We start from the raw sequence: 57,671 nt of genomic DNA, 5'->3' as shown, positions 1-57,671 counted from the left end.
CCGACCGCGTTATCGCCTCGCTGCAACGCGACGGCATCCAGCCGCAGGCGACTGATCCGCTGCCACCGCTGCCGAAACCGCCGCTCGGTGTACCCGCGTGGGAGCAACTGCTGCCATGACCATTGCCACTCTGCACGAACTGCATCGCCCACTGGGCAGCACCGGCCTGACGGTTTCGCCGCTGGGCCTGGGCACGGTCAAACTCGGCCGCGATCAAGGGGTGAAATACCCCAACGGATTTCAGATTCCCGGCGATGACGAAGCGCGCATGCTGCTGCGCCAGGCGCGCGATCTGGGCATCAACCTGATCGACACCGCACCGGCCTATGGGCGCAGCGAAGAACGCCTCGGCCCGCTGCTGCGCGGTCAGCGTCAGGACTGGGTGATCGTCAGCAAGGTCGGTGAAGAGTTTGCCGATGGCCTGTCGCGTCACGATTTCAGCGCCGCGCACACGCGAATGTCGGTCGAGCGCAGCCTGCAACGTCTGGAAACGGATTTTATCGATCTGGTCCTCGTGCACTCGGACGGCAACGACATGGCCATCCTTGAGCACGAAGAGGTCTACGCCACCCTCGCGGCGCTGAAGGCCGAGGGCAAGATTCGCGGCTTCGGGTTTTCCGGCAAAACCGTCGAAGGTGGCTTGAAAGCGCTGGAGCAAGGCGACTGCGCGATGGTCACCTACAATCTGAACGAACAAAACGAAAAGGCAGTCATTGACTATGCTGCTGCCCACGGCAAAGCCATTCTGGTGAAAAAAGCCCTGGCCAGCGGTCATGTCTGTCTGAGTCCGGGAGTCGATCCGGTGCGCGCCAGCTTCGAGTTGCTGTTCACTCAGCCTGGTGTCGCCAGTGCTATTGTCGGCACGATCAATCCGCTGCACCTCGCCCATAACGTTGCGACCGTTGCCCAGGTCCTGCGTAGTCACTGACGCCGCCCCGCGGCCTTAAGCCAGGAGCCGATATGCCGCGCACGCTCATCCGCAAGAACCCGAGCAACTTCAAGACACTGCCGCTGTTCGTCGAAGCCACGCCCGAAGGCCTGAGCTATCAGAGCGTCGGCATGCCGCTGAACTTCGCCCAGACCCTGCAACGGCGTAAACCGGTCAGCGTCGCCGACAGCGAGCGCTTCGCCCTGGAACTGGCCAACCTCGGCGTGTCCGTGCGCCTGACCCTGCATTGGCAGAACCGTGATTACTGGGTGCTGGTGCGCCAGCGTCGGCAGGATCGCGGCGACGTGGTACTGAAGCTGATTTCCGGCTACGTGCCGGCCCATGAGCTGAATATTCCGCTGCACACGGCGATTCAGGAAATTGCCGAAGAGTGCCTGCTGGAAACCCCGGAAGGCTGGCTCGGCGGGCGTTTCAACGAGACTTGGCTGCCGGCGCCCTACTCCGCTGCGCTGCATTACCGTGAGGCGTTGCCGTTTCGCCTGACGCCGTTGTCCGGTTCGGCGCGTCCGGTGCGCTGCGCCAACCTGCAATTGCTGGAGCGACCAAGGGCGTACGTGCATCTGCCGACGGCGTCCCTGCAATTGATCTATGACTTGCGCCTGGACGTGCCCAAGGAGGCGAAGTCCTTGAGCCTGTTTCATGTCGACGAGCGTCTGGAAGGCGATCAACTGGTGGCGCGGCTCGATCGCAAACGGCCAGACCTGTACTTGATGCCATTGCACGACGGCCAGCCGCTGCCCGAGTTGTACACCCTGAAAAAGGATCAACTGTATCCGGCGAGTACGCGCGGTCTGTATCTGGCCGAAAGCTTCGCGCGACAGGATGGCTGGCTGGTGCGCGATGAGCGGATTCGCTGGAAGGACTGGTTGCGCCAACAGGGTCTGACGCCACCCGAGAAGGCTACTGGACTGGCACGCCTGCGCGGCAAGGCCAGGCAGCTGCTGAAGAAAATCGTACCGCGCAAGAAAGTGAATTCCTGAAAAGCAAAAAGATCGCAGCCTGCGCCAGCGCCTGAACAGAATTGTGCAGGCGCTGGCGCAGGCTGCGATCTTTTGAGCTTATTGGCCGCGGATCTTTTCCACGATCGCTGTCGTCGAGCTGTTTTCCACCAGCCCCAGCACTTTCACGGTGCCGCCGTAGGCGGTGACGATATCCGCGCCGACCACCTGATCAATTCCGTAATCGCCGCCCTTGACCAGCACGTCCGGCTTGACCTCGCGCAGCAGGTTTTCCGGTGTGCCTTCAGAGAAACTGATCACCCAGTCCACCGCGCCGAGACCGGCGAGTACCGCCATGCGGCGATCCACGCTATTGATCGGCCGGCCCGGGCCTTTCAGGCGGCTGACCGAGGCGTCATCGTTGACTGCCACGATCAGGCGGTCGCCCTGAGCACGGGCCTGTTCCAGATAGGTGACATGGCCGGCATGCAGGATATCGAAGCAGCCATTGGTGAAAACAATCCGCTCGTTGTGCGCACGGGCATCGTCAACCGCCAGCAGCAGCTGCTCAAGTCCCAGCACGCCTCGCTCCGAACCTTCTTCGCGCTGAATGGCGCGGCGCAGTTCCGGGGCGCTGATCGCTGCGGTACCCAACTTGCCGACGACGATGCCTGCTGCCAGATTGGCCAGCGCCACGGCGTGCGGCAGTTCTTCGCCTGCGGCAATGGCCGCGGCCAGGGTCGAAATCACCGTATCGCCGGCACCGGTCACGTCGAACACTTCGCGGGCGCGGGCCGGCAGATGCAACGCCGGATGATCCGGACGCAGCAAGGTCATGCCGTGTTCACCACGGGTCACCAGCAGCGCGCCGAGGTCGAGCTCCTGCATCAGGACGGCGCCCTTGCTCACCAGTTCGTGCTCATCGGCGCAACCACCGACGATGGTTTCGAACTCGCTGAGATTCGGTGTGATCAGGCTGGCACCGCGGTAGATCGAAAAGTCCTTGCCCTTCGGATCAGCCAATACCGGTATACCTTTGGCACGGGCGGCCTGGATCAGGGCCTGGTGATTTTTCAGTGCGCCTTTACCGTAATCCGACAACACCAGCACCTTGATGCCTTCAAGCAACCCGTCAACCTGCGCGGCCAGTGCCAGAGCATCGGTGGCGAACACTTCTTCGAAATCGATACGCAGCAACTGCTGGTGCCGGCTCATAACCCGCAGCTTGACGATGGTCGGCTGGTGCGCGATGCGCTGAAACAAGGCGCGCACGCCCGCGCCCTTGAGACTGTTGCTCAGGCTGTCGGCGGCTTCGTCATCGCCGGTCACGCCCACCAGCGATGCCGGCGCACCCAGCGCGGCAATGTTCAGCGCAACGTTGGCGGCACCGCCCGGGCGATCCTCGATCTGCTCGACCTTGACCACCGGCACCGGCGCTTCAGGAGAAATCCGTGAGGTTCCGCCATGCCAGTAACGGTCGAGCATGACATCGCCGACCACCAAGACAGGGGCTTGATCGAATCGCGGCATCGACAATTTCATGGAGCAACCCACATACAAAATGAACAGGGGCGCGATATTAACAGGATCGCGCGCGCCGGGAATACACGAGGGTGAGGCTGGCCCACCCTCATCTGCAGATCAGGCAATGTCTTCAGCCGGAGCATCCAGCCCCATCGCATGCAGACGCGCGTAGTAGCCATTATGAGCAAGCAGTTGGGCATGAGTGCCGCGTTCGACGATCTCGCCCTGATCCATGACGAGGATCAGATCGGCCTTCTCGATGGTCGACAAACGGTGGGCAATCACCAGCGTGGTGCGGCCTTTCATGACATGGTCGAGTGCCGCCTGAATGTGCCGCTCGGACTCGGTATCAAGGGCCGACGTCGCTTCGTCGAGGATCAGCAGCGGGGCGTTTTTCAGCAAGGCCCGGGCAATCGCCAGGCGCTGACGCTGTCCGCCAGACAACAGCACACCGTTCTCGCCGACCTGGGTATCCAGGCCTTGAGGCATCTGCGCGATGAAGTCCATGGCAAATGCATCCCTGGCGGCTTTCTCGATATCTTCGCGAGGCGCGCCTGCCAGATCGCCGTAAGCGATGTTGTTGGCGATGGTGTCGTTGAACAGCGTCACGTGCTGGGTCACTTGCGCTACATGGCGGCGCAGATTGCGCAGACGATAGTCCTCGATTTCGACATCATCGAGCAGGATTTCGCCGGTCTCGTGGTGATAGAAGCGCGGAATGAGACTGGCCAGCGTCGATTTGCCGCTGCCGGAACGCCCGACCAGGGCGATCATCTGACCTGGCGACGCGGTGAAGCTGATGTTTTTCAGCACTTCCCGTTCAGTGCCCGGGTAAGTGAAGCTGAGGTTGTTCACCGCCAGATGGCCACTGACCCGATCACGCTCGATCGTACCTGTGTCGATTTCCGGTTCAACATCGAGTTGCTCGAAAATGCTTTCGGCGCCGGCCACGCCTTTCTGGATGGTCGAGCTGACTTCAGACAATTGCCGGATCGGTTTGGGCAGCAACCCGGCAGCTGTGATGTAGGCAACCAGATCACCGGCCGTTGCATCACCGCGCAGGAACAGTACGAGGAACATCAGTACGGCCATGGCGGTGTAGATCACCAGCTGCAGCATCGGCGTATACACCGCGCCGGTCTTGGTCATGCGCAACTGTTTGTCGGTGTTGCTCTGGCTGGCCGCCGCAAAACGCTGCTGCTCATAAGCTTCGCCACCAAAACTGCGCACGACGCGATAGCCTTGAATGGTTTCGGAAGCCACATGGGTGACGTCGCCCATGGCCACTTGAATCTTCTTGCTCTGCTTGCGGAATTTCTTGCTGGTGTTGCCGACCATGAACGCGATCACCGGCAGAATGGCCAGCATCACCAGAGTCAGTTTCCAGTTCATCCACAGCAGATAGGCGAACAGGAAAACCACGGTCAGGCCTTCGCGGATCACCACTTTGATGGCATCCGTGGCGGCGCCGGTGACCATGGTCACGTTGAAAGTGATGCGCGAGATCAGATGACCCGAGTTATGGGTATCGAAATAGCGATTGGGCAATACCAACAGCTTGTTGAACAATTCGATACGCAGGTCATGCACCAGCCCCAACGAAACCCTCGCCAGGTAATAGTTGCCGAGAAACGAGCCGAGGCCTTGCCACGCTGCGATCAGGATGATCAGCAACGGCACAGCCATCAGCAATTGCACGTCTCGCAGATAGGGAACGTTGGGGAAGAGCACCGCTTCCGGGTTGCTCAGGCCATCGACAAAATACTTGAGAATCCCGGCCAGCATTGGTTGCGTGGAAGCAAAGATCACGAAGCCCACGATACTCAGCAGGAAAAGACCGATATAGGGTTTTACGTACCCCAACAGCCGAAAGTAGATTTTCAGGCTGGATTCCTGTTCCGCTTTGGGCGGTGCGTCAGTCATCGTAGAGCTCACTGGTTAAGAAGAACGCGAAATTTTATCACAAGCGCTGCCATTGGCCCGCGCCCATACCAAAACGCTGGCAAGCCCCAACGGCAGCCAGCTGATGAACCACTCGGCGCGCGGGGTGCCGGTGAGGCTGGCAGCGTCGAACTGCATCGCCAGTGTCGAGAACAGCCAGATACCGATGATCCCCCGGGCATACAGCGTTTCCCGAACTTTCCACGCCTGGAAAATAACGGCGAACCAGACGGCAGACCACAACAGCAGTCCCGGCAGACCCAGCACGATCGCAACGTGGGTGAACAGATTGTGGGCGTGATCGAAGATCATGCCCGACCAGAAAACCCTGTAGTCCCCACCCAGGCCCAACCCACCCCAGGGATGTTGGGCAATCATATCCAGAGAGGCCATCAGAATCTGCGGACGAAAGGAAACTCCGCGCGCCAGCACCAACGGTTCGAACAGCCACAGCGCCACAATCGCCACCACCAGGGCCACGGCTGCGACGATTCGGCTGTGGCGGTCACGACACCAGATCGGCATGGCCAGGATGGTCAGAAACAACGCCAGCGCCGCGCCTCGACTCTGACTCATCAGTACAAAGATACCCAGCACCGCCAACGCCAGTGTCCAGACCCCTTGCCACATCACGCCACGCGGCGCCCACAGGGCCAGCCACACCGCCGCCAGGCCGATGACATAGCCGCCGAGGATCGGATGCGCCAGCTCACCCAGCCCTTCCACCCGGGCAGACCAGGCGTTACCTTCGATGACGTAAAACCTGACGATGGCCACCAGCGCAGTTACTGCCAATCCCAGCCCGCCCCACTGCATGAGACGAATCAATCGCTCTGGGCGTCCGCTGGCGAACACCGGAAAAAACAGCAGGAACACCACGATATACAACAGACGCTTGGCCTCGCGGCCCGTTTCCGGTGCGTTTGTCCATGCCAGACTGATCAGCGACCAGACCAGCAATCCGAGCAATGGCAGGTAGATCCAGCGTTGTTCATGGAGCACTTCTCTGACGCGGTGCCGCGCAGCCCAGCCCAGCACTAGCGCCGGCAACCAGACGAGAGCCACCAGCCCCTGCTGGTAGACCTTGTTGGTGGGCGCTACGGCAATAGCCAGTAAAAACCACAAGAGCCCCATCGCCATCCATAGTTGCGCCCAGCGTGTTTCCTGCATCAATCTGCTCCTGACAAGGGTTCGCCCATGCGACGCGGCATGGTTAAAATCGAAACTTTTCGGCATCATTGCCCGCTACTACACCCCGCACTTTCGACAAGGCTTCCTACGATGCGATGCTCCCGGCTCTCACAAGCCGCTCTAGACCAAATGATCGACGCCGCCAAAGTTCTGGAAGCGGACAGCTATGGCCCGAAAGTCTACCTGCTGCAGGATGGGAAAATTCTCAAACTGTTTCGTCGCAAAAGGTTTTTTTCATCCGCCTTGTTTCGCCCCTACTCGAAGCGATTCATCGACAATGCCGTCGAGCTGCACAAACTCGGCGTGCCGACCTTGCAGATCCTGCAGTTCTTTCGCCTTGAGAAACCAGGCATGACCGCCGTGCTGTATGAGCCTCTGCCAGGGCAAACGCTGCGCCAGATCGCCGCAAAACAAGGTTTCAACTGGACTCAGGCATTGCCGGATCTGGCCGAACTGATACGCAGCCTGCACCGCTCGGGCATCTATTTCCGCTCCCTGCATCTTGGCAACATCGTGGTCACACCAGACAACCGCATGGGCCTGATCGATGTTGCCGACATGCGCTTTACTCGCGGACCGCTGCCAAAGCGCTTGATCAAACGCAACCTGCAACATTTCGCCCGCTATATTGCGCGCGAAAAGCTGAACGACAGCTTTCCGATGCAGGCACTTGAGCGCGCGGTCTTGTCGTCATGAAAACAATGCGCGGGCAGCCTGGCTGAAGCTCGACCAGGCCTCGTCCGGAGCGAGCATCCTGTACTGCTCGGCATTGATCGCTTGAGATGAGGCACTGAAGGCGCGGTCGATGGCCTCGGCCCAGGCTTTCGTGTCATTGACCGGCGCATACCAGCCGGCGCTGCCCAGCTGTTCGCTGAACACCTCCAGATCGCTGCACAGCACCGGTACGCCGGCCATCACCGCCTCCTGCATCACCAGACCCAAGCCCTCTTCCAGCGAAGGGATGGCAACCCAGTCGAACGCACGATAAAGCTGCGCTGCTTCGCTCAGATGGCCAGTCAGCAAGACCTTCTCCTGCAAGCCAAGCGCGTCGATGCGCTGCTCCAGCGCCGCGCGTTTGGAGCCTTCGCCAACAATGACCAGGCGCAAGTTCGGGCGGCTGTCGAGTGCTGCGGCAAAGGCATCCAGCAGATAACCGAACCCCTTCTCGGAGACCAGCCGCCCTACGGCGCCCAATACTGGCGCATCGCCTTGCGGCAAACCCAACCGTGTCCGGGCGTGCTCGCGGGTGAACAGGTCAGCGCGAAACGCCTCAGGATCGAACGCACTTCGCAGCGCGGTGACAGGCATCTGCAGATCGCGGGCCAGTGAATCGGCAAGGGTGCTGGAGACGGCAACCAATGTCAGCCGGGACGCAGGGATTGCCTGGAATAGAGCCTGGTCGCCGGCATTCAAACGCGCCGAACCGTGGAAGATCACTACCGCGCGGATATGCGGCAGTTTCTTGAGGACCGGTAATAACGTGCGTGCGACACCCATGCCGTCCAGCAGCAGCAATCGAGCGTCACTGTCCACGAGCGCCTGGCGAAACCTCGCCCGCATCACGGGTTTGGCCAAACGCCAGAAATGCCGGCCCTTCAGGCGGGCTGACGATAACTGCCACTCCCGGACCTCACCGACATCCACGCCGCACTCGGCTCCCTGCCCCTGGAGCAGCCAGGTTTTGACCACCGCCGACGGCGCAGCCTGAGAGAGTATCTGCTGATGCACTTTATGGATTGATGCGAACGGAGCGCCACCGGCCCACATGATATTGAGAATATTCATAGGGCAGAAAGCCGTTGCACGGATTTGCGGGGACAAGCTGCGCGGTACTCGAACTCAGTTGATGAACCAGCCAATGCAGACTCCCAGCAACAGAAACAAGGCAAATTTGATCTGTTCGCGGCGATTGCGGCGCGCTTTGCGTTCACGCTCGACATCCGTTTGCACGTGCAGACCGAAACCGGTGTGCATGACCGCGTCTGCCTCGAGTATCAAGGCGTCCCTGTTCAGTTGTGAGTAGCGCTGTGACAAGGCCTTCTCGCCACCATGGCCGGCGAAAGGCGCACACAACCGATAGTCCTCAAGTCGACGCAACCCAGGGTTCAGCGAGAACCCCTGCCACTCCGGCTTGTCGGAAATCAGCGGATAACACGCAACGCCATCGACAATCTCGCGCGCGCCCAAATGGATGTAAGGACTGTGAACCCGCAGATCGTGATTATAGCTGCGCAACCAGATCTGCAGAATTTCCGGCCGCGCTTGCAGAATGGTCATCGAGTCTTCGACGAACCCCGGACGGTAGAACTCCCAGTCATCTTCGCAATGAAAAATGTAGGGGGTGCTGACGTGTCCGTAGGCCAGGTCGATCGATGCCAACTGGCCCAGCTTCGGACGATTGACGAAGACCGTGCAATGTTCTTTCCAGTGGGCAGGCAGAATCCCGGCAACGCCTTCGTCGCCGGCATCTTCGGTGATGAACACTTCACGAATGGGTGCCGTGTTGTACCGGTCGAAGCTATCGAGAGTGGCCTTGAGCAGATCGAGTCGACCGCAGCTGGTAACCACCAATGTAATCTGGCTTTCTTTGGAAAATTGCACCGATATCTCGTTAATCAGAAGTCGCCAGCAATATCACTGGCTATATGACACTTGTCAAATGCCCACTTTCAGGCGGATTTTTTCCAGCAGGCTCAGCGGCGCCCGATCACGCAACGGCGGCTCAAGTTCTTCAACGATGCGCTGACCGATCCGCGCGAAGCTGAACTGCTCCACCGCCAGTTCGCGACCGTTGTCAGCGATGCGTTGCGCCAGTTGCGGATCCTCGCGCAGCGTGGCCAGCTTTTCCTGCAACTGCGCGATCGTCTGATAGAACACCACGTTGTGCATGTCCTGCAAACCCAGCGCCGCAGCTTCGGCGGCGCCTTGATCATAGGCCAGCAGGACGCAGCCGCAAGCCATGGCTTCGAAGTTCTTGATCATGAACTCGCCCATGCCCACGTCCGCGCTGACAAAAAAGCGGATACGGTTGAGCGTTTCCAGGTATTCAGCCCCGGACTTGGTCCGCGTCACCAGCAGCGGCTCGACCTGGCCCAGTTCATCCAGCAGCGCCTTGCGGCCACTGTAGGCCACACTGTTGGTGCTGCCGACGAAGGCGAGTTCGATATCCCGCTCGCGCCCCTGGTCCTGCAATTGCGTCTGATCGTAGCCCTTGGGCACGAACACGGCGTCGAAGCCCTCCGAGCGCAGGCGCTCGGCCACCACGAAACCGGAACTGATCACCCGTGCCCACGGCAAACGCCGATAGTGCGCACTGAACTTGCCGGTGTACTTGCAGGGGATGTAATTCTGATAGGCATCGTGCTCCAGAATCACCAGATTGGGGATGGTGCGGATAAACCCGACCTGCCGGATCTCCTGCTTGAAGCGCAGGAAAAATACGATGCGGTCATAGCGGGAAACGTCGACTTCGCGGCGGAAATATCGCCGCAGATTGCGCTGCTCCTCGCCGCTCAACCAGCGCAGGTCGCAATCACAATGGGCGGCGACACCCTCATACAAGCGATCGAGGATGGCCCGCTGATCTTTCTGCACCAGAAATAGAACTTTCATTGTCTTCCTTGCCGCAACAGCAACCCGAGCAAACCTGAACATGCCCGCCTGCAAGACAGTCTTGCGCGGGCTCCTGTGTCGTTACAAACGCCAGAACAGTTCGTGTCGCCGAACCGCCTTGCGGAAAAATTCGTTTTCGCCATAAGGCGAACCGGCGCGCCCAGCCAGCAATCGCTGCAGGCTTCGACGCAAGCGACGCTTGAACGGCGCGGGCGGCTGCAGGTCATGCATCATGCCCAGGGCCATTGCCTTGTCACGCTGCTGATCCACGGACAACGTCAGGCATACAGGCTGCACCGGCACGCCAGCATCAAAGGCTGGCGGCAGCGCCACGCCATCGCCACTATTGCCCATCGGCCACCGGTCGTTATCGTGCAGATGGTTGGCATAACCGAGCAGCGTCGGCTGCCAGTCCAGCCCCCCCAACACTTCAAGTACAGCCTGCTGCGCACAGATGTGGTCGGGGTGCGGGTCCAGCGTCGGATGCGGCAGCACGATAACGTCCGGACGCGCGCGCAGCATTGTTTCGCGCAGATCAGCCAGCAGATTGCTCCAGGTCGGCGCGCCATCGGCGTCACTTGGCAGAACAAACCGATTGAATTGACGGAACAGACGGGTATCGCTCAAATCCGCTTCGCGCGAACCCACCGGTTGCTCCGGCTTGTCCCGCATCGCGGCCAGTTGCAGGCAGAAATAGCCCAACTGCACGCAGCGTTCCTGGGGGACACCGGCCCATTGCGGTACGGTGAGGCTGTCCCAGGCGCGCAAGCGTCCCTTCAGCCGCGCGGCGTCGACCTTGCTCATGCCCATCTGCTGATAATGTTCGGCCTCGATTTCGCCAGCGGTCAGGGTGACGATCCAGGCTTCATCGGCCTGACTGTACAACCCGAACGCCGCCAGCTCCGCATCGTCGGCGTGAGGGGCAATGACCATGACCCGCTGGCGACGATAATCAGCGTGTTCCAGCGCCCACAGTACCGGCTCGCCCGACACTCGACAGAAACGGCCGCGCAGACGCAATACTCCTTCGGACAACGCTTGCGCCTGACCGCTCAGGTTCAGATAGCGCAGGCCGCCGACACCGCGTTCAAAGGTCTGCACGTCAGGATTGGCGCCACCCGACAACTCGATGAAAGGATCAAGAAAACGTCCCAGCCAAGTGCTTTTGACCTGTACAGCCAGAATCAGCACGGCTTCGTCAGCCAGCATCACCCCTTCATCCAGACGCAACTGCTCGCCGTTCAGATGCACCTTAGGCTGCGGCGTATACGCCGGGAAGCTGTATTGGTAATCGTCGCCGGGCGCGTAGAAAAGATGATCGGCAAACCACGCCTCATGGGCGATCCAGCCGCCAATCAGCAACACCGGCGCCAGCCACCAGGCGACCAGCACGCTCAGCGCGATGATGGCGGCCAGCGCGACCAACATGGCCACGCGCTTGTTGCGTCGATGGCGTCTGAGCAATTGCTGTTTGCGGCTCATGGTCTGACTCATACGGTGAACACCGGCACAGGGTTGCACCAGCGGTCCTTGTATTCACGGTCAGCGCGCCCGAATGAAAAACGCAGCGGCTTGCCGAGTGCCCGTGCGTGTTCCCAGGCGCTTTGCGTATTGAGAAAACTCAGCACGCTGCCGGGGCTGAACTCGCGGGTTTCGGGATCCACGCCGCCATTCACGTATTCGACACTGATCCATTCTGCCGCCTCAACGCGGTAGACCAATTGAATCGCAATCGGCGCATCGTTGAGGAAAATGACCGAGCCGATCAGCAACTCGCGCAGCAACTCGATGACCTCGGCCATGCGCGCCGCGCCGGTCGCCGGAAAGCCCCAGCGGCGCTGAAACAGATCGCAGTACATCGCGGCCAGCTCAACGCTGGAAAACTCGCTGACCGCTCGCACCACACCGCCCGCTTCTTCCAGCAGACGCAGCTCTCGACGCTGGTTATAGCGAAACTTTTTCGACAACTCTTCCGGCGTGCGGGCCATGGCCAGTTGCTCAGCCTGCAACTTCAGGCCACTGAAACGGCCTTCGTTGAGTGCCGACAGATAGCGCGCCCGATGCCGCAGCGGTGCCTGAGCATCGACGGCGGCTGGCAGGATCAGCTCGGCATTGCCGAGGTCGAACAGGCCTTTCTTGCCGTTGCGTTTGAGCACGTCCTTGGACAGAGCCAGGTCGCGCCCCCAGGTAGCGATGGCGGCTTTAACCTCGCCCTGCTGCTGCCAGGCCAGATAACGCACCGGGATCCCGGCCAGGTCCGCCAGGCGCTCGATGACCAGCGGATGTGTCGCGACACTGCCGCCATAACGTTGCCAGGCAGTGGCGTAGGTCGAGGCGTCAACGGGCGACCAGCCACGTTCGCGCCAGCCTTGAAATCGGTTGAGCATCAGCCCCTCGTTGCCAGATCGGTAACTGGCGGCAGGCGCCAGAAGGTCTCGCGCACCGCACGGTCGGAGAAACGCTCATGCAGTCGCTCGAGCATCATCTGCGCACATTGACGACGCTGCGGCTCATCCATCGCGGCCAGATGTTGCAGCCCCTGAGCCAGATGTTCGGCATCGCCCAATGGAAACAGGATGCCCACACCCTCCACCACTTCCTTCGCCCCGCCGCACGCGGTGGCCAGCAACGGTAAGCCGGCGGCCATGGCCTCCAGCAAGACCATGCCGAACGGTTCATGATCGGAGCTCAAGGCGAACACATCGAAGGCGCGGAAATAATTGCGCGCATCGGGCACCTGACCGAGAAACAGCACTCGGTCGGCAATGCCCAGCTCACGGGCCAGCCCCTTGAGATCCTGCTCCAGGCGACCACTGCCGAGAATGACCAGCTGACTGTTGGCCGGCAGGCCTGGCAGCGCTTGGGCAAACCCGCGCAGCAACGTGGCCTGATCCTTGTCCGGGTGCAGGCGGCCGACGTTGCCGACAATCCAGGCATCCGGCGACAGCCCGAGGATCTGCCGCGCTTCTTCGGAAGGTACCTGACGGGCTTGCAGTGCAGGCACATCGATGCGGTTGTACAACGTCTGGATTCGGCTTGCCGGCCATTTCGGCAGGCAGCGTCGCATGTCGTCACGCACTGCATCCGACACGCCGAGAAGGCTCAGGCGCTGGCGGAAAATATGCGCGAACAACTTGCGCGTCCCACGCTGGTAATCGCCGAACGCGTGGTGCACACCAATGACCGGCAGCGATGTGCCGAGCAAGGCGATATAGATCGGCTTGAAGCGATGGGCGATGCAAAGACTGAAATTGCGTGAGGCGACGATCTTGCGCAGATCGCCGATAGCCCCCAGTTTCAGGCCACGAATGGCCTTGGAGCTGTACTCCATGAACAACACTTCATCGGAAGCACACGCTGCGGCCACCTCGCTATCGGCGGCCCCGGTCAGAAACACCGTGGTCACCCGATAGCCGGTGCCGGCAAACAGGCTGGCGTACTGCCGCGCGCAGTCCAGGAACGGCCCGTCATAGCCGTGACAGAACTGCAGCACATGGCGTTCAGCCGAGCGAGTCATAAGCGTTGGCGCCCTCTTTGACCACCAGAATGTCTTCCATGATCAGGTACTGCAGATCCGAGCCGAAAAACATGTTCAGCGCGTCGGTCGGCGAGCAGATCATCGGTTCGCCACGACGGTTGAGCGAAGTGTTCAGCGACACGCCGTTACCGGTGAGGTTTTCCAGCGCCTTCATCATGTCGTAGTAGCGCGGGTTGTATTCGCGCTTGAGCACCTGGGCACGGGAAGTACCGTCCTCATGAACGACTTCCGGCACGCGGGTTTTCCATTCTTCGGCGACTTCGAAGGTGAAGGTCATGAACGGCGCCGGGTGATCGATCTTGATCATCTGTGGAGCGACGGTGTCGAGCATCGACGGGCAGAAAGGCCTCCAGCGCTCGCGGAACTTGATCTGATGGTTGATGCGGTCGGCGACACCGGCCACGCTCGGGCAACCGATGATCGAACGACCACCCAACGCGCGCGGACCGAATTCCATACGGCCCTGGAACCAGGCGACCGGGTTGCCATCGACCATGATCTGGGCGATCTGCTCCGGCATGTTGTCGAGCTTGCGCCAGGTCGGCTTGTTCTCGTGACGGGCACACGCAGCAATCACGTCCTCGTTGCTGTACGACGGGCCGAGATAGACGTGTTCCATCTTCTCGACCGGTACGCCACGGGCGTGCGACACGTAAGCGGCAGCGCCGACTGCGGTGCCGGCATCGCCGGACGCAGGCTGTACGAACAGCTCTTTGATGTCGTCGCGAGCGATGATTTTCTGGTTCAGCTTGACGTTCAACGCACAGCCACCAGCGAAAGCCAGTTTGCCGGTTTCCTTGAGCACGTCGCCCAGATAGTGGTCGATCATCTGCAACGCGAGCTTCTCGAACAGTGCTTGCATGCTCGCGGCGTAGTGGATGTACGGCTCGTCGGCAATGTCGCCTTCGCGCTTCGGACCCAGCCACTCGATCAGCTTCGGCGAGAAGTAGAAACCCTTGCCCTTCTCTTTATAGCGACGCAGGCCGATCACGTTGGCGTAGTCGGTGTTGATCACCAGCTCGCCATTTTCGAACGAGGCCAGACGCGAGAAATCGTACTTGCTGGCATCGCCGTATGGCGCCATGCCCATGACCTTGAACTCGCCGTCGAGCATCTCGAAACCGAGGAATTCGGTGATCGCACCGTACAAACCACCGAGGGAATCCGGGTCGAAGAATTCCTTGATCTTGTGGATCTTGCCGTTTTCGCCGTAACCGAAGAAGGTCGTGGCGTATTCGCCTTTACCGTCGATGCCGAGGATTGCGGTTTTTTCCTTGAAACCGGAGCAGTGATAAGCACTGGAGGCGTGAGCCAGGTGATGCTCGACCGGCTCGATCTTGATTTTCTTCGGATCGAAGCCCAGTTGCTCGAGGCACCAGACGATCTTGTTGCGATAGCGCTTGTAGCGACGGTTGCCCATCAGGATCGCATCGAGAGCACGATCCGGGGCGTACCAGTAGCGCTTGGCGTAGTGCCAGCGGGCCTTGCCGAACAGGCTGATCGGGGCGAATGGAATCGCCACCACGTCAACGTCGGAAGGTTTGATACCGGCCTGCTCAAGGCAGAATTTCGCCGATTCGTAGGGCATGCGGTTCTTTGCATGTTTATCGCGTACGAAGCGCTCTTCCTCAGCCGCCGCGACCAGCTTGCCGTCGATGTACAAGGCTGCGGAAGGATCATGGCTAAGGGCGCCGGACAGGCCAAGAATCGTCAATGCCACAGGGGTCTAGCCTCTTTAGTCTGCATGCAGGCGCGATGCGCCTTGAAAATTGATGTGCCCTCGCACAGGGCGAGTGGCAGCTAAAGGGCGGGATTATAGCGTAAACATGACGGGAATTACCTTGTACGAATTGCCGCCTGCGCGATTGATCCGATTCAACGAGTCCAACGACTCAATAGCCGTCTCTGCGCCAGTAAATACTCAGATTTGAATCGGTAATCTGCCGATAGACCGTGTAAGGCAACGAAAGCGTATCGAACACGGCGGACAGCGGAAGATCAAGCAACACAAAGGGCGCCAGCATGCCCGTAGGATCAGGCGGCGCATTCAGCGTGCAAAAATCGAAGGCCAGGCCACTGTAGATGCGCGGAATCGACTGGCAGTAGGTCTTCTTTTTGCGCAGGTCACGGGCAGCATCGGCGTCGCCCTGCAAAACGGTCGAGACACTGCCACAGCCTGAGAGAACTGCAGACATTACGCCCAGCGTCAGAATTTTTTTCATGCTCAAGATTCGCCCTCCGAGATCGTCAGGCAAATTAGCATCGAGCCCGAGCAGGGCACAGTTCATGGCTTCTGGAGAAGTTGTAGGACAGATCGCTGTATTTTGTCCGCTACTGCCCACAGACTCCGTTTCGCAGTGGACCAGGTCCATTGCAAGAACGAGTCTGCTCGTGAGAAGGAATCACCCTGCGCTGGAGACTTCTTTCGGCAACCGCTGATCAATGACCTGGTACAACGCGCTGCTTTCAGGCCAGTTGCGCATGAACCGCGCGCGATCGCGGGCGTAAGCTGGGGCAAAACTGCCGACCGATGAGTGCTGACACATGGAGTCGAGGTCGATCAGCGCCCAGCGATCCGTCTGCCAGAATAGGTTGTGGCCTTTGAAGTCGCCATGACTGATGCGCTCGGCGATCAATCGGGCAAACAATTGATCAAGCGCCAGCAACTCGGCTTCCGGTGCCTGGCCATTTTCCACGTACGGCGCAAAGCGCTCGATGATGTCCGGCCCGGGCAGGAACTCGGTGACCAGATAGGCACTGCGGCGCAGCCACAAAAAACGCTTTTCCAGTACCGCCAGCGGTTTCGGCGTGGCGATGCCCAGGAACGCCAGGCGATTACCTTCACGCCACGAATGCCAGGCCCGGCTCGGGCGCCAGAAGCGCTTGAGCCAATGGGCGAAATTCTTGATGTTGTAGCGCTTGATAACCAGAGCTCGCCCGGCCACCTCGACTCTGCCGACGCTGGCCGCGCCGCCGGTCTTGTACAGATGCCCCTGATCAAGCAAGGCGTCGGCCTGCTCAAGCACCGGCAGCATGGCCGCTGCTTCTTCACGGCGAACGGCGCGCAGGGCAAATGCACCGCGCTGCACTGCAAACAGCGTGCATTCACGGCCGACCTTGTTCAGGTAGTCCCTGAGCCGCCAACTGCGCACCTTGTCGATCTGTTTCTGCAGAGCCTCCAGCGGCAAAGCATGTTCGCTGTTGCTCAACAGATAATAGACCAGCAACTCTTCGGTGAACGGCTCGAGTGACTTCGGAAGCTGAGCGAAAAACACCCCGAGGTTTTCCAGCACTTTTTGTCGGGACAATGGCTGGCCCGCCGCTTCCGCACGAACTCCGGCGCCATCGATCAGGTACAACTGGCCGCCGTGACGCAGCAGATTGTCCAGGTGCAGATCCTCCTGCCAGAGTCCTTTGCCATGCATCCGACCGATAGCGTCAAGCGCTTCGGCCAGAACGGCGGTCTGCTCATCGGCCAGTGCCGGCAGAGACTCGACCTCGGCCCAGGCATCACCGAGGCTCTCGGCACCCTCGAGGAATTCGAACAGCAGCCAGCCACCCTCACCGTCTTTCAGTCCATCGGCCAACAGCAGCGGCGTGGTCAGACCTTGCGCAGCGAGCAGGCGCACACCGTCCAGCTCCCGCTGAAAATGCCGGGCGGCCTTGCTGCCGACCAGCAACTTGGCCAATACCGGCCGACCGCGCCAGACGCCGGCGCCAACATAGCGCTGCCCGGGCAACACCCGCAGCAGGCTCAGCAACTGCAAATCCGCAACACCGGCGGCGTCCGCCAGCGTCACGGTCAGCGGCAGTGAGGGGGTACGCCCGGAGCGGGCCAGCTCGGACAATTGCATCATCGGGTCTCCTTGTGGCTGCGCCGCGCTGTCAGTCGGCTCAGCCAGCTGTCGAGCAGCGAGCTGTCAGTCGGCTGATCGAGATAAGCCGCGAGCAACTGGCGCAAGTCTGCCTCGCTCCATTGCGGCGCTCGCCGTTGCAACGGTTCCAGATCCTTGACCCGATCACGCATGCCGAACAGCAACGGCCGGGTTTTCTCCAGATCGATCAGTTGCGCCTCATAGCCGTCGCCGGTGGCGCGCAGGAAAATATGTTTGGGATAGAAACAGCCATGCACCTGACGCGCGCCGTGCAGCCGCCGCGCCAACAGCCCGCAAGCCTTGAGAATCTCCGAATGCTGAGCGGCACTGAGCTGCGTCCAGCGCGCCAGCAACGAATCCAGGTCGCTCCAGCCGTCCAGTGCACGGGTGAGCAGAATGGCGCGTACTTCCCCAGCGACCTTGCGCTCACCGAAAAACGCCGCCTGCAACGCCGGAATGCCCAGCTTGCGATAACGGCTGATGTTGCGAAATTCGCGGGCAAAGCTCGGTTCGCCAAACGGCGCCTGCAAGGTGCGGGTCAGATAATTGCTCTGGCGCTTGAGGTAATAGCCCTGGCCTTCAAGATCGAGACGGAACACGCTGCTCCAGCCGCCACCGGCAGTGTTGGGCTCATCCACAGCTTCAAGCTGTTTGGCCCACAGTGCATCGAAATTGCCGAGACCGTGGCGCTCCAGCAGTGCGCGGTCCTGTTCGGCAAGAAAATCAGTCATTCGCGCCCCTCAAAAAATCTCACCACATGGCGGATCCGTTTCTTGTCGGCGACATCGAGCCGATCACACTGGCGATACTGCTTGTAGAAGCGCAGGCGCTGGGTGTTGGACAGGTGATATTTGGCCAGTTTGTCGAGACAGGCGAGGTCCTTGGTGATCCGGTACTTGAGCCAGAAGCCGCGCCAGAATTCGCCGTTGGGGCAGTCGATGAGGAAGATGCGCGCCTGATCGTCGATCAGCAGGTTGCGCCATTTCAAATCGTTATGCGTAAACCGATGGTCGTGCATGGTCCGGGTGTAACCGGCCAATTGCTGGCTGACACCGTCGACCCAGGCGCGATCCTTGAGCCTGGGATCCTTGCGCTCGGCCAGTGCCGAAAGGTCTTCGGTATTGGGCAGTTCACGGGTGATCATCGCGCCCCGATCATAGGCCGCGCCCCGCCGCTCCAGCCCCCAGGCCACCACCTCGGCCGTGGGGATGCCCCACTTGGCGAAGCGCTTGAGGTTCTGCCATTCCATTTTTACGCGCGGCTTGCCGAGGTAACGGCGCAGGCCCTTACCGGCGCCGACGTAGCGTTTGACGTAATAATTGACGCCGTCGCGCTGCACCCGAACCACCTCCGACAGCGGATCGCGGGTGAGGCGTTCGCCCTGCAAGGCAAATACGGCTTCGAGGCTGCCGAAATCTTCGGCGAGTTCGCCGTACTGCGGCTCAAGTGTCCAACCCGCCATCAGAGCGCATCCCCGTAACGCTGTTTACGCTCGTAGAGCTTGTCGGCCTTGCCTTGCAGCCAGCTCAGCAATGGCGCTTCTTCCGCCAGAATCTGCCGCAGTGGTTGCTGGAAATAGCCTTTGAGAAAACGCAGTTTGTCGCGACGGGTCAGGCCGATGTCCAGCGCCGAGAAGTACAGCGCCGCCAGATCCTTGTTGCGCCAGCGCTGAGTGATCTTTGCGCGGGTCTGGGCTCGGTGCAGATCGATCACCGAGAGTTTGAAATCCTGCGGCGTGACCGGTTTGTCGGTGTGCAGCAGAAAATGGCAAATGTAGCAGTCACGGTGATTGACCCCGGCGCGGTGCATCATCCCCGTCATCCGCGCGACTTCGGCAATCAATGCGCGCTTGAGTGTTGGCTCCGGCGGCTGCTTGACCCAGTCAATGCTGAAGTCTTCGAGGCTGATGGTCGGCGCCAGCTCTTCGGTGACGATGAACGAATGCTGATCCGCCGGGTTGCTGCCTTTCTCGCCGTAGGCGACGGCAGTCATGGTCGGCACGCCGGCTTCCTGCAGACGCTGAATGGCTTTCCACTCCTGACCCGCGCCGAGCACCGGCAGCTTGGCGGTCAGCAGGTTCTTGAAGATCTCGCCCCAGCCGATGCCACGGTGGATTTTCACAAAAAACCCGTTGCCGTCGACTTCCGTGCGCAATGTCCGGCGCGCTTCCAGCTCGCGGTACACCTCGCCCTGCAAGCCTTCGACTTCGGCGAACGGGTCGCGTCCGGCCCAAAGGCTTTTGAACGGTTCAGCCAGCATCAACTTCATTAAGCGTGCTCCGCCAGAATCACATCCGCCGCGTGCTGCGGCATGCTGTAGAGGTCGGCCGTCTCGGCGAAGGCCAGACCGTTGCGGCTCCAGGCCGCCCGTGCAGCGTCGTCGCTCAACATCTCGGTCAGGTATCGGGTCAGCTGCGCCTGCTCGAATGGCTCGTCCAGCACTCGCCCGGCATCGGCTTCGGCGATGTAATGGGCGTAACCGCAGACCGCACTGACCAGCACCGGCAAACCGGCCACCAGTGCTTCAAGCAGCACGGTGCCGGTGTTTTCGTTGTAGGCCGGGTGGATCAACAGGTCGGCACCGAGCAGGAAACGCGGGATATCGCTGCGCCCTTTGAGGAAGGTCACATTGTCGCCCAGGCCCAGCGTCGCACTCTGCATCTGGAACAATTTGGGGTCATCCTGGCCGATTACAAACAGCCGGGTGCGTTTTCTCAACTCGGCCGGCAGCGCGGCCAGCGCCTTGAGGCTGCGATCGACACCCTTGGTCTTGAAGCCGGAGCCGATCTGCACCAGCAGCAACTCGTCGTCCTTGAGATTGAATTCAGCGCGGAAACCGGCGCGAATCTCATCGGCATCCGCCGGCCGCCGACGATCCTGGGCAATGCCCGGCGGCAGCAGGTGGAAGCGCTCGAGCGGCGTGTCGTAATACTTGATGAACAGCGGCTGCTGCACTTCGGAAATCATCAGCACTTCGGTCTTCGCGTCTTTGGCGAACACCGCGCGCTCATACTCGGCGAAGTGGCGATAGCGGCCCCAACGGCGGTACAGCGAGTTGCGCAGGTTCTGCGCCTTGTCTTCGAAGCAGCCGTCGGCGGCGTAGTAGACGTCCAGGCCCGGCATCTTGTTGAAGCCGATCAAGCGATCGACCGGACGCTTGGCCAGATCCGCTGCCATCCACGCGCTGAGCTTTTCGTTGCGACGGTGGTTGAAGAACGCTTTGACCGGCGCCACCAGCACCTCGAAACCCGGGGGCACGTCGCCTTCCCAAATCAGCGTGTAGACGCGAATCTGATGGCCGCGCTTCTGGCATTCGAGAGCGATGCGCATGAAGTCGCGCTGCAAGCCACCGAACGGGAAATATTTGTACAGGACAAATGCCAATTGCATCAGCGCAGCTCCTCAGCCATTAACAACGTGCTCAGTCGGCTGGCGACACGCTCGGGGTTCACACGCGTGAAGCACAAAGGCTGCTCGCGTTTCAGGTCAAACTGACGGGCATCCTGCGCGGTCGGTTGATAGGTACATTTTTTCTGCATGCAGGGCGCGCACGGGAAGTCGCTGGCCAGATGAATCTGCAGCTTGCCGTAAGCGCCGGTCAGGCCCGGGTTGGTCGGGCCGAACAACGAGATGGTCGGCACATCCAGCGCAGCGGCCAGATGGCCGAGCCCGGTGTCCACCGCCACGCAAGCCTGCGCGCCGGCGAGCACTTTGCCAACGCCAGCCAGATTGAGTTTCGGCAGCACCTCAGCGTGCTTGAAGCCGGCGGCGATGCGTTCGGCGCGGGCCTTTTCCTGAGGGTTGCCCCATGGCAGCCTGACGCCAACGCCGAGGTAGCCGACCCGCTCGGTCAGCTCGCGCCAGTAGAGTTCCGGCCAGTGCTTGGTGTCCCAAGTGGTGCCATGCAGGAACACCACGTAGGCGTTCTTGCGCGGCAACTCGACCAGTCGTTCAACGTTGAGGCCGTAATCGCCGAGGCCTTTGGGCAGGTCGTAACCCAGAGCGATGGCGAACAACTGGCGCACGCGTTCGACGGCGTGCTGACCACGGGCGACGGCGAGTTTGCGATCGTAGAAGCGCGCAGCCATCGGCTCGCGAGCGGAGGTTTTATCGAGGCCGGCCACCGGGGCTTTGACGTAGCGGGTCAGCCAGGCACTTTTCAGCAGGCCTTGAGCGTCGATCACCAGATCGTATTTATTGGCGCGCACGCTTTGCTTGAAGCGTTTCCACTCGCCGCTGGTGATGGTTTTCCACAGATTCTTGCGCCAGCGGCGGATCGCCACCGGAATCACTTTATCGACCGCCGGGTGCCAGCTCGGAATCTCGGCGAAGCCCTCTTCCACCACCCAGTCGAACTTGATTCCGGGAATGGCCCGGGCGGCGTCGGTCAGCGCCGGCAACGCGTGAATCACGTCGCCCAGCGATGAGGTCTTGATCAGCAATACCCGCAAGTTAATGAACCTCGACCACGGAGCCCTGCAACTTCTGCAAGGCATCGTTGACCGCTTCCGGCATCAACTGACGCAGGCAGTTGTAATGGCCGAACCGGCAAGTGCGATCAAAGCACGGGCTGCATTCGATGCCCAGGCGCACGATCTCGACCTGCTCAGCCAGCGGCGGGGTGAAGCCCGGCGAGGTCGAGCCGTATACCGCGACCAGCGGACGATTCAATGCCGCAGCGACGTGCATCAGGCCGGAGTCATTGGACACAACGGAATCGGCGCAGGACAGCAGGTCAATGGCCTCGGCCAGCGAGGTGCCGCCGCTGAGGTTGACCGATTCTTCGCGCAGGCCCGGGATCAAACGTGCGCGGATATCTTCACCGACCGCGTGATCGTTTTTCGAGCCGAACAGCCACACCTGCCAGCCTTCGCGGATGCGCGCTTCGGCGACCTTGGCGTAATGCTCGGACGGCCAGCGCTTGGATTCGCCGAACTCGGCGCCGGGGCACAGGGCCAGGACCGGACGATCAAGGCTCAGGCCGAACTTGGCCAGTGCCGCCTCGCGGGTGACCGGGTCAATTTGCAGACTCGGGCGCGGGTACGGCTTCGGCAGTTCGGCGTTCGCTTCATAGGCCAAGGCCATGAAGCGCTCGATCATCAGCGGGTAGCGTTCTTTGTCGAGGGTACGCACGTCGTTGAGCAGACCGTAGCGGAACTCGCCACGCCAGCCGGTGCGTTTCGGGATGCCGGCAAAAAACGGCACCAGCGCCGACTTCAGCGAGTTGGGCAGCAGGATCGCCTGATCGTACTGACCGCGCAGGGATTTGCCGATGCGTCGGCGTGTCGCCAGTTCCAGCGCGCCGTGGCCGAGCGGGAAGCTCAAGGCCTTGCGCACTTCGGGCATGCGCTCAAGGATCGGCCGGCTCCATTCGGGCGCCAGCACGTCGATTGCGCATTGCGGGTGGCGCTGTTTGAGACACTGAAACAGTGTCTGCGCCATCACCATGTCACCGACCCAACTGGGCCCAACGATCAGAATATTCATGTGGTTTCCAAAAACGAACCGGGGAGGCATTTACGCCTCCCCGCCTCGATAATCATTGTGGAAGCGGCGCTGCTGGCGATGGGTCATTTCCTTCAACATGACTGTCGACTGTCACTCCGCATTCGCGAGCAGGCTCACTCCTACATTGTTTTGCATCTGTTCACATCACTGCGCTCAGCGCAGATCACTGTGGGAGCGAGCCTGCTCGCGAAGGGGCCGGCACGTTCAACATTGCTGTTGACTGACACTCCGCGTTCGCGAGCAGGCTCGCTCCCACCGTTTGAATCTCATTGCGTTCATTGGCGCGTTTCAGCTTAGCCCCAACTCACGCCAAATCCGCAAAACCTGCCGGCGTTCGTCGGCAAACTGGTCGCCTGGTATCACCCCGGCGTCCTTCTGCAAGGCCTGCCGGTGGGCGGCGGAGCGGTAGGCCTTGTAGGCCTCGCGCAACAGACTGGCATCTTCTGCGGGCATCAGCCGTTCGTGTTCCAGCTCTTCCAGAATGCGGATGTTATCGGTCCAGCGCAGCAGCGGCGGATGGCTGTGCGACCACGCCAGGGCCGCGTATTGCACCATAAATTCAATATCGACGATACCTCCGGCGTCCTGCTTGAGGTCAAACGGCACGCCCGCATCGAAAGCGTTCGCCGCCGTGCCGGCTGCGGTGCTGCGGGTACCAAGGTTGTCGCGCATCTTGGCGCGCATCTCGCTGACTTCCTGTTGCAGCTTGGCCAGATCCCTAGGTTTGCCCAATACCTTGGCGCGGACTTTTTCGAAGGCCTGGCCAACATCCTGACTGCCCACCAGCACCCGCGCGCGCACCAAGGCCTGATGCTCCCACGTCCAGGCTTCATTTTCCTGATAGCGCGCGAACGCGCCGAGGGAACTCACCAGCAGCCCGGAAGCGCCGGACGGCCGCAGGCGCATGTCCACTTCATACAGCTGGCCGGAGTTGGTCTGCGCTGTGAGCAGGTGGATGATCCGCTGCCCCAGGCGCGTGAAGAACTGCGCGCCGTCGATGGATTTCGGCCCGTCGGTTTCCGCCTGCGGATCGCCGTCATGGATGAACACCAGATCCAGATCGGAACCATGCCCCAATTCGATACCGCCGACTTTGCCATAACCGACAATGATGAAGCCGGGATCACACAGCGTGCCGTCGGTGCGCAGCGGCGTGCCGTACTTGGCCACAGTCTGCCGCCAGGCCAGGGCCAGCACCTGTTCGAGAATCGCTTCTGCCAGCCAGGTCAGGTAATCGCTGACTTTCATCAACGGCAGGCTGCCGGCGATTTCCGAGGCGGCGACGCGCAAGCGGTGCGCCAGTTTGAAATGGCGCAGGGCTTCCATTTGCTGCTCGAGGTCGTCCTCGGGAATTCGCGTCAGGCGTTCGCGCAACTCGGCCGCCAGTTCCGGCGCCAGCGGCGGCTTGAACAGCCGACCTTCGTTGAGCAATTCGTCGAGCAGCAGCGGGAAGCGCGTGATCTGCTCGGCAATCCACGGGCTCGCCGCACACAAGGTCAGCAGGCGGCGCAGCGCACCGGGGTTTTCCGTGAGCAACACCAGATACGCCGAACGCCGCGCCACCGCTTCCACCAGCGGCAGCACGCGCTCGAGTACCAGATCGGGATTGTCATGCTCCACCGCTTGCGCGAGCAGTCGCGGAATAAAGGCATCCAGACGTTCACGTCCCAACCGCTGCATCGCGCGCAGTTGCGGACTGCCGCGCAAACCGGCCAGCGCCTTCAGGGCTTTGCCGGCATCGACGAAACCGCCCTCCTGCAACTGCCGGCACGCGGCCTCTTCGTCCTGTTCTTCCTCCCACAGCGGCAGCCATTCGCCACCGACCACCACTTCGCTTTCGCTGCCCTCTTCCTCATCGGGATCGGCGATCACCTGGGCGAAATGCCAAGCCACGCGCCCGCGCCAGTACATCAGTTGTTCATGGAACGCCGACCAATCGGCGAAGCCCAGCATGAAGGCGATCCGCGCCTGATCCTGAGCGCTATCCGGCAGCATCTGCGTCTGGCGGTCGGCAATCGCTTGAATGGCATGTTCGGTGTAACGCAGAAACTCGTAACCCTCGCGCAATTCGCTGACCACCGCCGGCGGCAGATAGCCTTGTCCTTCCAGCGTGCTCAGCACCTTTAATAGAGGACGCTGTTGCAGGCTCAGGTCGCGGCCACCGTGGATCAATTGAAAGGCCTGAGCGATGAACTCGACTTCACGGATGCCGCCGGAGCCGAGCTTGATGTTGTCGGCCATGCCCTTGCGCCGCACTTCCTGCTGGATCAACTGCTTCATGGTGCGCAGCGCTTCGATTGCCGAAAAATCCAGGTAACGGCGGTAGACGAACGGCCGCAGCATGTCGAGCAACTGCGCGCCGGCAACCTGATCGCCAGCCACCACCCGCGCCTTGATCATCGCGTAGCGTTCCCAGTCGCGGCCCTGATCCTGGTAATACTGCTCCAGCGCATTGAAGCTGAGCACCAGCGCGCCGGACGATCCGTATGGGCGCAGGCGCATGTCGACGCGAAACACGAAGCCGTCGACGGTCATCGGATCGAGCGCCTTGATCAGACGCTGGCCGAGGCGGATGAAGAATTCCTGATTATCCAGCGAGCGTTTCACGCCGACGGTTTCGCCGCCTTCGGGGTAGGCGAAGATCAGGTCGATGTCGGAAGACAGATTCAGCTCGACCGCGCCGAGTTTGCCCATGCCGAGGATGACCATCTGCTGCGGCTCACCGCTGCGCCGCCCGGTCGGCGTGCCGAACTGCTCGCAGTGGCGGCTGTACAGCCATTGATAAGCCTGATCGATGGTGGCGTCGGCCATGTCCGAGAGGTCGCGGCAGGTCTGCACCAGATCGGCCTGGCGGGTCAGGTCGCGCCAGATGATCCGCACCTGATGGCGTGCGCGCTGGCGGCGCAAGGCGCGGCCGAGTTCGTCTTCGCTCTGCGCGATGTTCACGGCGGCGGCGATCTGTGCGCACAGTTCGCCGGGCGCAAATGCCCGATCAAGTTCACCGGACGCCACCAGCGACAGCAACATCAAAGGGTCACGAATGCTCTGTTCAATGACAAATTCGCTGGCGGCGCTGACGCGGGCGAATTGCGCCCAGCGCTCCGGCGTCCATTTCGACAGGCCGTGATCGTCTTCAAGGGCGGCGACGGACGTACGGAACGACTGCTCGGATCGGCTGACCAACGGCAGGAGAATGGCGGGCAGTTCGGCAAGCACGGGCAGGGTCATGGTCTATCCTTGATCGGCGTAATAAGGGCCGCTTGTAGTGAATGATGAAAACCCGCTACGTGAAGGACTGTCGAACAAAAGTTAGAAATAGCTGAAATTTCTTCTTCTTTGGCATTCAGCATCAAACTTTCACCTTATTCGGATGGAAATCGACCCGCCTTAACGATTATTCTCACAACGCAGTCGGAGGCCACAAGCCTTTCATCTGTAGTTTTACTACTCGTCTATACATTCGAAAGGCTGAAATGCCGGAAGATTTGTAGTAAAACTACACGCCGCCGGAACAACCTGTCGGCAATCCAAGAATTTTAAATCGTCTGCCCACAAGGCCAGTCGCAAACTCAGGCAACCGATTCTGGAAGCCTTTCCGCCCTGGAGCAAGCCATGCAAGACCTCGATCCCGTCGAAACCCAGGAATGGCTGGACGCCCTGGAATCGGTTCTCGACAAAGAAGGCGAAGACCGTGCTCACTATCTGATGACCCGTATGGGCGAACTCGCGACCCGCAGCGGCTCGCAGCTCCCTTACGCGATCACCACGCCTTACCGCAACACGATCCCCGTTACCCACGAAGCACGCATGCCTGGCGACCTGTTCATGGAACGCCGCATTCGCTCGCTGGTACGCTGGAACGCGATGGCCATGGTAATGCGCACGAACCTGCGAGATTCGGACCTGGGTGGTCACATCTCCAGCTTCGCTTCCAGTGCGACCCTGTATGACATCGGCTTCAACTATTTCTTCCAGGCCCCAACCGACGAACATGGCGGCGACCTGATCTACTTCCAGGGCCACACCTCGCCAGGCGTTTACGCCCGCGCATTCATGGAAGGCCGCATCACCGAAGACCAGATGAACAACTTCCGTCAGGAAGTCGACGGTCAGGGCCTGTCGTCCTATCCGCACCCTTGGCTGATGCCTGACTTCTGGCAGTTCCCGACCGTATCGATGGGTCTGGGTCCGATCCAGGCGATCTACCAGGCGCGCTTCATGAAGTACCTGGAGCACCGCGGTTTCATCCAGCCGGGCAAACAGAAAGTCTGGTGCTTCCTGGGCGACGGCGAGTGCGACGAGCCGGAATCCCTGGGCGCGATCTCCCTGGCCGGCCGCGAGAAGCTGGACAACCTGATCTTCGTCATCAACTGCAACCTGCAGCGCCTCGACGGCCCGGTTCGCGGCAACGGCAAGATCATCCAGGAACTCGAAGGCGTGTTCCGTGGTGCGCAGTGGAACGTGACCAAAGTCATCTGGGGCCGTTTCTGGGACCCGCTGCTGGCCAAAGACGTCGACGGCATCCTGCAACGCCGCATGGACGAAGTCATCGACGGCGAATACCAGAACTACAAAGCCAAAGACGGCGCGTTCGTTCGCGAGCATTTCTTCAACACGCCTGAACTCAAGGCGATGGTTGCCGATCTGTCCGACGACGAGATCTGGAAACTCAATCGTGGCGGCCACGACCCGTACAAGGTCTACGCGGCGTACCACGAAGCGGTCAACCACAAGGAACAACCGACCGTCATCCTCGCCAAGACCATCAAGGGTTATGGCACCGGTGCCGGCGAAGCGAAAAACACTGCGCACAACACCAAGAAAGTCGACGTCGACAGCCTGAAGCTGTTCCGCGACCGCTTCGACATCCCGGTCAAGGACGAAGAACTGGAGAACCTGCCGTTCTTCAAACCAGAGCCAAACAGCGCCGAAGCCCGCTACCTCGCCGAGCGTCGTGCCGCACTGGGCGGTTTCGTGCCACAGCGCCGCGCGCAGAGCTTCAGCGTACCGACTCCGGATCTGGACACTCTGAAAGCCATCCTCGATGGCTCGGGCGACCGTGAAATTTCCACCACCATGGCTTTCGTGCGGATCCTCGCGCAACTGGTCAAGGACAAGGAAATCGGCCCGCGCATCGTCCCGATCATCCCGGACGAAGCCCGTACCTTCGGTATGGAAGGCATGTTCCGTCAGCTGGGTATCTACTCCTCCGTCGGCCAGCTCTACGAGCCAGTCGATAAAGACCAGGTGATGTTCTACAAGGAAGACCAGAAAGGTCAGATCCTTGAAGAAGGCATCAACGAAGCAGGCGCCATGAGCTCGTTCATCGCTGCCGGTACTTCGTACTCCAGTCACAACCAGCCGATGCTGCCGTTCTACATCTTCTACTCGATGTTCGGCTTCCAGCGTATCGGCGACCTGGCCTGGGCCGCTGGTGACAGCCGTACCCGTGGTTTCCTGATCGGCGGCACCGCCGGGCGTACCACCCTGAACGGTGAAGGTCTGCAGCACGAAGACGGTCACAGCCACCTGCTGGCCGCGACCATCCCGAACTGCCGCACCTACGATCCGACCTACGGCTACGAGCTGGCGGTGATCATTCAGGACGGCATGAAGAAGATGACCGAAGAGCAACAGGACATCTTCTACTACATCACCGTGATGAACGAGTCGTACCAGCAGCCAGCCATGCCGGCCGGTGCCGAAGAAGGCATCAAGAAAGGCATGTACCTGCTCGAGGAAGACACCCGCGATGCGGCGCACCACGTTCAACTGATGGGCTCCGGCACCATCCTGCGTGAAGTGCGTGAAGCGGCGAAGATCCTGCGTGAAGAGTTCAACGTCGGCGCCGACGTGTGGAGCGTTACCAGCTTCAACGAACTGCGTCGCGACGGCCTGGCCGTAGAGCGCAGCAACCGTCTCAAGCCTGGTCAGAAGCCTAAGCTGAGCTACGTCGAAGAGTGCCTGAACGGCCGTAAAGGTCCGGTCATTGCTTCTACCGACTACATGAAGCTGTTCGCCGAGCAGATCCGTCAGTGGGTACCGTCCAAGGAATTCAAAGTCCTGGGCACCGACGGTTTCGGCCGCAGCGACAGCCGCAAGAAACTGCGTCATTTCTTCGAAGTCGACCGTCATTTCGTGGTGTTGGCAGCCCTGGAAGCACTGGCTGACCGTGGTGATATCGAACCTAAGGTTGTGGCCGAAGCCATCGCCAAGTTCGGCATCGACCCGGAAAAACGCAACCCACTGGACTGCTGAGGAGACATTTTGTGAGCGAACTCATTCGCGTACCTGACATCGGCAGCGGTGAAGGTGAAGTAATTGAACTGTTTGTGAAGGTCGGCGACCGCATCGAAGCCGACCAGAGCATCCTGACCCTGGAATCGGACAAGGCCAGCATGGAAGTGCCGGCCCCGAAAGCCGGCGTCATCAAGAGCCTGAAAGTGAAGCTGGGCGACCGTCTGAAAGAAGGCGACGAACTGCTTGAGCTGGAAGTCGAGGGCGCTGCCGAAGCGGCACCTGCGCCTGCCGCTGCTCCTGCCAAAGCCGAAGAGAAACCGGCTGCGACACCTGCTGCTGCCGCGCCTGCCGCTGCTCCTGCTGCCGCTTCGGTAAAGCAAGTGCACGTGCCGGACATCGGTTCGTCGGGCAAGGCGCAGATCATCGAGATCCAGGTCAAGGTCGGCGACAGCGTCGAAGCTGATCAGTCGTTGATCACCTTGGAATCCGACAAGGCCAGCATGGAAATCCCGTCGCCTGCCGCTGGCGTGGTCAAGGCCATCAGCGTCAAGCTCAACGACGAAGTCGGCACTGGCGACCTGATTCTGGATCTGGAAGTGGCGGGTGCTGCGGCCCCTGCGGCTGCCGCTCCGGCCCAGGCTGCTGCACCGGCCGCTGCCGCTGCGCCTGCTCCGGCAGCCGCGCCAGCAGCACCGGTTGCCGACAGCGTTCAGGACATCCACGTTCCGGACATCGGCTCGGCTGGCAAAGCCAAGATCATCGAAGTGTTGGTCAAGGCGGGCGATACCGTTGAAGCCGACCAGTCGCTGATCACCCTGGAATCCGACAAGGCAAGCATGGAAATCCCATCACCTGCCGCTGGCGTGGTGGAAAGCGTTTCCATCAAGCTGGATGACGAAGTCGGTACCGGCGATCTGATCCTCAAGCTGAAAGTCAAAGGCGCGGCCCCTGCTGCTGCCCCGGCTCCAGCTGCCGCAGCTCCGAGCGCTCCGGCACCTGCCGCTGCTGCTCCGGCTGCCGCTGCACCTGCTGCCGCCGCTCCAGCCGCCGCACCGGCCAAGCCGGGCGCGAAAGTTCACGCCGGCCCTGCCGTGCGTCAACTGGCCCGTGAGTTCGGCGTCGAGCTGAGCGCTGTTGGCGCCAGCGGTCCGCACGGTCGCATCCTCAAGGAAGACGTGCAGGTTTACGTCAAGGCGATGATGCAGAAGGCCAAGGAAGCGCCGGCCGCTGCCGGCGGCGCTACCGGTGGTGCGGGCATTCCGCCGATTCCGGTGGTCGATTTCAGCCGTTTCGGCGAAATCGAAGAAGTGCCGATGACCCGACTGATGCAGGTCGGCGCCGCCAACCTGCACCGCAGCTGGCTGAACGTGCCACACGTGACGCAATTCGACTCGGCGGACATCACCGAGCTGGAAGCTTTCCGTGTTGCGCAGAAAGCCGTGGCCGAGAAGGCTGGCGTCAAGCTGACCATCCTGCCGCTGCTGCTCAAGACCTGCGCGCACTTGCTCAAGGAGCTGCCGGACTTCAACAGTTCGCTGGCGCCAAGCGGCAAGGCGATCATCCGCAAGAAATACGTGAACATCGGCTTCGCCGTCGACACTCCGGATGGCCTGTTGGTGCCGGTCATCAAGAACGTCGACCAGAAGAGCCTGCTGCAATTGGCAGCCGAAGCGGCTTCGCTGGCTGAAAAAGCGCGCACCAAGAAGCTGTCCTCGGACGAGATGCAGGGTGCCTGCTTCACCATTTCCAGCCTCGGTCATATTGGCGGCACCGGCTTCACGCCGATCGTCAACGCGCCGGAAGTGGCGATCCTCGGTGTTTCCAAGGCAACCATCCAGCCAGTCTGGGACGGCAAAGCCTTCCAGCCGAAGCTGATGCTGCCACTGTCGCTGTCCTACGATCACCGCGTGATCAACGGCGCTGCAGCGGCACGCTTTACTCAGCGTCTGGGCAGTCTGTTGGGCGACATCCGCACCATCCTGCTGTAACCCAAACGGCCCTCCGGCGACGGAGGGCCGCTTGCTGCACCCTTTCGAGCGCCACACGCTCGTACCTCAACCCCGTCAATTGACGGGGCTTTTTTTGCCTGAAATAAACCGGATCGCGCCTCTTTCCTACAACCTGCGCTGACATCGGCCACAGGTCTGGTCCACTTAACGCCAATATTTTCCGCCGCTGGCCAACTAACCTCTGCTCAGGAAAGTTGCTTCAACACGCTCCGCTTATTTAATTCTTGTTTATTAAAATCTCGAACGGAATCGATCATGTTCAAACCGACTATCGGCCCCATCGTGGGCCACACCACAACTAACCAAGTGCGCATTTTCATGCGCGGCGAACAACAGGACAAAAAACGTGTATTTGCCGGAGTTCGCGCTCGCAAGGCCGGCACGGAAAAATGGTCGAACAGCGTATTTGCACTTTTGAACCCGGCCAATGACATGTCGGGTGTACTGGTATTGCAGGATCTCGAAGCTGATTGTGAATACGAATATCAAGCCGGCTGGTTAAGCCCGATGAATCCGGTGCATACCATCGACACGGTCATTGAGTTTCCATTGCAATGGCCGCGACAGCTCTACCGCTTTCGCACCCGCACCGCGAAAGCCAGCCAGCCTCGGGGGTTTGTCGTCGGTTCGTGCCGTTATCTGCGGATTACCGCTGGCGTCGCTTCCTTGCCGCAACTGGGCGACCGCATCTTTGGCTCGATCAATCGACTGGTCGAGAACAGTCATCTACCCGTCAGCGCGGTGATCATGACCGGAGATCAAGTGTATGTAGATGATTTGAATGTCATTGCTCCGGATCGCGAAGCCAAAGACATCCTGAAGAAATATCGAACGGCATTTTCGCAACCGAATATTCAGCGACTGATGTCCAATACATCGACTTACATGATGCTCGACGATCATGAAATAGAAGATAACTGGCCTGCCAATGCCACCGCAGCGGACGAGGACTTATATCGCAACGCCATGGCCGCTTATGAACTTTATCAAGCCAGCCACAGCCCGGTTTATGCATGTAATGAGAAGGGTCAGATAGACCGGGATACGTTGAAGCATTACTGGTATCAGTTTGGCGACAGCGATATCGCCTGGTTCGTCACCGACAGCCGCACCCGACGCAACTTGTCGAAGGATGACCGGCGCATTCTCGACATCGAGCAAGAACAGGCCCTGCTGCGATGGCTGATCCATAGCCCGGCGCGAGTGAAGTTCGTGATGACCAGCGTGATGTTCTATCCCGATCGCAAGTTCAACGGTGACGATGCCTGGAAAGCATTTCCCGAACAGCGTCTGCGCCTGCTGGAAACCATCCGCACTCACCGGATCAAGAACGTGGTGTTCGTCTCCGGCGACGTTCATGGCTCTCTGACAAGTCGCCTGTCTCACAGCGAGGACGCCGATTTCGAAGTGCACACCATCGTGTCCTCGCCGCTGCACAACAGCAAATTGCTGCCGTATGCCAAGGCCTCGACGTTTATCCTCGATCAACCGCTGGTGCGCACGGCGGCAGGGGATTATCGGCACGAGCTGACCAGTGCAGTGGTGAGCCAAGACAATTTTGCGCATGTGGTCGTTGAGGCTGATCAGATATTGGTCAATTACCATGACCGCGATGGCAAGAAGTTGCAGTCGATCAGTATGAAATTGTGTTGAAACACCCAAAGATCGCAGCCTTCGGCAGCTTCTACACAAGGCGCATTACCCTGTTGGGGCTGCGTGAAGCTGCGATCTTGTGCTCATTTCAGTTGTGCACTGGAGAAATGTTCACTGCAGCCGACATATTCTTATAGCACTTGGCCTTCATCTCTCTTGTCAGTCGGTGCCGCAATGATGCAACCTTGCCGCAGCCAACAGACAAGAGGGCGAGAGCCCGGCGCATTCAGCATATTTCCAAGCGAGTTTCCTTCATGAAGAGCCAGCCCGATGCCGCCAGCCGTATGGCGGCCGAGGTAGTGACGCAGTTGCCTGTGCCCTCGCGGCTCGGCATGCTGCGTTTCGAGCGCTTGAATGAAGCGAGTTGGGCAATGCTGTTCCTCGATCCCAACTGCGAACGCCAGTTTGGCCAGCCGGCCGTCGAGCTCTGCGCACTGGTCGGCTCGCCTTACGCCAGCCTGATGGAGCCCGAGGCGCGCTATCAACTGCACGATGCGATCCAGCAGCAACTGAGCAAAAGCGCACATTACGTCGTGCGCTACACCCTGCACACCGCCGCCGGCGCGTTGAACATCCTCGAGCTGGGTGAAGCCTACAAACAGCACAACCGGCATTTGCTGCGTGGCTACCTGCTGGCGGTCGACGAGGTGTTCGACGAAACCCAGGCGCTGCCTTCGGTGGATCTGGAAACCCAGAACTCGCGCCTGCAAATCGCCCTTGAGCTGAACCAGCGTGCCCAGCAGGAACAACTGCAGCATCTGGAGCGCGTGCGTGCCCAGCAGGATCTGATTCTGCTGCTCGCACGCCAGCGCTACAGCACGCACAACTCGCTGCAGGAAGCCGCTGAACTGATCACCCGCTGCGCCTGCGATATCTACGAGATCGACTGCGCCAGCCTGTGGAACCTCGAAGGCCAGCGCTTGCTGCCGATCTCCGCTTACCATCGCGCGACCCAGGAATACATCCTGCCGGAGCCGATCGATATCAGCGGCTTCCCCGACTACATGGAAGCCCTGCACAGCAGCCGCGCCATCGATGCCCATAACGCCATGCACGACCCGCGTACCCGCGAGATGGCCGAGGCGATGCGTCCGCGTGACGTCAACGCCATGCTCGATGCCAGCATACGCGTCGACGGCCAGGTAGTCGGCGTGTTGTGCCTGGAACAGACCGGCGTCACCCGCGCCTGGCAGTCCGACGAAATCGCCTTTGCCGGCGAACTGGCCGACCAGTTCGCACAAGTGATCAACAACCACAACCGCCGCACTGCCACCAGCGCCCTGCACCTTTTTCAGCGCGCGGTCGAGCAAAGCGCCAACGCCTTCTTGCTGGTCAACTGCGACGGCGTGGTCGAGTACGTCAATCCGAGCTTCACCGCGATCACCCAGTACACCACCGAGGAAGTCCACGGCCAGCGCCTGTCGGAATTGCCCGCCCTGGAAAATCTTAGCGAGCTGCTGTTCGATGCGCCCTCGGCGCTGGCCCAGAGCAACAGCTGGCAGGGCGAATTCAAGAGCCGACGCAAGAACCTCGAACCGTACTGGGGCCAGCTGTCGATCTCCAAGGTCTATGGCGATAACCGTGAGCTGACGCATTACATCGGCATCTACGAAGACATCACTCAGACCAAATTGGCCCAGCAACGCATCGAGCGCCTGGCCTACACCGACAACCTGACCAACCTTGGCAACCGTCCGGCATTCATCCGCAATCTCGATGAGCGTTTCGCCCGCGACAGCGATACGCCGATCAGCCTGTTGCTGGTGGACATCGACAACTTCAAGCGGATCAACGACAGCCTCGGTCACCAGACCGGCGACAAACTGTTGATCAGCCTCGCCCGGCGCCTGCGCAACAGCCTCAGCCCGAGTGGCAGCCTGGCGCGTTTTGCCAGTAACGAATTCGCCGTGTTGCTCGACGACACCGACCTTGAGGCCGGGCAGCAGATCGCCAGTCAGTTGCTGATGACCCTCGACAAGCCGATGTTCGTCGACAATCAGTTGATCAGCGTCACCGGCTCCGTCGGCCTGGCCTGTGCGCCGCTGCACGGGCGCGATCCGCAAACCCTGATGCGCAACGCCGGTCTGGCACTGCACAAGGCCAAGGCCAACGGCAAACACCAGTTGCAGGTGTTCACTGAGGCGCTGAACGCCGAGGCCAGTTACAAACTGTTCGTCGAGAACAACCTGCGCCGCGCCCTGACGCAGAACGAGCTGGACGTGTTCTACCAGCCGAAACTGTGCCTGCGCAGCGGTCGTCTGCTGGGGATGGAAGCGCTGTTGCGCTGGAACCACCCGGAGCGCGGCATGATTCGCCCGGATCAGTTCATCAGCGTCGCCGAGGAAACCGGCCTGATCATTCCGATCGGCAAGTGGATCGCGCGTCAGGCGTGCCGCATGAGCAAATCCTTGACCGCTGCCGGCCTGGGCAATCTGCAGGTGGCAATCAATCTGTCACCGAAACAGTTCTCTGATCCGGATCTGGTCGCCTCGATCGCCAACATCCTCAGGGAAGAAGCGCTGCCGGCCAATCTGCTCGAACTCGAGCTGACCGAAGGCCTGCTGCTGGAAGCCACCGAAGACACGCATTTGCAACTCGACCAGCTCAAGCGCCTCGGCCTGACCCTGGCCATGGATGACTTCGGCACCGGTTATTCATCGTTGAGCTATCTGAAGAAATTCCCGATCGACATCATCAAGATCGATCGCAGCTTCATCCATGAAATCCCTGACAATCAGGACGACATGGAAATCACCTCCGCGGTGATTGCCATGGCCCATAACCTGAAACTCAAGGTGGTCGCCGAAGGCATCGAAACCGCCGAGCAACTGGCGTTCCTGCGCCGGCATCGTTGCGACGTCGGTCAGGGTTATCTGTTCGACCGACCGATTCCCGGTGACGAGTTGATCAAAGCCCTCAAGCGCTACCCGCGTGGGCCGCTGTGCCTCTAAAGCCTGCCTCTATGAAGATCCCTTGTGGGAGCGAGCCTGCTCGCGAAGGCGATAAAACCGTCGACATCTTCGTCGCCTGACACCCCGCTTTCGCGAGCAGGCTCGCTCCCACAGTTTTGATAGTGCGAATTCCGGCATCATTCGGCACACTGGCGGTCTGACTTTTTACCTCCAACCTGACTGAGAGGAACGCTCATGGTTCTGCGCTCGGAAATTCTGGTGAACAAAAACGTGCTTCCAACCAAAGAACAAGCCCTGCCCGGCCGCGAAACCGCGATGACCCTGCCGGAAAAACACTTCGTCTTCGAAGACACCCCGCTGCTCGGTCCATTCTTTCAGGACGTCGACTTTGCGATTTTCGGTCTGGGCTGCTTCTGGGGCGCGGAACGACGCTTCTGGCAGCGCGAAGGCGTGGTCAGCACCGTGGTCGGTTACGCCGGCGGCTTCACGCCGAACCCGACGTACGAAGAAGTCTGCTCGGGCCTGACCGGCCACGCCGAAGTGGTCTTGGTGGTGTATGACAAGGCCCAAGTCAGTTACGAGGAACTGCTGGCGATGTTCTGGGAACTGCACAACCCGACTCAGGGCATGCGTCAGGGCAACGACATCGGCACCCAGTACCGCTCGGTGATCTACGCGACCTCGCCTGAGCATCTGGACGCGGCGCTGAAGAGCAAGGCTGTGTATCAGGCGGAACTGTCGAAGGCGGGTCTGGGCGAAATCAGCACCGAGATCGTACAGGCGCCGACCGTGTACTTCGCCGAGACGTATCACCAGCAATATCTGGCGAAGAACCCTGAGGGTTATTGCGGGATTGGGGGCACCGGCGTGTGCATGCCTGCGAGCCTGGCGGGCAACTGAGCCCACCGGCCGATCGTTCCCACGCTCTGCGTGGGAATGCCTCAATGGACGCTCTGCGTCCGCTGTTGGGACGCGGAGCGTCCCGGGCTGCATTCCCACGCGGAGCGTGGGAACGATAAGTCAGTGATCAGCTCTCGGCAATTAACCAATCCATCTGCCAGCCACCCTGGGTCTGCCCCAGCTTCTTCGACAACCACGGCAGCAACTCACGCAACTCTTCTTCCAGCCCCCACGGCGGATTGGCGATCGCCAGCCCGGAACCGTTCAGGCTGTTCGGCGTGTCCAGCGGATGCACCAGCAGCTCCACACGCAGCAACTTCGGCGCACCGGTGCCTGCCAGGTCCTGATAGAAACGCCGCAGTGCACGCTGATCCTTCACCGGATACCAGATCGCTGCCACGGTCTGGCGCATGCGGCCGATGGCTTCTTTCATCGACGCCGCGCAACGCTGCATCTCGTCCAGTTGCTCGAACGGCGGATCGATCAGCATCACCGCGCGCTTCTCCTGCACCGGCAACATCGCCCGCGCCACGTGCCAGCCCTCGCCCAGATGCACTTTTACCCGACGATCGCCGGCCATGTTGTCCTTGAGCAACACGCCATCTTCGGGATGCTTCTCGTTGAGCATCACCCGATCCTGCGGCCGCGTCAGACGTCGTGCCAGCTCCGGCGAACCCGGGTAATAGCGCAACTGGCCATCCGGGTTCATCTCGTGCAGCACCTTCATATAGTCGGCAGTCAGCGCCGGCAGGTCCGGCTGATCCCACAAGCGCGCAATGCCTTCCAGGTACTCGCCGGTGCGATTGGCCTGATCGCCCTGCAAGTCATACAGACCGATGCCGGCGTGCGTGTCGAGATAGGCAAACGGCTGCTCCTTGCGCGACATCAGAGCGATGAGGCGGGTCAAGGTCAGGTGTTTGAACACATCGGCGTGATTGCCGGCATGGAAGGCGTGACGATAATTCATGGCTGCTCCTGCGAGGGCCGCAAAGTTTACCTTTTACCGGGCGGCAAGTCAGGGGTTCGCAGCCGAGCGGGCCTCAACATCAAAAGATCGCAGCCTTCGGCAGCTCCTACACGGGATACGCGTTCACTCTGTACGAGCTGCCGAAGGCTGCGATCTTCTGATCTTCAGGCGGGCATGCTGCGCAAGCGTCTGCCGATGACATCGAGCACATCACAGCCATCGCGCAATGGGATGGCGCACAGCAGGGCGAAGTCGCTGAGGATCACGGAGTCGCATTCGATCGAGCCGCGCATGCACATGTTTTCCAGGACCTGGACCACGGCGCGGATGCGATGGTTGGCGGCGTCCATGAGGATGTCGAGGGGCACGTGGGTGTCGACGAACAGGCTGGGCATGTCACTGCAATTGCCGGTGAGGGCCATGAAGCGGTTGTCGGGGTGAGGAGTGATTTTTTCGTAGGGTGAATCAGTATGCATATTGGTCATTTTCCGGGTCCCATGATTGATAAACGTGAGCCGCCATCACACCTTCCTACGGGTTAGGGTGGCAGCTGTGCGCGGGAGTAGGAACCGAGCAATCATGGACCTCGGCCACGCCGAAGCGTGCCCCACGCACAGCCGCCGCGAACGATCTTACGGACTTGAACCAAGTGCCGCAAAAAGCCAACGAACTGTAACGTCATGAATGCGGGAATCCTTCATCCTGCCAACGCTCTCGCGGCGACAACGAAAAGACTATCCCTGCAACCCACCGCGCACCAGTTCATGAAAGCCGCCGCGATTCGAAGGAAACGTCCGAAGCGTTTGCCCCGAAATTTCACTCTGCCTCTGCCAGCAAAAACTCCAGAAGGGACGATCGTGACGAATCTTCCGACATCGATAATTTGAAAAACTGCCCGACCTTGCAGCGCAAAACAGCCTCGGGAAACGCCTCGAATATGGCCGGTCGCTCCTCGCTCAGCCATTGCAGAGCATTGGCGATGCGTACGCTTGCATCTGTCTGCGCCAAGAGCGATTGCGGCACGCTCCACCACGGAAAGACCCGCCCCGAAACCAGCGCACGGCCCGCGATTTCGATGGCTTGGCCATTGATCAAGGCTCGTGAAACGACTGGCAGCAATTGCGCGGAATTGACCTCCTCAGAGTGCAAAAGAGGCAGCAGAAACCGACCATCCCAAAAGCGGAAAAACACGGTTTTACCGTCCGGCATCAGCACTTGAGTCAGGCTGCGGAAATGTTCGACCAGCACGTCAAGATCCGCCGAAGACACCGCCAACCATCCCCAATCCCGGGATTCTGTTTCCGCCACCCAACGTAAAAACTCACTGTCTGCAGCGACAATTCCCACGTAGGGCATCACCGCGTCCCACTCGGCATAAATGGTTTCGGCCCAGACCGGATTCGCCGTGCCCTGCCAGGCTTTGAAGGCATCGGCGTCGCTGGCGCGGCTGAAAATGGCGAACAATTTTTCCGACGCATGCAGCGGCTGCCGCGCCAGCCATTGTTCAGGCGTCAATTCCTCACGCGGCACAAACACCATCCTTACAACGCTCACACTCCTCGCAGAATGGCGCATCACCTTTGAGACTCATGATCTGTGCGGCGGTGAGAATCGCCGCCGGCGCAGCGGCCAGTTTCTCCGGCAATCCCGGCACCACCGGCGCAGCGCTGGTCGCCGCCATCGGCGCGCCACCCACAACAATCGGCACGCTGCTGAAAATTCCGCCGGGGCCGATGTTGATCCACTGTCCGCCGGCCTGAATCGTCGCGCTCGCGCCGCCATCAATGACCACTTGCTGGCCTGCGCTGATATGGATCTGCGCCGAGGCGCTGGTGGCCTGGCTGTTCACCCGCACCTGCCGGTCGCCGAGCACGGACAAATGATCATCCTGCCTGACTTCGGTCTGGCGCTGGCCGTGGGTGATGCGTTGCTCGTCGGCCTTGAGTTCATGTCGGGCGGTGCCGGTGACCACCACACTGCGCTGGTTGTCGACCTGCAACTGCTGGTCGTTGAGCACATGCTGGGTCCAGTTGCGCTGGGCACGCAGGTAGATTTCCTCGGCGCCCTTTTTGTCCTCGATGCGCAGTTCGTTATAACCGCCACCGCCAGGACTGCTCTGGCTGCGGAAGATACTGCGGGTCTTGTCTGCCGGCAGATCCAGCGGCACCGGGGTCGCCGCATTCGGCAGGCAACCCATGACCAGCGGCTTGTCGGCATCGCCATCAATGAAGCCGACCAAAACTTCCATGCCGACGCGCGGAATCAACACGCTGCCGTAGTGATCGTGAGCCCAACCGGTCGCGACGCGCAGCCAGCAACTGGAGTGCTCGTTGAGTTCGCCATCACGATCCCAGGCCAATTGCACTTTGACCCGGCCATATTCATCGCAATGGATTTCCAGGTCTTTCGGGCCGGTGACCACGGCAGGTTGGTAGCCCGACATGCGCGGTTTTTCCGGGCAAAGCGCCGGACGAAAGACCACGTCCCACGGCGTGGCGACGAAAGTATTGCGGTAGCCCTGGAAGGATTCGCCATCGCTGGTCACCGATTCCTCAAGCACCTGCGGCTGGCGGCCGCGATGCTCGACACAGGTGAGCAACCACAGATCATTCCAGTCGCTGCGCGGATGCTCGGTGAGTTGCAGAAAATGCCCGCAGACCAGTGAGGATTCGTCGCTGCTGCCCTCGGCCTGACGGTAATCGGCAACGTGCCGTTCAAGCGCACGGCGCGTCAGGTGTCTGCCGGTTTCGCGATCGTTGAATTGGCCCGGAAAGAGGTAGTCCTCCAGCACCGGACGCTGCTCGCCGTCACTGCGACTTTCCAGCGACAGGCGTGGTTTTTCGAAGTTGTAGTCGCGCCGGGTGACGACGCTGGTGCGGGTTTCCACGCGCACGTTGAACCGTTGAATCGCCGGCGCGCCCGCCGACATGCCGCTGCCCGGCAGATACAACGTTGGCGCGGGCAGCTTGGGGAACACGGTCTGGTCGTCGCCGAACACCAGCAAATGGCCTTCGGGGCTGTGTTGAAAGTGGTAATGAATGCCGACTTCGGCACACAGGCGCTGGATGAAGGCCAGATCGCTTTCGGCGTATTGCACGCAGTATTCGCGCTCCGGGTATTCGCTGCCCAGGCGAAATTCAAAGGCATCGCGCAGGATCGAATGATCCTTGAGGATCTGCGTGACAATTTGCGGCACGCTCTGATGCTGAAAAATCCGCTGGTTGATGCGATGCCCCAGATACGTCAGACGCGGGACAAGGCTGAGGTGATAGCGTGTCAGACGTTTCCCGGAATCGCCCTGCCCGACCTGATAGATCTGACCATGAATACCGCAACCCTGAGCATCGAAACTCAGAAACGCCTGACCATGCAGCAGGCTTTCCAGATCCAGGTCCGGCCGCTCGCTGACCAGTTCCAGCTCGAAGCGAAAGGGTTGGCTGATGGCTTCCCTGCCTGTGAACTCAAGGACCTTGAGGTCATGCTGGGCGCCTTCGAGGGTCAACGTGAAACGCGGTTGATTGGCAGGCGCGAACATCCGATGTCTCTCTGCAGTGTGAGGGCGGGCGATTCTGCATGAGGGGCAAGGGGTGATGAGCAGGTGACGGGAAATTCAGATTTGCCCTACGTGGTTTGCTGAAAGGACCTTTAGAAATTAGCACTTTGACTACAGACATTCCTTCAAGCCGGTCAGTGTCCCTGTGGGAGCTGGCTTGCCAGCGATGAGGTCGGCACATTCAACTTATCGCTGACTGACACACCGTCATCGCTGGCAAGCCAGCTCCCACAGGGTTCTCCAGTGTTGTTGAAGAATCACAGGCAACAAAAAACGGCCCGCCTCCGGTAGGAAGCGGGCCGTTTTCATGTGAGCCGAAGCTCAGTCCATCACTTGTTCAAATGGAAATCTTTTTCCGCTGCCTCGAAGCGCTCAACCATGCCGCGAGTCGGTTCACCCGCCTTGCTGACAAAGTAGATGGCCAGGCTGGCGAAGATGAAGCCAGGAATGATTTCGTACAGACCCAGCAGTTCGAAGTGCTTCCAGACCACCACGGTGATCGCGCCGACCAGAATGCCGGCCAGTGCGCCGTTGCGGGTCATGTCTTTCCAGACGACCGAGATCAGCACCACCGGTCCGAACGCAGCACCGAAACCGGCCCAGGCGTAGGACACCAGACCCAGTACACGGTTTTCCGGGTTGGCAGCCATCGCGATGGCAATCAAGGCTACCAGCAGCACCATGGCACGACCGACCCAGACCAGCTCAAGCTGGGAGGCGGACTTGCGCAGAAAGGTCTTGTAGAAGTCTTCGGTCAGGGCGCTTGAGCACACCAGCAACTGGCAGCTCAGGGTGCTCATTACCGCAGCCAGAATGGCCGACAGCAGCACACCGGCAACCCATGGGTTGAAGAGGATTTTCGCCAGTTCGATGAACACGCGCTCCGGGTTCTCGGTGACCGGACCGGCCACTTCCGGGTGCGCCGAGAAGTAAGCGATACCGAAGAAGCCCACCGCCACGGTGCCGCCCAGGCACAGGATCATCCAGGCCATGGAAATGCGACGCGCCTTGGCGATCGACTTCACCGAATCCGCCGCCATGAAACGCGCGAGGATGTGCGGCTGGCCGAAGTAGCCCAGACCCCAACCCATCAGCGAGATGATGCCGATGAAGGTGGTGCCTTTGAGCATGTCGAAGTTGCTCGGATCCTGCGCTTCGATGGCCAGGAACGTGGTATCGACGCCGCCGGTGGCCAGCAGGACGATGATCGGCGTAAGGATCAGCGCGAAGATCATCAGGGTCGCTTGTACGGTGTCGGTCCAGCTCACCGCGAGAAAACCGCCGACGAAGGTGTAAGCAATGGTCGCCGCAGCACCGGCCCACAGCGCCGTCTCGTAGGACATGCCAAAGGTGCTTTCGAACAGACGCGCACCGGCGACGATGCCGGAGGCGCAGTAGATGGTGAAGAACACCAGAATCACCACCGCCGAGATAATCCGCAGCAAGCCGCTTTTATCTTCGAAACGGCTGGAGAAGTAGTCCGGCAGAGTCAGTGCATCGCCGTTGTGCTCGGTCTGCACCCGCAGACGGCCGGCGACGAACAGCCAGTTCAGGTAGGCACCGACGATCAGGCCGATGGCGATCCAGCTTTCGGACAGACCGGACATGTAGATGGCGCCCGGCAGGCCCATCAGCAACCAGCCGCTCATGTCGGAGGCACCGGCAGACAGCGCGGTGACGACGCTGCCGAGGCTGCGACCGCCGAGAATATAGTCGGAAAGGTTATTCGTGGAGCGATAGGCCATGAAGCCGATCAGCACCATTGCTGCGATGTAGATCACGAACGTGATCAGGGTTGGATTGCTTACGCTCATTGAGTTACGCCCTGGCTTTGTTTTTATGTAGCGGCGGTAGTGAACCGCTCGCAAACGACGACGTTTGGCAGACGATCCGGGATCCCGCGCATTTAAGACTGATGTTTCCCCAGGAAAGCCATCAGCCGGTACACCGGGTTATTCCCGGTTGCACCTTGGCGGCGAATGCTATGCAACAAAGCAAATAAGGTGCAACCAGTTTCGCGAGAATTAGTTGCACCCAGTCGGATTAATCGACGATCACCCCGTTTTTGCTCCCTTTTGTGGCAGTCACGCCTCTTTGCTAGAAGTAAAAGCACCAAGCAGGAGCAGCACTTTCGTACCAGAAATTATTTCCTGACGAGCTGCGTATTATTCCGGCAAAAAAAGGGTTGCACCCGGTTGCACCTCATTCAGCGCACGGCTAATCTTGCGGCCAGCTGATGCCACGCAACTGTGGCAACCATGAGGATAAAAATATGGCTACCACCACCCTTGGGGTCAAACTCGATGACCCGACCCGCGAGCGCCTGAAGGCTGCCGCAACCTCGATTGATCGCACGCCGCACTGGCTGATCAAGCAGGCAATTTTCAATTACCTGGAAAAACTCGAGGGTGGTGCAACCCTGACCGAGTTGAACGGTTTGACCGCCAAAGACGCCGATGACGCAGGCGAAGTGCAGACCGATCACGCTCACCAATGCTTCCTCGAATTCGCTGAAAGCATCCTCCCGCAATCGGTGCTGCGCGCTTCGATCACCGCTGCTTACCGCCGCCCTGAGCCGGAAGTGGTGCCAATGCTGATCGAGCAGGCACGCCTGCCGGCACCGATGGCCGAAGCCACCAACAAGCTCGCGGCGACCATCGCCGAAAAACTGCGTAACCAGAAAAGTGCCGGCGGTCGCGCGGGCATTGTTCAGGGTCTGTTGCAGGAATTCTCCCTGTCGTCCCAGGAAGGCGTGGCGCTGATGTGCCTGGCCGAAGCGCTGCTGCGCATCCCGGACAAAGGCACCCGCGATGCGCTGATCCGCGACAAGATCAGCACCGGCAACTGGCATCCGCACCTGGGCAACAGCCCTTCGCTGTTCGTCAATGCCGCCACCTGGGGCTTGCTGCTGACTGGCAAACTGGTCTCCACCCATAACGAAGCCGGCCTGACTTCGTCGCTGAGCCGCATCATCGGCAAGAGCGGCGAGCCGATGATCCGCAAGGGCGTCGACATGGCCATGCGCCTGATGGGCGAGCAGTTCGTCACTGGCGAAACCATCGCCGAAGCACTGGCCAATGCGAGCAAGTTCGAAGCCAAGGGCTTCCGCTATTCCTACGACATGCTCGGTGAAGCGGCACTCACCGAAGTCGACGCGCAGAAATACCTGGCCTCGTACGAACAAGCGATCCATTCGATCGGCAAAGCGTCCCACGGCCGTGGGATTTATGAAGGCCCGGGCATTTCCATCAAGCTCTCGGCACTGCACCCGCGTTACAGCCGTGCGCAGTACGAGCGGGTGATGGACGAGCTGTACCCGCGTCTGCTGTCGCTGACCCTGCTGGCCAAGCAATACGACATCGGTCTGAACATCGACGCCGAAGAAGCCGACCGCCTCGAGCTGTCGCTGGATCTGCTTGAGCGTCTGTGCTTCGAGCCGCAACTGACTGGCTGGAACGGCATCGGTTTCGTTATCCAGGCTTACCAGAAACGTTGCCCGTACGTGATCGACTACGTGATCGATCTGGCCCGCCGCAGCCGCCATCGCCTGATGATCCGCCTGGTAAAAGGCGCGTACTGGGACAGCGAAATCAAGCGCGCCCAGGTTGAAGGCCTGGAAGGCTATCCGGTCTACACCCGCAAGGTTTACACCGACGTTTCCTACATTGCGTGCGCACGCAAACTGCTGTCGGTACCGGAAGTCATCTACCCGCAATTCGCTACGCACAACGCCCACACCCTGTCGGCGATCTACCACATCGCCGGTCAGAACTATTACCCGGGCCAGTACGAGTTCCAGTGCCTGCACGGCATGGGTGAACCGCTCTACGAACAAGTTGTAGGCAAGGTTGCCGAAGGCAAGCTGAACCGTCCGTGCCGTGTGTACGCACCGGTCGGCACCCACGAAACCCTGCTGGCGTACCTCGTGCGTCGTCTGCTGGAAAACGGCGCCAACACCTCGTTCGTCAACCGTATCGCCGACCAGTCGATTTCGATCCAGGAACTGGTGGCCGATCCGGTGGCACAGATCGAGCAGATGGCCACCGTCGAAGGCGGTTTCGGCCTGCCGCACCCGCGCATTCCGCTGCCGCGTGACCTGTACGGTGCCGAGCGCGCCAACTCGAGCGGCATCGACATGGCCAACGAACATCGTCTGGCCTCGCTGTCCTGCGCCCTGCTCGCCACCGCGCACAACGACTGGAAAGCCGCGCCGATGCTCGGTTGCGCCTCCAGCAACGAAACGCCGGTCGCGGTGCTGAACCCCTCCGATCACCGCGATGTGGTCGGTCATGTTCAAGAAGCTACCGTTGAAGATGTCGACAGCGCCATTCAATGCGCGCTGAACGCCGCGCCGATCTGGCAGGCCACCCCGCCGGCCGAACGTGCTGCGATCCTGGAACGTGCCGCTGACTTGATGGAAGGCGAGATCCAGCCGCTGATGGGCCTGTTGGCTCGCGAAGCCGGCAAGACCTACGCCAACGCCATCGCCGAAGTCCGCGAAGCCGTCGACTTCCTGCGTTATTACGCAGTGCAGGCGCGCAACGATTTCAGCAACGACGCCCACCGCCCACTGGGCCCGGTGGTGTGCATCAGCCCGTGGAACTTCCCGCTGGCAATCTTCAGCGGCCAGGTCGCTGCGGCATTGGCTGCCGGTAATCCGGTACTGGCCAAACCGGCCGAGCAGACTCCGCTGGTAGCGGCTCAGGCTGTGCGCCTGATGCTCGAAGCCGGCATCCCGGAAGGCGTGCTGCAACTGCTGCCGGGGCGCGGTGAAACCGTCGGCGCCGGTCTGGTCGGTGACGAGCGCGTCAAAGGCGTGATGTTCACCGGTTCCACCGAAGTCGCGCGCTTGCTGCAACGCAACATCGCTGGCCGTCTCGACAGCCAGGGCCGTCCGATTCCGCTGATCGCCGAAACCGGTGGCCAGAACGCGATGATCGTCGATTCCTCGGCTTTGACTGAACAAGTCGTGATCGACGTAGTGTCGTCGGCCTTCGACAGCGCCGGTCAGCGCTGCTCGGCGTTGCGCGTGCTGTGCCTGCAGGAAGATTCCGCCGATCGCGTCATCGAAATGCTCAAAGGTGCCATGGCCGAAAGCCGTCTCGGCAACCCCGAGCGTCTGTCCGTGGACATCGGCCCGGTGATCGACGCCGAAGCCAAGGCCGGTATCGACAAGCATATCCAGGGTATGCGCGATAAGGGTCGCAATGTTTACCAGGTGGCGATTGCCGACAGCGAAGAGATCAAGCGCGGCACCTTCGTCATGCCGACCCTGATCGAGCTGGAAAGCTTCGACGAACTGCAACGCGAAATCTTCGGCCCGGTACTGCACGTGGTGCGCTACAAGCGCAAAGAGCTGGATCAACTGATCGGCCAGATCAACGCCTCCGGTTATGGCCTGACGCTGGGCGTGCACACGCGCATCGACGAGACCATCGCCAAGGTGATCGACAACGTCAACGCCGGTAACGTCTACGTCAACCGCAACATCGTCGGTGCCGTGGTCGGCGTGCAGCCATTCGGCGGCGAAGGCCTGTCGGGTACTGGCCCGAAAGCCGGCGGCCCGCTGTATCTGTACCGTTTGCTGTCGACGCGTCCTAGCGACGCCATCGAGCAATCCTTCGCTCGCGGTGACGCCATCGTCGCCCCGGACGTGCGCTTGCGCGATGCCATGAGCCAATCGTTGAACGCTCTGAAAGCCTGGGCCGACAACAACAAGTTCGCCGATCTGAGCACCCTGTGCGTGCAATACGCAGCGCAATCGCAGAGCGGCATCACTCGCGTGCTGGCTGGCCCGACCGGCGAGAAAAACAGCTACGCCATCCTGCCGCGCGAGCACGTGCTGTGCCTGGCGGAAGTTGAAGGTGATCTGCTGACGCAACTGGCGGCGGTGCTGGCGGTTGGCGGTTCGGCGGTGTGGCCGGAAACCGAGCTGACCAAGGCGTTGCTCGCCCGTCTGCCGAAGGAAGTCCAGGCGCGGATCAAACGCGTTGCCGACTGGAACAAGGACGAAGTGGTGTTCGATGCCGTGCTGCATCACGGCCACTCCGACCAGTTGCGCGGCGTCTGCCAGCAGATCGCCCAGCGTGGCGGCGCGATCGTTGGCGTTCAGGGACTGTCCCAAGGCGAGACCAACATTGCCCTGGAGCGCCTGGTGATCGAGCGTGCATTGAGCGTGAACACCGCTGCGGCGGGGGGTAACGCCAGCTTGATGACGATCGGTTAAACCGCTGTAAATCCAGGCGACCGCAATGGTCGCCTGGTACGCAATACTCTGTGGGAGCGAGCCTGCTCGCGAAGACGGCGTTTCAGTCGACATCAATGCTGCCTGACCCACCGCTTTCGCGAGCAGGCTCGCTTCCACAGAAGATCAAAAGATCGCAGCCTTCGTCAGCTCCTACAGGGAAACGCAATCCAAATGTAGGAGCTGCCGAAGGCTGCGATCTTTTGCTTCTGCATCACTCTCATCAATCATCCTATCCAGCCTCTATTCCACCGCCTTAGACTCGGTCCACCCCCAATTTCCAGGTAGGCCGCCATGTCCGAGACGCTGCTCAGTTCCCGCAATCTGGCTTTCGAGCTGTATGAAGTCCTTGATGCCGAGGGCCTGACCCGGCGCGAGCGCTTTGCCGAGCACAATCGCGAGACCTTCGACGCCGCCATCGGCACCGCGCGCAACATCGCCGAGAAGTACTTTGCGCCGCACAACCGCAAGGGCGACGAGAACGAGCCGCGCTACGAGGATGGTAAGGCGATCCTGATTCCTGAAGTCAAACCGGCGGTGGATGCCTTCCTTGAGGCCGGATTCCTTAACGCAGCGCGCAGTTTCGAGGCCGGCGGTATGCAATTGCCGACCCTGCTGTCGCAAGCCTGCTTCGCGCATTTCCAGTCCGCCAATGCAGCTTCGACGTCCTACCCGTTCCTGACCATGGGCGCGGCCAACCTGATCGAGAGCTTTGGCAGCGAAGAGCAGAAACAGCGCTTCCTGCAACCGATGATCGACGGACGTTTCTTCGGCACCATGGCCCTGACCGAGCCCCATGCCGGTTCATCGCTGTCGGACATTCGTACCCGCGCCGAGCCTGCGTCCGACGGCACCTATCGCCTGAAGGGCAACAAGATCTTCATTTCCGGCGGCGATCATCCGCTGTCGGAAAACATCGTGCACATGGTCCTGGCCAAACTGCCGGACGCACCACCGGGGGTGAAAGGTATTTCGCTGTTTATCGTGCCGAAGTTTCTGGTCAACGACGACGGCAGCCTCGGCCAGCGCAACGACGTGCTGCTCGCCGGCCTGTTCCACAAGATGGGCTGGCGCGGCACCACCTCCACAGCGCTGAACTTCGGCGATAACGGTGAGTGCGTCGGCTATCTGGTGGGCAAACCGCACCATGGTTTGAGCTACATGTTCCAGATGATGAACGAAGCGCGAATCGGCGTCGGCATGGGCGCGGTGATGCTCGGCTATGCCGGTTACCTGTATTCGCTGGAATATGCGCGTGAGCGGCCGCAGGGCCGGGTGCCGGACAGCAAGGATCCGACCACCGCGCCGGTGGCGATCATTCAGCACGCCGATGTCAGACGCATGTTGCTGACGCAGAAATCCTACGTCGAAGGGGCATTTGACCTCGGTCTGTACGCCGCGCGGTTGTTCGATGACACCACCACGCTGGAAACCGAAGCCGAACGCAAACAGGCTCATGAACTGTTGGACTTGCTGACACCGATCGTCAAATCCTGGCCTTCGGAGTTTTGCCTGAAGGCCAACGAACTGGCGATCCAGATTCTTGGCGGCCACGGCTACACCCGTGAGTACCCGGTGGAGCAGTACTATCGCGACAACCGCTTGAATCCGATCCACGAAGGCACCCACGGCATCCAGTCGCTGGATCTGCTTGGGCGCAAACTGGGGCAGAACGGTGGGGCCGGTCTCAAGCAGTTGATTCGATTGATCGCCAACACGGCCGAACGTGCCACTGCATACGACTCGCTGAGCGCACTGCGCGAACCACTGGAAAAACTCGTGGCCCGCCTGCAAACCGTGACCATCGGCCTGCTCACCGATCTGGCCCAAGGCAAGGTCAACAGCAGCCTGGCGAACTCGGCGCTGTACCTGAAAGTGTTCGGCCACGCAGTGATCGGCTGGCGCTGGCTGGAGCAGGCGATCCGCGCCGAGGAAGGCCTGGCCAAAGGAAATGCGGCGGATGTCGACTTCTATAAGGGCAAGTTGCAGGCGGCGCGGTATTTCCTGACATGGGAAGTGCCGGGTTGCCAGCATGAGCTGGACTTGCTGGAGGCGCGGGATGATACGTGTCTGGGGATGCGGGATGCGTGGTTCTGAAACGCTACCCTCACCCCAGCCCTCTCCCGGAGGGAGAGGGGGCCGAATGGGGAATATTCAAGAAGTACGCCGACCTGAAAGGGCCTTGCCGGATCCATAATCGACTGGTGTTTTCAGGTCGACGTATAGCGATAGACGCCTCGGTCAGTCCCCTCTCCCTCCGGGAGAGGGCTAGGGTGAGGGGCTTTTCAGGTCTGATACTCAACTCAGTTTGAACCCACCCATCTGCCGCGCCAGATCATCCGCCAGCCGCTGCAACATCTGACAATCCTCACGACACGCACGAACCTCCCCCGCCGTCGCCCGTGCCAGATCGGAAATCCCCTGCACGTTGCGGTTGATCTCTTCAGTCACCGCGGACTGCTCTTCGGTTGCCGTCGCCACCTGATGGTTCATATCGCTGATGCGCTCGACCTGGCCGGTGATCGCCGTCAGCGACGCGCCGGTGCGCTGGCTCGATTCAACCCCGGTGCCGGTCGCGGCCTGGCCGGTGCGCATCGATGACACGGCGTTCTCCGCGCCTTGCTTGAGGCTGCCGATCATCAGTTGAATTTCGTCGGTCGAGGCCTGGGTTCGGCGCGCGAGGGTGCGCACTTCATCGGCGACCACCGCGAAGCCACGGCCCATATCGCCGGCGCGGGCAGCTTCGATGGCGGCGTTGAGTGCGAGCAGATTGGTCTGTTCGGAAACGCCACGAATCACCGCCAGCACCGAATCGATCGACGCCACTTGCTGCGCCAGCTCACCCACCGCCCCTGCCGCCACGCCGATCTCATCGGACATGCTTTCGATATGACGGATCGAGCCACCGACCACTTCCCGTGCCTGCAACGCCTCATCGCGCGCGGTTTGCGAGGCAAGCGCGGCGTTGCCAGCGTTCTGCGCGATTTCCTGCACGGTCAGGCCCATTTCGTGGACGGCGGTGGCAACCATGTCGGTCATTTCCTGCTGCCGGCCCGAACGCTCGGCGGTGTTGTCCACCACCTTCGCCACTTGCCCCACGGCCGTGCGCAGGCGCTCGCTGGTGGTCAGCACTTCGCCGATCATCGCGCGCTGGCTGTCGAGGAAACGATTGAAGCCGCGCGCCAGGTCACCCAGCTCATCGGCACGGCTGGAATCTAACCGGTGGGTCAAATCTCCACCACCGCTACCGATGGCCACCAGCGCCCGTGTTACTTGTCGAATCGGTCGCACCAGCCCCTGCGCCAGCCACACCACCAACGCCAGGCAGACCAGCGCCACCACCAGACCGATGCCGCCGCTCATCCACATCGCTTTCCGTGCTTCGGCGTAGATCTGCGACTGCGGCACTTCGGCCACCAGGGTCCAGCCGAGATCGCGCAGCGGCAGGCTGAAGGCGAGGAAGTCTTCACCGTCGCGCTGGAAGCTGCTGTTGACCGCGTCCTTGTGCCCCATCAGCGCTTGCGCCGCGTTGGCACCGATCTGCTCGGTCAAGGTGCGTTTGCCGCTGAACTGCGCCTCAGGATGGACCTGAATCAGACCGTCGGAGCGCACGAGATAGACCTTGCCGCGCTCGCCGAAATTGAAGTTGTGAATCAGCTCCGACAGCTCTTTCATGCTCAGCCCAAGCCCGGCGACACCGACAACTTTGCCGGCCTGCTCGACCTTCAGATCGATGAACAGGGCCAGCTCGCCAGTGGCGCCGTCGTTGTCGATATTGAGGGTGCGCGGCTGATTGCTGTCGAGAAAGGAATAGAACCAGGCGTCGGCCGGTTTCGCGCGACTGAGGGTGCGATCGAGGCCTTTTTCGGTGATGTAATGATTGGATTCGGTGCCGATGATCAACGCGGTAAAGGCTTTGTGTTCAGCGCGGATGCCTTCCAGATATTGCGCGAAAAGCGCGGTTTTGCGGCTGTCTTCGCCGGATGCCAGCCAGTCACGCACCATGCTGTTGCTGGCGATGTCCTTGGCGGCGGTGAGTGGCTGGACGAGGATGCGTTCGATATCGTTGCGCGTCGCTTCAATGCTCGACGGCAGCGCCTGTTCGACCAGATAGCTCTGGGCGAGGCGGTTGACCACCAGGGTATAAATGCCAACCACAATCACGATGCTGATCAGCAGGGCCGCGCCCATGCCGAGAATCAACTGCCACTGAATACTGCGTCGCCACCACTGCATGGAGCACCCCCGAAGAATAAGAGCCTGAACCACTGCAACAGCCGTGCCGATTGTATACAAAGAGCATCAGAATAAAACACAACCTTCGGTACAGCCGTATCCTTACTAGCAAGAAGCTGGCCATTATATCGAGGGATTCACTGTCAAGTCTGACAGGTTACAACTTGCATCGGGTGGCTTAGATTCGCGGTTTCACGTCTGTGACAAGCATCCGCGTCGCAGATCCAAGCCGTCCATCGCAGGAGAAAGAACATGACTGACACCGGTCCACGAGAGAGTTTTGTTCAGGCAATGGCTGACAACGATACGTTTGTTAAATCGGCGCTCATTGGCGACTTTGTCGGGAGCTCGACTTCTCAATCGATGATTATTCGCAGGCACTTCACCGAGGTCATGGTTTTCCCGGTAATCCATTACAAAATTACGATCACCACCCTCGCAGGCACGACGTACAGCACAGTTCAGCCAATTCCGTCGGCAGAATATATCTACCTGCTTTCCAAGGGTGATGAAGTGACGATCGAAAATACTACCTATAGAGTTTCCCACTCAGAGTTCATCAAGCAATCCGATGGAGAATGGACAACAAAAGTCTACTGGCAGCCAATACTCCAAGCCTCATAGCAACAAGACCTCAGCATGTTCAGCGCCTCAATGTACCGAGGCGCTGCGAAAAGCGAGTCAACCCTGACTGATCGTCTTGGCAATGGTGTCGACCGTGGCGCTGACTTGCTCTTGATAACGGTCGAGTTCTTCCTGGTGCTGTTTCTTCATTTCGATCTGCTGCGAGCACAGATTCATCGCCGCCAGCACCAGCAAACGGTCACCGATCAGCGTCGGGTATTTGCGCTTGGTGTCTTCCAGCGCGGCCTTGAGCATCATCGCCGCGTCCAGCAGGGTCTGTTCTTCCCCGGCCGGTGCCTTGATCGAATAGTCCTCGCCGAGAATGGAGATGACTTTTACCCCTGCTGTGCCGTGGTTCATGCGCTGACAGGACCGGCATTGACGCGATCAACCAGCGCCTGGATGCGCGCGGCGGTGGCGCCGTGTTTTTCTTCCTGCTCCATCAGGCTCAGTTGCAGGTTTTCGTTTTCATCCTTGGCCTGGGCCAGTTCCGTGGACAGGGTCTGGTTGGTCTGCAGCAGGGTCTGGTTCTGTTGCACCAGGTCGCTGACGAGCTGTTCCAATTGGCTGAGGGATGCTTCCAACATTTTGATCTTCCAAGCGTTTTTCAAAGGGCGCGTACGATAAAGAAAAGTCACCACGGATGCCAGGGTTAAACCGGCGCAAGGCCTTGATTTTCCTGGGTGGCGAAGCTTCTCGCGAGTTTAAAAGACTGTGATTGGTCGATCTGGTTCCTGCACTTCGTCGCTCAAGCCTGTCTGCGACAAATACGCACACCACCTCAAGACTTTAGTCGTATGACCGATAAGTCACCCATACAGCAGTCTCAGCCCGCATGGATGCGGCCCTTTTCGGTATCCGCCCATGTCCCTTCGCAATATGAACATCGCCCCACGGGCGTTCACCGGCTTCGCCCTGATCGGCGGCCTGATGTTGATCCTCGGCGTGTTTGCGCTGAACCAGATGAGCAAGATCCGCGCGGCCGGCGAAGACATCGCCACCGCCAGCGTGCCGTCGATCAAGGCTCTGGACGAATTCACCCAACTGACCCTGCGCCTGCGCGTGCTCTCCTATCGTTTGCTGATCAACCGCGAACCCGACGTGCAGCAGAAAACCATCGAACTGTTCGACCTGCGCAATCGCCAGATCGCCGATGCGCAACGCGCATACGAGCCACTGATCGAAGGCCCGCAGGAACGTGCGGCGTACGATCAGTACGTGCAATTGCTGGCGCAGTACCGTCAGCTCGAAGAGCGGATGAAAACCCTGTCGCGCAACAATCAGATCGACGAGTTGCGGCAGATGCTCAACAGCGATTTGCTGAGCAATTCGGAAGCGGTGAATACCGCGCTGGCGCGCTTGCTGGAGATCAACACCCAGCAGATCGCCGAAACCGACCAGGGCGCGAAGGATCAGTATTCGATGTCGTTCAATCTGGTGGTGACCTTGCTGGTGATCGCCAGCGGCCTGACCCTGCTGTTCGCCTGGTTGCTGACCGTGAGCATTACCAAGCCGATTTCCAAGGCACTGGAGGCGGCGGAAACCATCGCCGAAGGCAACCTGACCCAGCCGATCCATGTCGATGGCGAAGATGAAGCCGGGCGCTTGCTGGCGGCGATGGCGAAGATGCAATCGAAGCTGCGCGATACCCTGCAGCGCATCTCCGGTTCGGCCACACAGCTTGCGTCTGCCGCAGAAGAGCTGAACAGCGTCACCGATGAAAGTGCTCGCGGCTTGACCCAGCAGAACAACGAAATCGAGCAGGCGGCCACTGCCGTGAACGAGATGACCAGCGCCGTCGAAGAAGTCGCGCGCAACGCAGTCAGCACTTCGGAAGCCTCGAAAAACGCCACCACTTCGGCGGGCGACGGTCGTGATCTGGTTCAGGAAACCGTCAGCGCCATCGAACGCATGAGCGCCGATGTGCAGAGCACCGCTTCGCTGATCGGCGACCTGGCCAATGAATCCCGCGACATCGGCAAGGTGCTCGACGTGATCCGTGGCCTCGCCGACCAGACCAACCTGCTGGCATTGAACGCAGCGATCGAAGCGGCCCGTGCCGGTGAGGCCGGTCGTGGTTTTGCCGTGGTGGCGGACGAAGTGCGCGCCCTGGCCCATCGCACCCAGCAGTCGACCAGCGAAATCGAGCGCATGATCGGCAGCATCCAGAGCGGCACCGAGCATGCCGTGGATTCGATGCGCAACAGCACCGAGCGCGCCGAGTCGACGCTCAACATCGCCCGTGGCGCCGGGATGTCGCTGGACACGATCAACAGCGCCATCGTCGAAATCAACGAGCGCAACCTGGTCATCGCCAGCGCTGCCGAAGAGCAGGCGCAGGTGGCGCGGGAAGTCGATCGCAACCTGGTCAATATCCGCGATCTGTCGGTGCAGTCGGCGACCGGCGCCAATCAGACCAGCGCGGCGAGCAATGAGCTGTCGCGCCTGGCGCTGGATCTGAACAACATGGTTGGGCGGTTCAGCCTCTAAGATCAAAGGCTACCCCCCTCACCCCAGCCCTCTCCCCCAAGGGGGCGAGGGGGAAAGGGAGCAGATTGAGGGCCTTTCAGATTTTGAGTTCGGCTCGATATTGCAAGTCGGTGTAACCTGCACAAACACCTCGGTCAGTCCCCTCTCCCTCCGGGAGAGGGCTAGGGTGAGGGCCGCAATCCTCCGCCTGCCGCAAAACCTGATGCACCCTGAAAACCTTTTTGACAGCATCACATTTCAACAGGTTAGAATCGCTGGCACGCAGACTGCATGGTCAGTTTGTGCCCCCGTCTTTACGCTTCTGGAGTACTGCCTTTGAATGCGACGACCATCAACAGCCTGTTCTTGATCGGCGCGTTGCTGGTAGGCGCAAGCATTCTTGTCAGTTCTCTTTCTTCACGTCTCGGCATTCCGATTCTGGTCATCATTCTCGCGGTCGGCATGGCGGCCGGGGTCGATGGTGGCGGGATCATTTTCGATAACTACCCGACGGCCTATCTGGTCGGCAACCTCGCCCTGGCAGTGATCCTGCTCGACGGCGGCTTGCGTACGCGGGTGTCGAGTTTCCGCGTGGCGTTATGGCCGGCGCTGTCGCTGGCCACGGTCGGGGTGTTGATCACCACCGGGCTGACCGGCATGGCCGCTGCGTGGCTGTTCGACCTCAATCTGATTCAGGGCCTGCTGATCGGCGCCATCGTCGGCTCGACCGACGCCGCTGCGGTGTTCTCGTTGCTCGGCGGTAAAGGCCTCAACGAACGGGTCAGCGCCAGTCTGGAAATCGAATCCGGCAGCAACGACCCGATGGCGGTGTTTCTCACCGTGACCCTGATCGACATGCTCGCCAGCGGCGAAACCGGCCTGCACTGGAGTCTGCTGACCCACCTGATCCGAGAGTTCGGCATCGGTGGTGTGATCGGTCTGGGCGGCGGCTGGGTGATGCTGCAACTGGTCAACCGCATCAATCTCGCGGCCGGGCTCTATCCGATTCTGATCATCGCTGGCGGTCTGGTGGTGTTCGCGCTGACCAACGCCTTGCACGGCAGTGGTTTTCTCGCCGTGTACCTGTGCGGTCTGGTGATCGGCAACCGCCCGGTGCGTAGCCGCCACGGCATTCTGCACATGCTCGACGGCATGGCCTGGCTGGCGCAGATCGGCATGTTCCTCGTGCTGGGCCTGCTGGTCACGCCCCACGATCTGCTGCCGATCGCCCTGCCCGCCCTCGGTCTGGCGCTGTGGATGATCCTGTTCGCGCGGCCGCTGTCGGTGATGGTCGGCCTGCTGCCGTTCAAGGCTTTCCATGGTCGTGAAAAAGCCTTTATTTCCTGGGTCGGCCTGCGCGGCGCGGTGCCGATCATTCTCGCGGTGTTCCCGCTGATGGCGGGGCTGCCGCAAGCGCAGCTGTATTTCAACCTGGCCTTCTTCATCGTACTGGTGTCGCTGCTAGTGCAAGGCACGAGCCTGCCGTGGGTGGCCAAATTGCTCAAGGTGACCGTTCCGCCAGAACCCGCGCCGATATCCCGGGCGGCACTGGAAGTGCACGTCACCAGCGAGTGGGAACTGTTCGTTTACAAGCTCGGCGCGGAGAAATGGTGCATCGGTTCGCCCCTGCGTGAGCTGAAAATGCCCGAGGGCACACGCATCGCGGCGCTGTTTCGTGGCCAGCAACTGCTCCATCCGTCGGGTAGTACGGTGCTGGAAGTCGATGATTTGCTGTGTGTTATTGGCCATGAACACAACTTGTCGGCCCTCGGCAAACTGTTCAGCCAGGCGCCGCAACGTGGCCTCGATCTGCGCTTCTTCGGCGACTTCGTACTCGAAGGAGATGCCCAGCTTAAAGCGGTTGCAGCGCTGTATGGCTTGCCGGCCGAAGGCATCGATCCGGACATGACCCTGGGCGCGTTCATCGCCCAGAAAGTCGGTGGTGCACCCGTCGTCGGTGACCAGGTGGAGTGGAACAACACCCACTGGACGGTTGCGGTCATGGACGGGAACAAGATCGGCAAAGTGGGCGTCAGATTCCCCGAAGGAAGTCGCCCGGGCCCCGGACTCTTCCTCTAAACTGCTTCCACTCTCACTTGCTTGACCGGTCTCTATGCCTACCCTGCGCTCCTTTTTCGCCGCGGCCCTGCTGGGCCTCAGTCTTGTCGTCGGCCCGCTGCATGCTGCCGAACCACCGTCCAGCGATGCCGTGCAGGCCAGCCTCGACAAGCTGGCTGACAGCAAACTGCCGGACGCCGACAAGAAGACCCTGCAGACCGTCCTGCAGAACACCCTCAATCAACTGAACAACCAGCGTGATTACGAGCAGAAGTTGATCGATCTCAAGCGTCAGCTGGCCAACGCGCCGAAGCAGACGATTGAAAATACCCGCGAACTGAGCCGCCTCAAGGCCACCGCACCGGTGCCGGTAGCGCAACGTTTTCCGAAAGAGTCGATCCAGCAACTGGAGCAGATCCTCACCGATCGCTCGACCCAGCAAAGCGATCTGCAAAAAGCCCTGGCCGAAGCCAACAGTCTGATCATCACCGCGCAGACTCGCCCCGAGCGTGCGCAGGCGGAGATTTCCGCCAGCCAGACGCGCATCCAGCAGATCAACACCATCCTCAAATCCGGCAAGGACACGGGCAAAACGGTCACCGCCGAACAGCGCGACCAGTTGAACGCCGAACTGGCCGCACTCAATGCACTGATTCCATTGCGCCGCCAGGAACTGGCAGGCAACACCCAGTTGCAGGATCTGGGCAACGCTCAGCATGACTTGCTCTCGG

Annotated in this window: 42 protein-coding genes and 2 pseudogenes (2 of these 44 running past the window's edge); 16 read left to right on the top strand and 28 right to left on the bottom strand. The window is 60.5% G+C overall.

Features of this window, described 5'->3' with window-relative positions; genetic code table 11:
* The 3 genes in view from NF676_RS03100 to NF676_RS03090 are tightly spaced (at most 32 nt apart) and all read left to right on the top strand, a layout consistent with a single transcriptional unit that may run on beyond the window.
* On the top strand, positions 1 to 119 hold the 3' end of the coding sequence (locus NF676_RS03100) for an NAD(P)/FAD-dependent oxidoreductase (protein ID WP_252887215.1). The gene continues 1,057 nt to the left of window position 1, outside the view; the window shows 119 of its 1,176 coding nt (coding positions 1,058–1,176); its start codon lies off the left edge, out of view; its stop codon occupies positions 117 to 119.
* Complete coding sequence (locus tag NF676_RS03095; protein WP_252868688.1) at positions 116 to 928, top strand: aldo/keto reductase; 813 nt, start codon at positions 116 to 118, stop codon at positions 926 to 928. Before NF676_RS03100 ends, NF676_RS03095 begins: the two co-directional genes overlap by 4 nt.
* A 32-nt stretch (positions 929 to 960) precedes the next feature.
* The gene (locus NF676_RS03090) at positions 961 to 1,929 is read left to right on the top strand and encodes a hypothetical protein (protein ID WP_041477637.1); all 969 of its coding nucleotides are present in this window, start codon (positions 961 to 963) and stop codon (positions 1,927 to 1,929) included.
* A gap of 78 nt (positions 1,930 to 2,007) precedes the next feature.
* On the opposite strand, the gene hldE is transcribed toward NF676_RS03090, so the two are convergent.
* From hldE to NF676_RS03075, 3 genes are all read right to left on the bottom strand, one after another.
* On the bottom strand, positions 2,008 to 3,429 hold the full coding sequence (gene hldE, locus NF676_RS03085; protein WP_041477636.1) for a bifunctional D-glycero-beta-D-manno-heptose-7-phosphate kinase/D-glycero-beta-D-manno-heptose 1-phosphate adenylyltransferase HldE: 1,422 nt from the start codon (positions 3,427 to 3,429) through the stop codon (positions 2,008 to 2,010).
* Between the two features lie 99 nt (positions 3,430 to 3,528).
* Entirely contained in the window at positions 3,529 to 5,334 is a 1,806-nt protein-coding gene (msbA, locus tag NF676_RS03080; RefSeq protein WP_016771984.1) for a lipid A export permease/ATP-binding protein MsbA, read from the bottom strand.
* A gap of 15 nt (positions 5,335 to 5,349) precedes the next feature.
* On the bottom strand, positions 5,350 to 6,522 hold the full coding sequence (locus tag NF676_RS03075) for an O-antigen ligase family protein (RefSeq protein WP_252887214.1): 1,173 nt from the start codon (positions 6,520 to 6,522) through the stop codon (positions 5,350 to 5,352).
* A gap of 150 nt (positions 6,523 to 6,672) precedes the next feature.
* Between NF676_RS03075 and NF676_RS03070 the strand changes: the two genes are divergently transcribed.
* Complete coding sequence (locus NF676_RS03070) at positions 6,673 to 7,239, top strand: lipopolysaccharide kinase InaA family protein (RefSeq protein WP_224787295.1); 567 nt, start codon at positions 6,673 to 6,675, stop codon at positions 7,237 to 7,239.
* On the opposite strand, the gene NF676_RS03065 is transcribed toward NF676_RS03070, so the two are convergent.
* The 16 genes from NF676_RS03065 to glnE all read right to left on the bottom strand — a co-directional run bounded on the left by NF676_RS03065 (position 7,234) and on the right by glnE (position 26,303).
* Complete coding sequence (locus NF676_RS03065; RefSeq protein WP_252887213.1) at positions 7,234 to 8,328, bottom strand: glycosyltransferase; 1,095 nt, start codon at positions 8,326 to 8,328, stop codon at positions 7,234 to 7,236. The two genes, NF676_RS03070 and NF676_RS03065, sit on opposite strands and share 6 nt — an antisense overlap.
* Positions 8,329 to 8,382: 54 nt before the next feature.
* Positions 8,383 to 9,144: a glycosyltransferase family 2 protein gene (locus NF676_RS03060; RefSeq protein ID WP_252887212.1), complete on the bottom strand. Its 762-nt coding sequence runs from the start codon at positions 9,142 to 9,144 to the stop codon at positions 8,383 to 8,385.
* A 54-nt stretch (positions 9,145 to 9,198) separates the two neighbouring features.
* Positions 9,199 to 10,155, bottom strand: a complete 957-nt coding sequence (locus NF676_RS03055; RefSeq protein ID WP_095180987.1) for a glycosyltransferase — start codon at positions 10,153 to 10,155, stop codon at positions 9,199 to 9,201.
* 81 nt (positions 10,156 to 10,236) lie between these two features.
* Positions 10,237 to 11,637, bottom strand: a complete 1,401-nt coding sequence (locus NF676_RS03050; protein WP_252887944.1) for a PIG-L deacetylase family protein — start codon at positions 11,635 to 11,637, stop codon at positions 10,237 to 10,239.
* Positions 11,638 to 11,645: 8 nt separating this feature from the next.
* Entirely contained in the window at positions 11,646 to 12,542 is an 897-nt protein-coding gene (locus NF676_RS03045) for an antimicrobial resistance protein Mig-14 (protein WP_252879313.1), read from the bottom strand.
* Positions 12,542 to 13,672, bottom strand: a complete 1,131-nt coding sequence (locus tag NF676_RS03040; RefSeq protein WP_252887211.1) for a glycosyltransferase — start codon at positions 13,670 to 13,672, stop codon at positions 12,542 to 12,544. Before NF676_RS03040 ends, NF676_RS03045 begins: the two co-directional genes overlap by 1 nt.
* The gene (locus NF676_RS03035) at positions 13,656 to 15,413 is read right to left on the bottom strand and encodes a carbamoyltransferase family protein (protein WP_024011327.1); all 1,758 of its coding nucleotides are present in this window, start codon (positions 15,411 to 15,413) and stop codon (positions 13,656 to 13,658) included. Before NF676_RS03035 ends, NF676_RS03040 begins: the two co-directional genes overlap by 17 nt.
* A 172-nt stretch (positions 15,414 to 15,585) precedes the next feature.
* Positions 15,586 to 15,915, bottom strand: coding sequence for a YceK/YidQ family lipoprotein (locus NF676_RS03030; protein ID WP_370695111.1), 330 nt, complete (start codon positions 15,913 to 15,915; stop codon positions 15,586 to 15,588).
* Between the two features lie 180 nt (positions 15,916 to 16,095).
* Positions 16,096 to 17,547 carry a lipopolysaccharide kinase InaA family protein gene (locus tag NF676_RS03025; protein WP_252887943.1) on the bottom strand — a complete coding sequence of 484 codons (1,452 nt, stop codon included), beginning with the start codon at positions 17,545 to 17,547 and terminating at the stop codon, positions 16,096 to 16,098.
* Positions 17,547 to 18,299: a lipopolysaccharide kinase InaA family protein gene (locus tag NF676_RS03020; protein ID WP_252887210.1), complete on the bottom strand. Its 753-nt coding sequence runs from the start codon at positions 18,297 to 18,299 to the stop codon at positions 17,547 to 17,549. Before NF676_RS03020 ends, NF676_RS03025 begins: the two co-directional genes overlap by 1 nt.
* Positions 18,296 to 19,030: a lipopolysaccharide kinase InaA family protein gene (locus tag NF676_RS03015; protein WP_041477623.1), complete on the bottom strand. Its 735-nt coding sequence runs from the start codon at positions 19,028 to 19,030 to the stop codon at positions 18,296 to 18,298. Before NF676_RS03015 ends, NF676_RS03020 begins: the two co-directional genes overlap by 4 nt.
* Positions 19,030 to 19,836: a lipopolysaccharide core heptose(I) kinase RfaP gene (gene rfaP / locus NF676_RS03010; RefSeq protein ID WP_056787471.1), complete on the bottom strand. Its 807-nt coding sequence runs from the start codon at positions 19,834 to 19,836 to the stop codon at positions 19,030 to 19,032. The genes NF676_RS03015 and rfaP overlap by 1 nt, the downstream gene beginning before the upstream one ends.
* Complete coding sequence (locus NF676_RS03005; RefSeq protein WP_041477621.1) at positions 19,836 to 20,957, bottom strand: glycosyltransferase family 4 protein; 1,122 nt, start codon at positions 20,955 to 20,957, stop codon at positions 19,836 to 19,838. Before NF676_RS03005 ends, rfaP begins: the two co-directional genes overlap by 1 nt.
* Entirely contained in the window at positions 20,957 to 22,018 is a 1,062-nt protein-coding gene (waaC, locus tag NF676_RS03000) for a lipopolysaccharide heptosyltransferase I (RefSeq protein WP_252887209.1), read from the bottom strand. Before waaC ends, NF676_RS03005 begins: the two co-directional genes overlap by 1 nt.
* 1 nt (position 22,019) lies before the next feature.
* Complete coding sequence (gene waaF / locus NF676_RS02995) at positions 22,020 to 23,054, bottom strand: lipopolysaccharide heptosyltransferase II (RefSeq protein WP_056787465.1); 1,035 nt, start codon at positions 23,052 to 23,054, stop codon at positions 22,020 to 22,022.
* 309 nt (positions 23,055 to 23,363) lie between these two features.
* The gene (gene glnE, locus NF676_RS02990; protein ID WP_252887208.1) at positions 23,364 to 26,303 is read right to left on the bottom strand and encodes a bifunctional [glutamate--ammonia ligase]-adenylyl-L-tyrosine phosphorylase/[glutamate--ammonia-ligase] adenylyltransferase; all 2,940 of its coding nucleotides are present in this window, start codon (positions 26,301 to 26,303) and stop codon (positions 23,364 to 23,366) included.
* 384 nt (positions 26,304 to 26,687) lie between these two features.
* Between glnE and aceE the strand changes: the two genes are divergently transcribed.
* From aceE to msrA, 5 genes are all read left to right on the top strand, one after another.
* Positions 26,688 to 29,333: a pyruvate dehydrogenase (acetyl-transferring), homodimeric type gene (gene aceE / locus NF676_RS02985; protein WP_101156503.1), complete on the top strand. Its 2,646-nt coding sequence runs from the start codon at positions 26,688 to 26,690 to the stop codon at positions 29,331 to 29,333.
* An 11-nt stretch (positions 29,334 to 29,344) separates the two neighbouring features.
* On the top strand, positions 29,345 to 31,303 hold the full coding sequence (aceF, locus tag NF676_RS02980; RefSeq protein ID WP_252868680.1) for a dihydrolipoyllysine-residue acetyltransferase: 1,959 nt from the start codon (positions 29,345 to 29,347) through the stop codon (positions 31,301 to 31,303).
* A 276-nt stretch (positions 31,304 to 31,579) separates the two neighbouring features.
* Positions 31,580 to 32,977, top strand: a complete 1,398-nt coding sequence (locus tag NF676_RS02975) for an alkaline phosphatase D family protein (RefSeq protein WP_056787456.1) — start codon at positions 31,580 to 31,582, stop codon at positions 32,975 to 32,977.
* A 254-nt stretch (positions 32,978 to 33,231) separates the two neighbouring features.
* The gene (locus tag NF676_RS02970) at positions 33,232 to 35,928 is read left to right on the top strand and encodes a putative bifunctional diguanylate cyclase/phosphodiesterase (protein WP_056787453.1); all 2,697 of its coding nucleotides are present in this window, start codon (positions 33,232 to 33,234) and stop codon (positions 35,926 to 35,928) included.
* Positions 35,929 to 36,123: 195 nt separating this feature from the next.
* Positions 36,124 to 36,789 (top strand): peptide-methionine (S)-S-oxide reductase MsrA, encoded by a 666-nt coding sequence (msrA, locus tag NF676_RS02965; protein ID WP_252887207.1) that lies wholly within the window; start codon positions 36,124 to 36,126, stop codon positions 36,787 to 36,789.
* Between the two features lie 127 nt (positions 36,790 to 36,916).
* Here msrA and NF676_RS02960 read toward each other — a convergent pair whose 3' ends face one another.
* The 5 genes from NF676_RS02960 to putP form a co-directional block, all read right to left on the bottom strand.
* Positions 36,917 to 37,756: a 23S rRNA (adenine(2030)-N(6))-methyltransferase RlmJ gene (locus NF676_RS02960; RefSeq protein ID WP_016772007.1), complete on the bottom strand. Its 840-nt coding sequence runs from the start codon at positions 37,754 to 37,756 to the stop codon at positions 36,917 to 36,919.
* 164 nt (positions 37,757 to 37,920) lie between these two features.
* Positions 37,921 to 38,241: a hypothetical protein gene (locus NF676_RS02955; protein WP_056787448.1), complete on the bottom strand. Its 321-nt coding sequence runs from the start codon at positions 38,239 to 38,241 to the stop codon at positions 37,921 to 37,923.
* A gap of 331 nt (positions 38,242 to 38,572) precedes the next feature.
* Positions 38,573 to 39,295, bottom strand: a complete 723-nt coding sequence (locus NF676_RS02950; RefSeq protein WP_431078294.1) for a DUF4123 domain-containing protein — start codon at positions 39,293 to 39,295, stop codon at positions 38,573 to 38,575.
* Complete coding sequence (locus tag NF676_RS02945) at positions 39,276 to 41,291, bottom strand: type VI secretion system Vgr family protein (RefSeq protein ID WP_252887206.1); 2,016 nt, start codon at positions 41,289 to 41,291, stop codon at positions 39,276 to 39,278. Before NF676_RS02945 ends, NF676_RS02950 begins: the two co-directional genes overlap by 20 nt.
* Before the next feature lie 347 nt (positions 41,292 to 41,638).
* Positions 41,639 to 43,123: a sodium/proline symporter PutP gene (gene putP / locus NF676_RS02940; protein ID WP_150638076.1), complete on the bottom strand. Its 1,485-nt coding sequence runs from the start codon at positions 43,121 to 43,123 to the stop codon at positions 41,639 to 41,641.
* 458 nt (positions 43,124 to 43,581) lie between these two features.
* On the opposite strand from putP, the gene putA reads away from it, so the two are divergent.
* Both putA and NF676_RS02930 read left to right on the top strand, forming a co-directional pair.
* Positions 43,582 to 47,535, top strand: a complete 3,954-nt coding sequence (gene putA / locus NF676_RS02935) for a trifunctional transcriptional regulator/proline dehydrogenase/L-glutamate gamma-semialdehyde dehydrogenase (protein ID WP_056787440.1) — start codon at positions 43,582 to 43,584, stop codon at positions 47,533 to 47,535.
* A 312-nt stretch (positions 47,536 to 47,847) separates the two neighbouring features.
* Positions 47,848 to 49,650: an acyl-CoA dehydrogenase gene (locus tag NF676_RS02930; RefSeq protein WP_252887205.1), complete on the top strand. Its 1,803-nt coding sequence runs from the start codon at positions 47,848 to 47,850 to the stop codon at positions 49,648 to 49,650.
* 201 nt (positions 49,651 to 49,851) lie between these two features.
* Here NF676_RS02930 and NF676_RS27705 read toward each other — a convergent pair whose 3' ends face one another.
* Together NF676_RS27705 and NF676_RS27700 are read right to left on the bottom strand one after the other, a co-directional pair.
* The gene (locus NF676_RS27705) at positions 49,852 to 50,559 is read right to left on the bottom strand and encodes a methyl-accepting chemotaxis protein (RefSeq protein WP_370695131.1); all 708 of its coding nucleotides are present in this window, start codon (positions 50,557 to 50,559) and stop codon (positions 49,852 to 49,854) included.
* A gap of 207 nt (positions 50,560 to 50,766) precedes the next feature.
* Positions 50,767 to 51,744, bottom strand: a pseudogene (locus NF676_RS27700) (cache domain-containing protein); the annotation flags it as partial.
* A 297-nt stretch (positions 51,745 to 52,041) separates the two neighbouring features.
* Between NF676_RS27700 and NF676_RS02920 the strand changes: the two are divergent.
* On the top strand, positions 52,042 to 52,413 hold the full coding sequence (locus tag NF676_RS02920; RefSeq protein ID WP_252887203.1) for a hypothetical protein: 372 nt from the start codon (positions 52,042 to 52,044) through the stop codon (positions 52,411 to 52,413).
* Positions 52,414 to 52,470: 57 nt separating this feature from the next.
* Here the strand turns inward: NF676_RS02920 and NF676_RS02915 are convergent, their stop codons facing one another.
* Together NF676_RS02915 and NF676_RS02910 are read right to left on the bottom strand one after the other, a co-directional pair.
* Positions 52,471 to 52,773, bottom strand: coding sequence for a cell division protein ZapA (locus NF676_RS02915; RefSeq protein WP_056787426.1), 303 nt, complete (start codon positions 52,771 to 52,773; stop codon positions 52,471 to 52,473).
* Entirely contained in the window at positions 52,770 to 53,000 is a 231-nt protein-coding gene (locus NF676_RS02910) for a hypothetical protein (protein ID WP_217864560.1), read from the bottom strand. The genes NF676_RS02915 and NF676_RS02910 overlap by 4 nt, the downstream gene beginning before the upstream one ends.
* A gap of 277 nt (positions 53,001 to 53,277) precedes the next feature.
* On the opposite strand from NF676_RS02910, the pseudogene NF676_RS27695 reads away from it, so the two are divergent.
* The 4 genes and pseudogenes from NF676_RS27695 to mscK form a co-directional block, all read left to right on the top strand.
* Positions 53,278 to 54,000, top strand: a pseudogene (locus NF676_RS27695) (MCP four helix bundle domain-containing protein); the annotation flags it as partial.
* Positions 54,001 to 54,030: 30 nt separating this feature from the next.
* On the top strand, positions 54,031 to 54,903 hold the full coding sequence (locus NF676_RS27690) for a methyl-accepting chemotaxis protein (RefSeq protein WP_370695130.1): 873 nt from the start codon (positions 54,031 to 54,033) through the stop codon (positions 54,901 to 54,903).
* A gap of 315 nt (positions 54,904 to 55,218) precedes the next feature.
* A complete protein-coding gene (locus NF676_RS02900) occupies positions 55,219 to 56,961 on the top strand; it encodes a potassium/proton antiporter (protein WP_217851103.1) in 1,743 nt (580 codons plus the stop codon).
* 34 nt (positions 56,962 to 56,995) lie between these two features.
* Positions 56,996 to 57,671, top strand: partial view of a mechanosensitive channel MscK gene (gene mscK, locus NF676_RS02895; protein WP_252887202.1) — the 5' portion only. It continues 2,678 nt past the right edge of the window; 676 of the gene's 3,354 nt are visible here — the first part of the coding sequence; the start codon lies at positions 56,996 to 56,998; its stop codon lies off the right edge, out of view.

The sequence above is a fragment of the Pseudomonas siliginis genome, assembly GCF_024072275.1.
GTDB classification, from domain to species: Bacteria; Pseudomonadota; Gammaproteobacteria; order Pseudomonadales; family Pseudomonadaceae; genus Aquipseudomonas; species Aquipseudomonas siliginis.
The sequence above is the reverse complement of the archived record's forward strand: the minus strand, read 5'-3'. Positions and strand labels throughout refer to the sequence as shown.

Coding starts and splice junctions, on each gene's coding strand:
- rfaP (WP_056787471.1), bottom strand. CDS start 19,836: ATGAAGTTGATGCTGGCTGAACCGTTCAAAAGCCTTTGGGCCGGACGC.
- NF676_RS27705 (WP_370695131.1), bottom strand. CDS start 50,559: ATGGGCCTGACCGTGCAGGAAATCGCGCAGAACGCTGGCAACGCCGCG.
- NF676_RS02960 (WP_016772007.1), bottom strand. CDS start 37,756: ATGAATTATCGTCACGCCTTCCATGCCGGCAATCACGCCGATGTGTTC.
- NF676_RS02975 (WP_056787456.1), top strand. CDS start 31,580: ATGTTCAAACCGACTATCGGCCCCATCGTGGGCCACACCACAACTAAC.
- NF676_RS03040 (WP_252887211.1), bottom strand. CDS start 13,672: ATGACTCGCTCGGCTGAACGCCATGTGCTGCAGTTCTGTCACGGCTAT.
- NF676_RS03020 (WP_252887210.1), bottom strand. CDS start 18,299: ATGACTGATTTTCTTGCCGAACAGGACCGCGCACTGCTGGAGCGCCAC.
- NF676_RS03075 (WP_252887214.1), bottom strand. CDS start 6,522: ATGCAGGAAACACGCTGGGCGCAACTATGGATGGCGATGGGGCTCTTG.
- NF676_RS03015 (WP_041477623.1), bottom strand. CDS start 19,030: ATGGCGGGTTGGACACTTGAGCCGCAGTACGGCGAACTCGCCGAAGAT.
- NF676_RS02950 (WP_431078294.1), bottom strand. CDS start 39,295: ATGGTGTTTGTGCCGCGTGAGGAATTGACGCCTGAACAATGGCTGGCG.
- NF676_RS03095 (WP_252868688.1), top strand. CDS start 116: ATGACCATTGCCACTCTGCACGAACTGCATCGCCCACTGGGCAGCACC.
- NF676_RS03050 (WP_252887944.1), bottom strand. CDS start 11,637: ATGAGCCGCAAACAGCAATTGCTCAGACGCCATCGACGCAACAAGCGC.
- NF676_RS03005 (WP_041477621.1), bottom strand. CDS start 20,957: ATGCAATTGGCATTTGTCCTGTACAAATATTTCCCGTTCGGTGGCTTG.
- NF676_RS03090 (WP_041477637.1), top strand. CDS start 961: ATGCCGCGCACGCTCATCCGCAAGAACCCGAGCAACTTCAAGACACTG.
- putP (WP_150638076.1), bottom strand. CDS start 43,123: ATGAGCGTAAGCAATCCAACCCTGATCACGTTCGTGATCTACATCGCA.
- msbA (WP_016771984.1), bottom strand. CDS start 5,334: ATGACTGACGCACCGCCCAAAGCGGAACAGGAATCCAGCCTGAAAATC.
- NF676_RS03065 (WP_252887213.1), bottom strand. CDS start 8,328: ATGAATATTCTCAATATCATGTGGGCCGGTGGCGCTCCGTTCGCATCA.
- NF676_RS02970 (WP_056787453.1), top strand. CDS start 33,232: ATGAAGAGCCAGCCCGATGCCGCCAGCCGTATGGCGGCCGAGGTAGTG.
- NF676_RS02910 (WP_217864560.1), bottom strand. CDS start 53,000: ATGTTGGAAGCATCCCTCAGCCAATTGGAACAGCTCGTCAGCGACCTG.
- putA (WP_056787440.1), top strand. CDS start 43,582: ATGGCTACCACCACCCTTGGGGTCAAACTCGATGACCCGACCCGCGAG.
- NF676_RS03045 (WP_252879313.1), bottom strand. CDS start 12,542: ATGCTCAACCGATTTCAAGGCTGGCGCGAACGTGGCTGGTCGCCCGTT.
- NF676_RS02915 (WP_056787426.1), bottom strand. CDS start 52,773: ATGAACCACGGCACAGCAGGGGTAAAAGTCATCTCCATTCTCGGCGAG.
- NF676_RS03030 (WP_370695111.1), bottom strand. CDS start 15,915: ATGAAAAAAATTCTGACGCTGGGCGTAATGTCTGCAGTTCTCTCAGGC.
- waaF (WP_056787465.1), bottom strand. CDS start 23,054: ATGAATATTCTGATCGTTGGGCCCAGTTGGGTCGGTGACATGGTGATG.
- NF676_RS02930 (WP_252887205.1), top strand. CDS start 47,848: ATGTCCGAGACGCTGCTCAGTTCCCGCAATCTGGCTTTCGAGCTGTAT.
- NF676_RS02945 (WP_252887206.1), bottom strand. CDS start 41,291: ATGTTCGCGCCTGCCAATCAACCGCGTTTCACGTTGACCCTCGAAGGC.
- hldE (WP_041477636.1), bottom strand. CDS start 3,429: ATGAAATTGTCGATGCCGCGATTCGATCAAGCCCCTGTCTTGGTGGTC.
- NF676_RS02920 (WP_252887203.1), top strand. CDS start 52,042: ATGACTGACACCGGTCCACGAGAGAGTTTTGTTCAGGCAATGGCTGAC.
- NF676_RS03025 (WP_252887943.1), bottom strand. CDS start 17,547: ATGCAATTGTCCGAGCTGGCCCGCTCCGGGCGTACCCCCTCACTGCCG.
- aceE (WP_101156503.1), top strand. CDS start 26,688: ATGCAAGACCTCGATCCCGTCGAAACCCAGGAATGGCTGGACGCCCTG.
- msrA (WP_252887207.1), top strand. CDS start 36,124: ATGGTTCTGCGCTCGGAAATTCTGGTGAACAAAAACGTGCTTCCAACC.
- NF676_RS27690 (WP_370695130.1), top strand. CDS start 54,031: ATGGCGAAGATGCAATCGAAGCTGCGCGATACCCTGCAGCGCATCTCC.
- NF676_RS02955 (WP_056787448.1), bottom strand. CDS start 38,241: ATGACCAATATGCATACTGATTCACCCTACGAAAAAATCACTCCTCAC.
- NF676_RS03055 (WP_095180987.1), bottom strand. CDS start 10,155: ATGAAAGTTCTATTTCTGGTGCAGAAAGATCAGCGGGCCATCCTCGAT.
- glnE (WP_252887208.1), bottom strand. CDS start 26,303: ATGACCCTGCCCGTGCTTGCCGAACTGCCCGCCATTCTCCTGCCGTTG.
- NF676_RS03070 (WP_224787295.1), top strand. CDS start 6,673: ATGATCGACGCCGCCAAAGTTCTGGAAGCGGACAGCTATGGCCCGAAA.